Genomic DNA, 56,135 nt, shown 5'->3' with positions numbered 1-56,135 from the left:
CAAGGCCATCGACCTGATCGACGAAGCCGCCAGCCGCATCCGCATGGAGATCGACTCCAAGCCGGAAGTGCTTGATCGTCTGGAGCGTCGGTTGATCCAGTTGAAGGTGGAATCCCAGGCGCTGAAGAAAGAAAGCGACGACGCGGCGAAGAAACGCCTGGAAAAACTCCAGGAAGAAATCGTTCGCCTTGAACGTGAATATTCGGACCTTGAGGAAATCTGGAATTCGGAGAAAGCCGAAGTCCAGGGTTCGGCACAGATCCAGCAGAAAATCGAACAGTCCCGTCAGGAACTGGAAGCCGCACGCCGCAAAGGCGACCTGAACCGCATGGCCGAGCTGCAATACGGGATCATCCCGGACCTGGAGCGCAGCCTGCAAATGGTCGACCAGCACGGCAAAAGCGAGAACCAGTTGCTGCGTAGCAAGGTGACTGAAGAAGAGATCGCGGAAGTCGTGTCGAAATGGACCGGCATCCCTGTATCAAAAATGCTCGAAGGCGAGCGCGACAAGCTGATGAAGATGGAAAGCCTGTTGCACCAGCGTGTGATCGGCCAGAACGAAGCGGTGATCGCGGTTTCCAACGCGGTGCGGCGTTCTCGCGCCGGGTTGTCCGACCCGAATCGCCCGAGCGGTTCGTTCATGTTCCTCGGCCCTACCGGTGTCGGTAAAACCGAGCTGTGCAAGGCGCTGGCTGAATTCCTCTTCGATACTGAGGAGGCGATGATTCGCATCGACATGTCCGAGTTCATGGAGAAACATTCCGTGGCACGACTGATCGGCGCGCCACCAGGCTACGTAGGCTATGAAGAGGGCGGTTACCTGACCGAGGCGGTGCGTCGCAAGCCTTATTCGGTGATCCTCCTGGACGAGGTCGAGAAGGCCCACCCGGATGTGTTCAACATCTTGCTGCAAGTGCTGGAAGATGGCCGGTTGACCGACAGTCATGGCCGCACGGTGGATTTCAAGAACACCGTGATTGTCATGACCTCCAACCTCGGTTCGGTGCAGATCCAGGAACTGGTGGGTGATCGTGAAGCGCAACGTGCAGCAGTGATGGATGCGATTTCCACGCACTTCCGGCCGGAGTTCATCAACCGGGTCGACGAAGTGGTGATCTTCGAGCCGCTGGCCCGGGATCAGATCGCCGGCATCACCGAGATCCAGTTGGGTCGCCTGCGCAGTCGCCTGACCGAGCGCGAGCTGAAACTGGAGCTCAGCCCTGAGGCGATGGATAAGTTGATCGCCGTCGGCTACGACCCGGTCTATGGCGCACGGCCGCTCAAACGAGCGATCCAGCGCTGGATCGAGAACCCGCTGGCGCAGCTGATTCTGTCCGGGCGATTCATGCCGGGCGAGACCGCTGTCGGCCGTGTGGAAAACGACGAAATCGTTTTTGACTGAGGCGTAATGCCAGTGAAATAAAGAAGGCCTCGCATTGCGAGGCCTTTTTTTCGCCAGGCTGTTGAACTCAAAGGAAAAGGCTTGTAAAGTGCGCCCCGCAGTAAGTCACCCGGAAGGGTTTCTGCTCCCCAAGCGGAAATCTGAAATAAGTTGCAAATCATTAACTTGAATGCAATTTAGGGGGTTGACAGAGGTGCTTAAGATTGTAGAATAGCGCGCCTCAGACACACGAACGCAGCGATGCGAACGGGTCGAAGAGATGCAGCAAGCTTCACCGTTGTAAATTGAAATATGTAGTTCCGTGATAGCTCAGTCGGTAGAGCAAATGACTGTTAATCATTGGGTCCCAGGTTCGAGTCCTGGTCACGGAGCCAATTTCAAACCGGGGTATAGCGCAGTCCGGTAGCGCGCCTGCTTTGGGAGCAGGATGTCAGGAGTTCGAATCCCCTTACCCCGACCATATTAAAAATCCTCGTATCGAAAGATACGGGGATTTTTTTTGTCTTCGAAAAAGTGCAATCCCGCTTCAAGTCATCATACAACTTGCCGATAACGAGCGAACGGGGCGCATACAGCGCGTCCATTTCCAGCCATAAAAACAAAAGGCGCTCGTTATGTTGCTTCGTCAGCTGAATATTGCCCCCCGTGCGGCACTGGGTTTTGCCCTGATTGCGGTGCTGGTGGCGTTGCTCGGAGTGTTCGCACTGGGGCAGATGTCGAGCATTCGAGACAGCGAGGTGGCGGTTGAAAGCCAATGGTTGCCGAGCATCCGTGGCGGCGATGAAATCCGCGAGATCATGCTGCGCATCCGCACCATCTCCCTGCGCATGGCCCTGGATCAGGATCCGAAGAACATCCCTCAGTACCGTAGCCAGATGGACACCCGGGACAAGGAGCTGAGCGACAAGATTGCTGCCTACGACAAACTGGTCAACACCGCTGAAGGCAAGCAGTTGTATGACCAGTTCAAGAGCACCTTCGCCGCTTACCGCTCAGGTATCGCTCAATCGTTCACCTTGGCCGAGCAGGGCCGTCGCGATGAGCTGACCAAGCTGCTGCTGGTGGACATGAAGACCGTGGTCGATGGCTCCGGCAAACAGCTGAATGACTTGGCGGACCTTTTCGCCAAACAAGTCGCCGCCGAAAGCCAAAAGTCCGCGGCGCACTACGAAACCTCGCGCACCATCGTCAGCCTGTTCATCGGCCTGGCGGCGCTGGCCACCGTCGGCCTGGCGATGTTGCTGACCCGCAGCATCGTGCGTCCCTTGAATGAAGCGGTAAACGCCGCCGAGAACGTGGCCCGGGGCGATCTGACCAACCCGATCGAAACCCACGGCAGCGATGAAGTCAGCCGGTTGCTCAAGGCGCTGGCGACCATGCAGCAGAACTTGCGTGAAACCCTGCAAGGCATCAGCGGCTCGGCCACCCAACTGGCCACGGCGGCCGATGAATTGAACGCGGTCACCCTCGACAGCACCCAGGGTCTGCAACAGCAGAACAACGAAATTGAACAAGCGGCCACGGCGGTCAACGAGATGACCACCGCCGTGGAGGAAGTCGCACGCAACGCGGTGTCTACGTCCGACGCTACGCGTCAGTCAAGCGAATCGGCGCACCTGGGCCAGGAACGCGTCAGCGAAACCGCCAGCGCGATCAGCGCCCTTGCCAGCGACGTGCAGCACACCGGTGAGTTGGTGCAGTCCCTGGCCAATCAATCCCAGGACATCGGCAAGGTGCTGGACGTGATTCGCGCCATCGCCGAGCAAACCAACCTGTTGGCGCTCAACGCTGCGATTGAAGCGGCGCGGGCGGGGGAGAGTGGTCGCGGTTTTGCGGTGGTGGCCGACGAAGTGCGGGCGCTGGCCCACCGCACCCAGCAATCGACCCAGGAAATTGAACAGATGGTCCAGGGCATGCGCAGCGGCTCGACCCTGGCGCTGGATTCCATGCAAGCCAGCGCTTCCCGGGCTGCCAGCACACTGGTTCTGGCCGAGCGCGCCGGCGAGGCCTTGCAGACCATCACCGCGTCGGTGCATGAGATTCATGAGCGCAACCTGGTGATCGCCAGCGCCGCCGAAGAACAGGCGCAAGTGGCGCGGGAAGTTGATCGCAACCTGGTGAATATCCGCGACCTGTCGGTACGCTCCGCCGCCGGTGCCGATCAGACCAGCGCCTCCAGCCATGAGCTGTCAAAACTGGCCAATGCCCTGCAGGGCATGGTGCAACGCTTCCGCGTGTAAATCCGCGAGACGCAAAAAAGCCGCGCTTCCCGTCGAGGGATGCGCGGCTTGTTTGTTCTGAGGCTTAGGCGCCGTCTTGGTCTTTCAGGTGTTCGAACAGGCCTTTTGGCATTTTCTTGCCGTTGGCTTCGAAGTTGGCTTTCACGTTGTTGTAAGCCTCTTGCTCGTCGATGAAGCCGTCATGGTTGGTGTCGATCTTGTCGAAGTTGGACTTTGGTGCGACAGCCTGGAATTCGGCACGGGATACTTTGCCGTCGCCATCGGTGTCGGTCTTGGCCATCGACGCATCGCCGCATTTGCCTTCACCACACTTGCCTTCAGGGGTTTTCACCGTTTGCTCGGCCGATGCCAGCAGGTAGCCTTGGGTCAGTGGCTGGGCCGCGAATACGGAACCAGTCAACATCATGCCACCGGCCAAAACAGCGCCGAGCAGACCGATAGTGTTTTTAGTAGTACGGGACATTTGAAATCTCCTGGGTTGCACGACACAACCGCTCGATAAAGGATGCCGCGTAGTGCGGCGTTAACCGAAGCAGGCGGTGCCTTGCTCGGGTGTGGCCATTTAGCCGGGCGGGTGTATCGCTACTGTGTCGTGCAAGGGGGAGTTTGTAAGCGAAGGGGCAAAATCGTGGGGCGGGATACAGTGAGATACGTAGACCGAGGCGCCTCATTCGCGGGCAAGCCTCGCTCCTACAGGTTGATGATGACCTTGTAGGAGCGAGGCTTGCCCGCGAAGAGGCGCTGACAGCCGCCGAAAATCTTAGTGCAGCTTGAGTCGCGGCTCGGTCCCTCGCCCAATCTTGCTACCCAGCATCAACATCGCCGTGCGGAACGCTCCATACAGCGCCATCTGGTGCATCCGGTACAGCGACACGTAAAACATCCGCGCCAGCCAGCCTTCCAGCATCACACTGCCGGTAAGGTTGCCCATCAAGTTACCCACAGCCGAAAAACGCGACAGCGAGATCAGCGAACCGTAGTCGGTGTATTTGTATTCCGGCAACGCCTTGCCTTCGATCCGCAACTTCAGGGATTTGGCCAGTAACGACGCCTGTTGATGCGCAGCCTGGGCACGTGGCGGTACGTTGCGGTCGGTGCCCGGTTGCGGGCAGGCGGCGCAGTCACCGAAGGCGAAGATGTTCTCGTCGCGGGTGGTTTGCAGGGTTGGCAGCACTTGCAGTTGATTGATGCGGTTGGTTTCCAGGCCATCGATGTCCTTGAGGAAACCCGGTGCACGAATCCCGGCGGCCCAGACTTTCAGGCTGGCGTTGATCACTTTGCCGTCGGCGGTGATCAGGCTTTCGGCCGTGACTTCGCTGACCGCCGCGTTGGTCATCACGTTGACCCCGAGTTTCTCCAGGGTTTTATGCACAGGCCCGCCGATCCGTTCCGGCAGGGCTGGCAGTACCCGTGGCCCGGCTTCGATCAGGGTGATGTGCATGTTTTCCGGTTTGATCCGGTCCAGACCGTAGGCCGCCAGTTCATGCGCAGCGTTGTGCAGTTCTGCCGCCAGCTCGACGCCGGTGGCACCGGCGCCGACGATGGCCACGCTGATCTGTTCCACCACATCGGTTTGCCCTGCATGCGCGCGCAGGTAGTGGTTGAGCAGTTGCTGGTGGAAACGCTCGGCCTGTTTGCGGGTGTCGAGGAACAGGCAGTGTTGCGCCGCGCCCTGAGTGCCGAAATCGTTAGTGGTGCTGCCGACCGCGATCACCAGCGAGTCGTAGCCCACTTCACGCGCCGGGACCAGTTCAATGCCGGCTTCGTCATACGTGGCGGCCAACTGGATTTTTTTCTGTGCGCGATCAAGCCCGCTCATGCGCCCCAGCTGGAACTCGAAGTGGTTCCATTTCGCCTGGGCTACATAGTTGAGTTCGTCTTCGGAAGAGTTCAGCGACCCGGCCGCCACTTCGTGCAACAGCGGTTTCCAGATGTGGGTCAGGTTCGCGTCGACCAGCATCACACTGGCCGTGCCACGCTTGCCCAGAGTCTTACCCAGACGGGTAGCCAACTCCAGACCGCCGGCGCCGCCGCCAACGATGACAATACGATGAGTCATGGGGATATCTCGCAAGGCTAAAAGAAATCGGTGCGATTACCCGAGCGAGCGCGAGGCAGCTCATAGCGTCAGGTAACCGATAAGGCGGCTCAGCAAGCCCAAACCAATGGTCACTGCCAGCACCAGCACCAGGAGCATCCACGGCCGGAAAGGCCGGCGCTCGACTCGGTGTTGGGACAAGTGCAGGTACTCTTCGACATGCTTCTGGTCGTCTGGGTTCAGGCGGCTGGTCATATTGGGCCTCGTCAGGGGTAGACGTTGCTGAATGTGTAGAAGCTACAGGCTGATTTAACGAACGTTGAACGGAGCATAGCCGCTGTCGGGGACAGGCTCGACGCTCACCGTGTCGTCCAGTCGAATGATTCCACTTTGTAACACTCGGGCAGTGATTCCGCCATGGCCGCGAACCGCTTGAAAAGTCCCGGGGCCGAGGTTGTTTTGCAGGCGTGCGCACGGTTGGCACCAGCCCGTGGTTTCGAAAATCGCCTGGCCAATCTTGAAGCGCCGGCCCTTGAGGCTGAACAAGTTGATACCACTGACGACGATGTTGCGCCTCAGGTCATTTGGCAGCACCGGTTGATCGTCCGGGCGGCCCATCAGCGAACTGATCACCGCCAGGTGTTCCCACTGAATCAACGTCACCTGCCGGGCATTGCGTACGCCGGGGCGGGCCTTGTCGCCGGTCAAACCGGCCTCAAGGCGCGCTTCCACGACGTCCAGTTCAATCATCGGTTCATGCGACGCCGGGCGTACGCCGATCCAGCGCACGCGGCCGATTTGCGGGACTTCGGCAATCAATTCCTGCAATGGGCTCACAGGCTGATCCCGACGTCGAAGACGATGCTGCGTCCGAGGTTGCTGCGCAGGAAATCCGGCGCGTCCGGATGGGCGAACAGCACGCGGGCGAATGTCGGCCCGACCAGTGACAAAGAGCGCCAGCCCTGGCGCAGGTATTCGGTGGGTGGTGGGAAGTGGCTATTGAGGTCCAGCACTTCGCGCTTGAGGCTGGCGAAGGCAATGATGTCCAGTTCACCCAGGTCCATGCCGCGTTCTTTGTAGTTGTGAGCTTTTTTGCGCAAGGTCGGCGCCAGTCTCAGCAGGAATTCATTGGCCGGAATGCGCCGGGGCTTGGCCTCGCGGCGCACCAGCGAACTGAGGGAAAACGCGCTGCGTCGGCGTTGCAGTTCGTCGCGCCATTCGTCGTTGAGGCGTCGGCCTTCGTCGAGCACGAAGAACACCTCGAAACTGGCATCGCGAAACAGCACGTCCGGCGGCTCACCGGCGGGGGCGAATTCGTCGGCGCGATAGGGAATGTTCAGGCCTTGCAGCAGGCGCTGGCAGACCCAACGCTCACGCTCCCATTTGCGGGCATTGGACAGGAACGCGTTGGCTTGCTCGGCCGCGATGGTCAGCAGGCGTAAATAATCTGAGTCATCCATAGGCCCAAGCTTAGCGTTCAAATGCGACAAGCAGAAAGCTTTGCATCCACTGGAGGCACATTTGCGCCGGTGTATGCTGGCAAGGAGCCGTAATCCAACAAGGAGTGTGTCGTGGTGTTCAAGGGGATCGCGTCATGATCGGCGCAGAGTTGCTGTCACCGCAAAGCCTTGCGGTCGGCTGGCTGATTTACGTACCCGTGGTGATCTGGGCGATCTGCCGTGCGCCGTGGGTCGAGTTGTTCACCGACAGTCGCCGTCAACATTTGCTGTTCGGCACGGTGTTCGCGCTGTTTATGTTGTGGCTGGTGCGACGAGATTTCGATACGGGCGTGTCGTATCACTTTATCGGCATGACTGCGGTGACGTTGCTGCTGGACTGGCCGCTGGCGATTCTCGGTGGGTTGATCGCGCAACTGGGTTTGGTGGCGCTCGGGCGCCAGGACCTGGCCGCCGCCGGGGTGAATGGCGCGTTGATTATTCTGCTGCCGGTGCTGGTCACCGAATGCTGCGCGATTCTGGTCGAGCGTGCGCAGCCGCGTAATCCGTTTGTGTATATCTTCGTTTCCGGTTTCTTTGCAGCAGCGCTGTCGGCCTTGCTGTGCCTGCTGCTGGCGTTGACATGGCTGTGGTTCGACGAACGTTTCGCAATGCCGTACTGGCTGGAAGATTTTGTCGGCTATCTGTGGCTGCTGATTTTTCCCGAAGCGTTTATCAACGGCATGATCATCAGCGCGCTGGTGGTGTTCAGTCCCGAGTGGCTGGAGACCTTCAACCGCACTCGTTACCTTTCGGCGCCGTGGAAGGACGACGATCCCAAGTCTTGATCCACATCAAACCGGTTTGACGCTCGCCAACTCATGCTCGGCAAAACCTTCAGGAGCATCGATATGAGCGTCTACGAATGGGCAAGGCAGGAGTTGCGTCACAGTCTGGATGCGGCGCAAGAAGTGGGGTTTGATCCGGGGTTGAGCCTGCGCGCCTTGCTCAGTGCGGTGGTACAGCAGAGCAAGGCCGTGCGCAGTGTCGAGGATCTGGCGGATGAGTTGCAGTTTCTCGCCGAGAACCTCGATGACGGTCAGGATTACGGTTTTATGCGGCCCTGATGCCTGTGGATAAAGACGGAAGTCAGTGACGCGGTTCGAAGTCTTCGCTGAACAGGTCGTCTTCGGCATCCGGGCTCACCGGGATTTTGTGTTCTTCCGACGCCCAGGCACCCAGGTCGATCAGTTTGCAACGGTCCGAACAGAAAGGCCGGTAGGTATTGGTGGCGCTCCATTCGACAGGGGCGCCACAGGTTGGGCAATTGACGGTTGGGGTCTGGCTCATGACTGGCCTCCACGCAAAGTTAAATAAAAGTGATGCAGGCGCTCGACCTCGCTGTGCAGCCAGGCGAGGTCGCGGTCGTTGACCACCACATCGTCGGCATGGCTCACGCGGTCCTGGCGGCTGGACTGGGCCTTGAGGATCGCCTGGACCTGTTGCTCGCTGATCTGGTCGCGCTGCAGGGTGCGTTCGATCTGCAGTTGTTCCGGGACGTCGATCACCAGCACCCGTTGGGTCATGGCGTATTGGCCGGACTCGATCAACAGCGGCGACACCAGAATCGCATACGGCGATTTTGCCTTGGCCAGATGCTCGACGATTTCCTCGGCGATCAGCGGATGAAGCAACGCTTCGAGCCAGCGGCGTTCTTCCGGGACTTCGAAGATCAGCTTGCGCAACGCCGCACGATCCAGTTGCCCATCGGCTTGCAGCACGCCAGGGCCGAAGTGCCCGGCAATTTTCGCAAGCGCCGGGCGACCCGGTTCCACCACCCAGCGCGCCGCGTGATCGGCATCGACCACGTGCACACCGAGGTCGATGAAGTGCTGGGCCGCCGCGCTTTTGCCGCTGCCGATGCCGCCGGTCAGGCCGAGAATCCAGGGTTTTTCCACAGGGGTATTCATTTCAAACCGACAAACTGCCAATAGAAGTCGGTTATTTGACCACCCCAGAGCAACGCAATCCAGCCGGCAATTGCCAGATAGGGGCCGAAGGGGATCGGCGTCGAGGTTTTCGCGTCACGCAAGCGCAGCAAAATCACCCCGAGAATGGCTCCCACCAGCGATGACAACAGGATGGTCAGCGGCAGCACCTGCCAACCGCCCCACGCCCCGAGCATTGCCAGCAGCTTGAAGTCGCCATGGCCGATGCCGTCCTTGCCGGTGATCAGCTTGAACAGCCAGAACACCGACCACAGCGCCAGGTAACCGGCCACCGCCCCCCACAACGCATCGTGCAACGGTACGAACAGCTCGAAGCTGTTGACGATCAGCCCCAGCCACAACAACGGCAGCACCAGGACATCGGGCAACAGTTGATGCTCGGCATCAATCAGGCTCATCGCCAACAGGCCCCACGTCAGCACCAACAAAAAGCCTGCAGGCCAACCGAAACCGAAATGCCAGGCAATGAATGCCGAAAGCAGACCGCAGGCCAGTTCGGTCAGCGGGTAGCGCTTGCTGATCGGTGCCGCGCAGTTCGAGCAGCGACCGCGCAGCAACACGTAACTGAGTACCGGGATGTTTTCCCAGGCGCGGATCTTCTGGGCGCAATGCGGGCATTGGGAATGGGGCAGCATCAGGTTGTAGGTCGGCGGAGGCGTTTCGATGGGCAGGCCGAGGACGTCGTGAGCCTGCGTTCGCCATTCCCGTTCGAGCATTTTCGGCAGGCGCCAGATCACTACGTTGAGGAAGCTGCCGACCAGCAGGCCGAGCACCAGCGCGGTGATCACGAAAGCCAGCGGATAGAGGGTCAGGTAGTCGGTCAAGGGCATGTCAGATCGCTGAGCCGAGTTGGAAGATAGGCAGGTACATCGCAACCACCAGCCCGCCGACGACAACCCCCAACACCACCATGATGAACGGCTCCATCAGGCTGGTGAGGTTGTCGACCATATTGTCCACTTCGTCCTCGTAGAAACTCGCGACTTTGTCGAGCATGTCGTCGAGTGCGCCGGACTCTTCACCGATGGCAGCCATCTGGATCGCCATGTTCGGGAACACACCGGAGGTGCGCATGGCGAAATTCAACTGCATGCCGGTCGAGACGTCCTGCTTGATGCGCAGTACCGCGCGTTTGAACACGATGTTGCCAGTGGCGCCGGCCACCGATTCGAGTGCGTCCACCAACGGCACCCCGGCGGCGAACGTGGTAGACAGCGTACGTGCGTAACGCGCCACGGCAGACTTGTACATCAGCGCGCCCACCAGCGGCAGTTTCAACAGCCAGGTGTCCATTCGGTCGCGAAAGGGTTGCGACTTTTTCATTGCACGGCGAAAACCGAAGATCGCGGCGACCAGCGCGCCGAGCATCACCCACCACCACTCCTGCATGAACTCCGACAAGCCGATCACCATCAAGGTAAAGGACGGCAACTCGGCGCCAAAACCGGAGAACACAGTCTTGAATTGCGGCACCACTTTGACCAGCAGAATCCCGGTGACGATGATCGCAACGAACACCACGGCCAGCGGATAGGTCATGGCCTTCTTGATCTTGGCCTTGAGCTGTTCGCTCTTTTCCTTATAGGTGGCCACCCGATCCAGCAGAGTATCGAGTGCGCCGGCCTGTTCACCGGCGTCCACCAGGTTGCAGTACAACTCGTCGAAATACTGCGGCTTCTTGCGCAAGGATGCGGCGAAGCTGTTGCCCGCGGCGACTTCCTGTTTCACCTCGTCCACCAGTTTGCGCATGGCCGGGTTGTCGAAGCCCTCGCCGATGATGTCGAACGACTGCAACAGCGGCACACCGGCCTTCATCATGGTCGCCATCTGCCGGGTGAACAGAGAGATGTCCTGGGCCTTGATGCGTTTGCCGAAGCTGAAAATCGACGCGGATTTCTTGCGCACCTTGCCCGGATTGATCCCTTGCTTGCGCAATTGGGCCTTGATCAGCGCCGGGTTCTGACCGCTCAACTCGCCGGTCATCTTCGTGCCTTTCTTATCCGTGCCTTCCCAAGCGTAGACGCTGATTTTTGCTGCCTTGACCGCCATGTTCAGTCCTTGGTGACCCGGTTGATTTCTTCAAGGCTGGTGATGCCTTGCATGGCCTTGATCAGCCCCGAAGTGCGCAGGTCGTTGAAGCCGTCCTTGCGCATCTGGATCTCGATTTCCAGGGAGTTGCCTTCGGCCATGATCAGCCGTTGCAGGTCTGGCGTGTTCTTCACCACTTCATAAATCCCGATTCGCCCTTTGTAACCGTGGTTGCAGTGATCGCAACCGACGGGCTCATAGATCGTGAAAGAGCCGATGCGTTCCTCGGGGAAGCCTTCCTTGATCAGCGCTTCACGGGGGATCTCGATCGGCGTCTTGCAGTGGCTGCACAGTTTGCGCGCCAGGCGCTGGGCGATGATCAGGGTGATCGAGGTGGCGATGTTGAACCCCGGGATGCCCATGTTATGCAGGCGGGTCAGGGTTTCCGCGGCGCTGTTGGTGTGCAGGGTCGACAGCACCAGGTGCCCGGTCTGGGCGGCCTTGATCGCGATTTCCGCGGTTTCAAGGTCGCGGATCTCGCCGACCATGATCACGTCCGGGTCCTGGCGCAGGAACGAGCGCAGGGCCTGGGAAAAATCCAGCCCTTGCTTGGGATTGACGTTGACCTGGTTGATGCCTTCCATGTTGATCTCCACCGGGTCTTCGGCGGTGGAAATGTTGATGTCCACGGTATTGAGAATATTCAACCCGGTGTAGAGCGACACGGTTTTGCCCGAGCCGGTGGGGCCGGTGACCAGGATCATGCCTTGTGGCTGCTTGAGGGCGGCCATGAACAAGGCTTTCTGGTCGGGCTCGTAACCGAGGGCGTCGATGCCCATCTGGGCGCTGGACGGGTCGAGGATCCGGATCACCACTTTCTCGCCCCACAGCGTCGGCAAGGTGTTGACCCGAAAGTCGATGGACTTGCTCTTGGACAGGCGCATCTTGATCCGCCCGTCCTGAGGTTTGCGTCTTTCGGAAATGTCGAGGCTGGCCATCACCTTGAGCCGGGCGGCAATCCGCCCGGCCAGTTGAATCGGCGGCTTGGCGACTTCGCGCAGGATGCCGTCGGTGCGCATCCGTACCCGGTAGGTTTTTTCGTAGGGCTCGAAGTGCAAGTCGGATGAGCCGCTCTTGATCGCATCGAGCAGCATCTTGTGGACGAAGCGCACCACGGGCGCGTCATCGGCGTCTTGCCCGGCGATGGAGTCGTGGTTTTTATCGTCGACCGTTTCGATGTCCAGGCCATCGAGGTCCACATCGGCCATCTCGTCCAGGCCGGTGGCGTGGCTGTCGAAGAACTTTTCGATGGCGTCGCTGAGCTTGTCGTCCTCTACCAGAATCGCTTCGGTGCTCAGGCCGGTGCTGAACTGGATGTCGTTGATCGCCTGGTGGTTGGTCGGATCGGAAATCCCCACGAACAGTTTATTGCCACGTCGCCAGAGGGGCAGGGCGTGGTGCTGGCGGACCAGCTTCTCGCTGACCAGACCCTTGGGTTGGGTCTCCTTGTCCAGACAGTGGAGGTCCAGCAGGGCCATGCCGAAATGTTCCGAGGCAATCTCCGCCACTTGCCGGCTCTTTACCAGTTTGTTCTGCACCAGGTAGCTGACCAGGGAGATGCGATTGCGTTGGGCCTGCTGATACGCCTGTTGCGCGCTTTTGTCAGTGAGCAGTTCGGCCAGGACCAATTGCTTGGCCAGGCCACTAAGGGCGATGTCGTTCATGGGGATACCGGACGCAGACAGTTCATGACTTATAGCCTAGTCAAGGCGAGGAACCAAACCAGTGGGGGTGAGGTGACAAAAAGTGTCAGATAGTGCGGTTACAGGGGGTAGGAAAGGGCGCTTTCGACCCTTCGCGCCCCACAGGCAGGGCAGCGAAGGCCTGGCACGGAGTATGCTGAGGCTTAATCAGATCATGAGATTTCGACTCATGCATGGAGCTTGTCTATGAATACTCAGAAAGGTTTTACGCTGATCGAGCTGTTGATCGTGGTGGCGATCATCGGGATTCTGGCGACGTTTGCGTTGCCGGCTTATAGCAAATACCAGGCGAGGGCTAAGGTTACCGCCGGGATCGCGGAAGCTTCGGCGCTCAAAGTGGCTTACGAAGACGTTATGAATACAGGTACGGCGGACCCGACAACGGCCCTCGTCGCGCCAGGGGGAACTACAACTCCTAACTGCACACTGGCAGTAACGGGGACTACTGCCAGCGGCGCAGGGACCATTACCTGCACCCTGCTTAATGCCCCTTCGCTTGTACAGGGCAAAATCATTACGCTGACTCGCGTTCAAGCTGGCACTTGGGCTTGTACAACCAACGCTTTGAAAGAGTTCTCGGGTACTGGCTGCCCTGGCGTTTGATTGATTGCTTTTCAATGAAGACCCGCCCGAGAGGGCGGGTATTTTTTTGCCTGTTATCGATGTGACGCTGAACGGCGAAACTCCCGACAATACATGGCCTTAGGTCTGCGTCAAAACCCGCAACTTGCATGTACATAACTCAACGGTCATGCATTTTGCATGAATCCGGAAAATAGATAAATTCATAACATGTTGTTTTATAACGATTTATTTTGATTCTCAAAGTTGGCACAGCGTTCGCAATATACCCAGTAACCCTGCTGAGAAGACACGCAGCAGACTTTATAGAAAAACAGGAGTTACTCGTATGAAGAAGTTCGCTATCGCTACTGCTGCCGCGCTGACCCTGACCATGGCCGGTGCTGCATTCGCACAGACCACCACCACCCAAGCCCCGATGACTCTGGCGGCTGGTGAAGTGACCAAGGCTAAAGAAGCCACTTCCGATACCTGGATCACTACCAAAGTGAAAAGCGATCTGGTTACCGAGAAAGGCATCCCAGGCACTGACATCAAAGTAGAAACCAACAAAGGTGTTGTATCGCTGTCGTCCACTGTTGCAGTGACCGACGCTCAGAAAGCCACCGCTGTTGCGATCACCAAGAAAATCAAAGGCGTTAAAGCAGTTTCTGCTGACGGCCTGAAAGCCGAGTAAGGCAAGACTTCTCCGCTTGAACCGGGAGAAGGCGTGGCAGACGGGCTGAGCAATACGTCTGCCGCCTCTGGAGAGTTCATGCGAAGGCCACAAGGATGTGGCCATTACAGGCCTCCGACATTCGTGTCGGGGGCCTGTTCTATTGTGGGCGGCGTAAAAGTGTGGGCACTGCAAAAACATTGTGGGAGCGAGCTTGCTCGCGATGGGGTCATAACATTCAACATCATTGTTGACTGTCAGGCCGCTATCGCGAGCAAGCTCGCTCCCACAGGGGGCGGTGCTCATAGAACAAATTGTGGTGAGTCAGTTACCGCGCTTGCTGGTGATTTCCTTCAGCCGATTACCTTCAAATCGCAGGTACTGATACATCCCGCTATTAGGACCGTAGGTCCATTCCTCGACCGGGAACTCTTCCCGCCGATTGGCACTGCGTTTATAGCCCAGCGCATCCCGGGCCACGGGTTGTCCGCATTTCTGCAGCACTTCGCTGGACCGGTCGCCCACGCTGATCAACTGACTACCGCAGCGCAGGGTATCGGCTGCGCTGGCCTGACTGGCGGCCATCGCCAGGGTCAGGCCGATCAGCAATTGTCTGATCATCACTCGGCGTCCAGGTGCAGTGGCGTAATCACTCGACCATCACTTTGCGCTTCGCCCAGGCTGGCGTCGACAAAGTACACGCGGTCATCGGCCATCTGCGTCTTGTCCACAAGGAAGTCCTTGATGCTGCTGGCCCGTTCCTGGCCCAATTGCCGCAACAGCGTGTCGCTGGAACTCCAGAACTTGATCACGTCCGCGCGCATTTTGGCGGTGCGTTCTTCCTTGCCCAGGTCCTTCCATTCGGCGGGTGGCTGAGTCTTGAGACGGGTGCGGTAAATGCCTTCCAGCAGCGGGCCTTTCTCGCCCTCCGGCACTTGCAGCAGGGATGCCTGAGCCGGAACTTTGTCGCCACGGCGCTGGAGCATTTTGTAGTAGTTGTACTGGTATTCACGCTCCAGACGTTGCTCGGCAATCAATGGCCCGTCGCTGTTTTGCGCGGCGGTGCCTTCGATTTCCAGGCGCAGGGCCGGACGTTCTTTGAGAGCCCCAGAGAGTTTGACCAGCGACGCCTCGGCTTCTTTGCTCAGGTCACTCGAACCCGGTGCAAACGACACGGTGCCCAGGTCTTCCGAACCACCGCCGCTGATCAACCCGCCGATCATTTTGAACGGTGCGGCCGCCGCTTTAACGATCAGGTTGCGCAGGGTCTGCCAGACAATCGGCATGATGCTGAACTGCGGGTTGTTCAGGTCGCCGGTCACAGGCAACTCGATGGAAATCTTGCCATCGACGTCCTTGAGTAACGCGATTGCCAATTTCAGCGGCAGGCTCGTGGCGTCCGGGCTGTCGACTTTCTCGCCCAGTTGCAGTTGCTCGACCACAACCTTGTTTTCAGCCTTGAGCTGGCCTTTGGTAATCAGGTAATGCAGGTCAAGATTGAGCCGGCCCTTGCGGATACGGTAGCCGGCGAACTTGCCGGAGTACGGCGTCAGGGTGGTCAGTTCGACCCGTTTGAAACTGGTGGCGATGTCGAGGCTGGCCATCGGGTCGAACGGGTTGACCGCGCCCTTGATGGTGACCGGCGCATAGCGGTCTACCTTGCCCTTGATGTCGACCGTCGCGGGTTTCGCCTGGCGGCTGTCGATGGTACCGATCGCACCGTTGAGCTGTTGCACTGCCGTCGCGAAGTTCGGCGTGAGGCTGAAGTCGGCGAAGTTCGCCGAACCGTCATTGATCGCAACGCCGCCGACATGGATGGCCAGTGGTTTGTCCTTGCTGGCCGCCGGTTTCGCTGCAGCAGTCTTGGCGCCCGAATCGGGTGGTTGCGGCACCAGCAAGTCATCGACGTTGGTGGTGCGGTCATCGTTGATCATGAAGCGCACGTAGGGCTGGAACAGGTTGACCTTGTCGATCGACAGGCTGTCGCCGTGCTGATAGTTCAGGCCTTCGAGCGTCAGTTGCTGCCACTTGAGGAAGTCGCGGGTTTTCAGGGTGTCGAGGGTGTGCAACTGATCGACCTGGGCGCGGCCAGTTACGCTGAAGGCCAGCGGGTCGGTGCTTTTCAGGTCAACCGCCAGGTCACTGCCGAGCATGCCGCTGCGCAGTTCCAAGCGAATGAACGGGGTGATGTAGGACTGGGCGACTCGAAGGTCGATGTCCTTGGTCTGCACTTTCAGCTTGGCACTGACTGGCGCCAGATTGACCTCGCCGTCCGCAGTGATTTTGCCTTGCTTGCCGATACCCGTGTCGAGCTTGAGGGCGAAAGGCGAGCCATTGAGGCTGTCGAAATTCTGCAGGTCCACATTCAGCGGGCCCACTTCCAGCGCCACGGCCGGTTGCGCCTTGCGGTCGGCCAGGTGCACCTGGTAATTGCGCAGTTGCACGTCTTTGAGCAGCACCTGCCAGGGTTTGCTTGGCGGAGTAGGTTCAGGTTTTGGTGAGTCGGCTGCTGCCGGAGTCGTCGCCGGTTCGGCTTTGGCCTTGACGGCTGCTTTGGACGGTTGGCTGGCGAAGAGTTTCTGCCAATCGAGTTGCCCGTCTGCTTCGAGGGCGGCCCAGGTTTCGAGTTTGTTGCTGCGGATCTTGCCGACGACGACTTGCTGCTTGGCCAGGTCGATCGTGGTATCGCTGACGTCCAGGCGTTCGAGTTTCACCAGCGGACGGCCGTCCGGTGCATTGATGGCGAACGGCGCGACGCTGACCGCGACGTTGCTCAGCAGCAGTTCGGTTTCCTTGGCCAGGTTGAGCTTGTAGTCGGTGCTCAGGTTCAGCACGCCGTTTTCCAGGGCCAGCGGCAACGCATCACGTACGTATGGCCACCAGACTTTCATCTGGCCGTCGGTGACTTTCAACTTACCTTCGGAGGCAATCGGCACCAGGCTGAAATTGCCGGTCCAGTCGATCTGCCCGCCTGCGGGGCCGGCTGCGACCAGGGTCATGTCGGCGTTGTCATCGGGCAGGGTGCTGAGGTTCTTCAGCTCGAAATCGAGTTTGTCGTAGAGGAATTCGATCGGCTCGCTGGGGCGCGAGTCCTGGAAGTGCACATAACCGCCGGCCAGTTTGATTCGCTCCACGCGCAGCGGGAACGGCTTGGCATTCGGGTCGGCCGGGGTCGGTTCGCTGGCGGGGATTTTGAACAGGCCGAGCAGGTTGAGTTTGCCGTCCTTGCCGAAAAGGATTTCAGTCTTGGGCTTGTCCAGTTCGATATCGGACAGGTGCAGCGCCTTGGTCCAGAGACTGTCGATCTGCAGGTTGGCGTAAAGCCGTTCGAAGCCGACCTGCTCCTTGCCCGGCTCACCGATGATCAGGCCCCACAGGGTGACTTCAAGGCTGAAGGGGTTGAGTTCGATGCGCTGGATGTGCGCGGGCGTCGTGGCGTAATTGGCCAACTGCTGGTTGGCGATCCGCAAGGCGATGCCCGGCAAAATCAGAAACCCCAGCAGGCTGTAGAGAGCCAGAGCAGTCAGCAAGGCGCCGATAGCGCGAATCAATCCTTTGGGCATGTGCGGCTTCATTTGTCTGATCGGAGTGCCTTGGAGTATGGCACGCGTTTTCGGTTCCGAAGTACTCGCCCTGTTCAGGTTTGTTCAGAAAAAAGTGGAAGAAACGTCCTCGCGACTCAAAGCTGCAGGATCAGGGTTTTCAACGGTGGCTGCTGATCCATCGACGGGAAATCCGCGCCCGGGGTCATCACCGACCAATCGCGCACCGGCCGTCCGGCCTTCTCCGCACAGCGCAATACTTGCTCGCGCCAGTCGTCCATGCTGACTTTCGCCAGATTGTTGCAGCAGATCAGCACGCCATTCTCGGCGGTGGTCAGCAATGCGGGCTTGAGCAGGCTTTGATAGTCGCGCAGCAGGTCGACGGTGCCGAATGCGCTCTTGGCCCAGGCCGGCGGATCGAGCAGCACCAGATCGTACTGACGCTGTTCCAGGCGTTGGTAGCTCGGCAGTTTTTGTCCACGACGCTGACTGATCGGCAGACCGGCGAGTTGGCGGATCGCCGGGAAGTAATCGGACTGAATGAATTGCATGGCCGGCAACTGCGGGTTGAGCAGGCCGTTTTCGCGGCCCACGGCCAGGTTGCCTTCGGCGAAGTCGAGGTTGCAGACCTCGCGCGCACCACCGGCTGCTGCGCTCAGGCCGACGCCGCAGGTGTAGGCGAACAGGTTCAACACACTTTTGCCGTTGCTGTGATCCTTGACCCAGCCACGGGTGTTGCGCAGGTCGAGGAACAGCAACGGGTCTTGCCCGGCGTGACGGCCGCGAACCCGGTAATTGAGGCCCCATTCGTGGCCGATCAGGTCTTGCAGTGCGGCTTCGTCGGCTTGGTAGACGGTGTCTTCGCGGTCAATGCGTGAATTGCCCCGGGAGCGGTCGTTGTAGACCAGCAGGGTGTCGAGGCCAAGGTGTTGATTGATGCTGTCGTGCAGTTGCAGCAGCGCGTCGCGCTCCAGCGATTGGTGAAAGCTTTGCACCAGCAGTTGCGGGCCGTAACGGTCGATGGTCAGGCCGCCGGCGCCTTCCTGGCTGCCATGGAACAGGCGATAGCAATCGGTGCCCTGCTGATGCAGTTCGGCAAGCAGGTCCTGGCGATGATCGAGGGCGGCGCGCAGCGCCTGATTCAAGGAAGACATGCTGGGCGCCTTGCAGGAGGAGGGAATTTGGCGCGGGAGTTTAACAGTTCGCAGCAATAAGAACCTGTAGGAGCGAGGCTTGCCCGCGAAGAACGATAACGCGGTATATCAGCCAGACCGTGTGGCCCTCTTCGCGGGCAAGCCTCGCTCCTACGACAGCAACCCCATCCGCCGCTTGGCCCGCTGCACCGAGCCATTCCTCATCGCCCAGCGCAGCATCGGCGCACTGCGCTTGACGCTGGCGCGGATCAACTGGCGTTGCAGCGGGTTCTGATTGACCCCGAGCATGTCACTCGCCCAGTCCGGCAGCAGGTCGATCCCGGCCTGCATCATCAAGCCTCCAAACGGTTTGGCCATGCGGCTGGGGGAGGGCGCGTTCAGCAGCAGGCGCAACACCTCGCGACTGCGGTCGTCGCACAGCAGTTGCGGGCGGATTCGCTCCAGATACTCGGCCATTTCCTTGTGGCTATGCGGCACATCGCGGGCGCCCAGGCGCTCGGCGATCACCGCGATTTCGGCGTAGTAGCGGTCTTGATCAGCCAATGACAAATGCGCATTGCGATAACGCAGGTGCGCCGCGAGGAAGTTGCTGACCTCGGCCACATGCACCCAGGTCAGCAAGTCAGGATCGCTGGCGGCATACGGCCGGCCATCCGGCGCGGTGCCGACCACTTGCAGGTGAATGGTGCGCACTTTTTCGATCAGCCAGTCGGCGTCCTTGCGCGAACCGAACGTCGTCCCGGAGATGAACTGACTGGTACGGCGCAAACGGCCGAGCATGTCTTCGCGAAAATTCGAATGATCCCAGACCCCGGCCAACGCCAGTGGATGCAAGGCTTGCAGCATCAATGCACTGATGCCACCGATCAGCATGCTGCTGAAATCACCATGCACTTGCCAGCTCACCGACTCGGGCCCGAACAGGCCGGGATCGCCCTTGGGGTTCTCCAGGTCGAGGTTGCCCAGGGACAGACCGGTCAGGCTCATGAGCTGGGTTTCGATGCGGGTGCGGATGAATTCCATGGCGGCTCAGTGGCGGAAAAAAGACTGACCTGGAATGCCTTCTACAGGGCATTCCAGGTCCGAGTGTTATTGATTCAGGCGTTTATCGACCAACTCCTGCACCACGCTCGGATCGGCCAGGGTCGACGTGTCGCCCAGGCTATCCAGTTCGTTGCAGGCAATCTTGCGCAGAATCCGCCGCATGATCTTGCCCGAACGGGTTTTCGGCAAGGCCGGCGCCCATTGAATCAGGTCTGGCTTGGCGAAGCTGCCGATTTCTTTGCTGACGTGCGCCAGCAGTTCTTTCTTCAGTTCATCGTTGGGTTCGGAGCCATTCATGGGCGTGACGAAGGCGTAGATGCCCTGGCCCTTGACGTCGTGGGGGTAACCGACCACCGCGGCCTCGGCGATGCTGTCGTGCAGCACCAGGGCGCTTTCCACTTCGGCGGTACCGATGCGGTGCCCGGAGACGTTGATCACATCGTCGATACGCCCGGTGATCCAGTAGTCGCCGTCCTCGTCGCGCCGGGCGCCGTCGCCGGTGAAGTAGTAGCCGGGGTAGGGTTTGAAGTAGGTTTCGACCATGCGTTGCGGGTCGCCGTAGACGCTGCGAATCTGCGCCGGCCAACTGGATTTGATCGCCAATACGCCGCTGCCGGCGCCTTTGATTTCCTTGCCCACTTCATCGAGCAACACCGGTTGCACGCCGAACATCGGTTGCGTGGCGCAGCCCGGTTTGATCCGTTGCGCGCTGACCAGCGGGCTGAGCATGATGCCGCCGGTTTCGGTCTGCCACCAGGTATCGACAATCGGGCAACGCTGTTCGCCTACGACGTTGAAGTACCAATCCCACGCTTCCGGGTTGATCGGCTCACCGACACTGCCGAGTAATCTGAGGCTCTCGCGGGAGGTTTCCTTCAGAGGCTCGGGGCCTTCACGCATCAGCGAGCGCAGGGCGGTCGGTGCGGTGTAGAAGATGTTGACGTGGTGTTTGTCGATGACTTGCCAGAAGCGTGAGCTGGTGGGGTAGCTCGGTACGCCTTCGAAGATCAGCGTGGTCGCGCCATTGGCCAGCGGGCCGTAGACGATGTAGCTGTGGCCGGTGACCCAGCCGACGTCTGCAGTGCACCAGAACACTTCTTCGTCGCGGTAGTCGAGCACGTACTTGAAGGTCATTGCCGCTTGCAGCAGATAGCCGCCGGTGGTGTGCAGCACGCCTTTGGGTTTGCCGGTGCTGCCGGAGGTGTAGAGGATGAACAGCGGGTCTTCGGCGTCCATCGGTTCCGGCGGGCAATCGTCGCTGACATCGCGCAGGGCCTGGTGATACCAGATGTCCCGACCTTCGACCCAATTCACTTCGCCCTGGGTGCGCTCGACCACGATCACCGTGCTGACGTTCGGGCAACTCTCGAGTGCCTTGTCGACCTTCTCCTTGAGCGGCACGAATTTACCGCCGCGCACGCCTTCATCGGCGGTGATCACGGTGTGGCAGTCAGCGTCGAGAATCCGGTCGCGCACCGAGTCCGGGGAAAAACCGCCGAACACCACCGAATGCACCGCACCAATCCGCGTGCAGGCGAGCATCGCGTAGGCGGCTTCGGGGATCATCGGCATGTAGATGCACACGCGATCACCTTTTTTCACGCCACGACTTTTCAGCACGTTGGCCAGGCGACAGACGTTGTGATGGAGTTTTTTGTAGGTGATCTGGGCGGATTCGGCGGGGTCGTCGCCTTCCCAGATGATTGCGATCTGATCGCCACGTTTTTCCAGGTGACGGTCGATGCAGTTGTAACTGACGTTCAGCTTGCCCCCGGCAAACCAGGCGGCTTCGCCGGTTTTCAGGTTATAGCGCTGGACGGTTTGCCACGGTGTGCTCCAGTCAAGGAAGCGCGTGGCCTGTTCGGCCCAGAAGGTGCTGGGGTGTTCGATGGATTGTCGGTAGAGACGCTGGTAGTCGTCCTGACTCAGGTTGGCTGCCCGGCGTACGGCATCGGCTTTGGGGAACGTGCTGATATCGAACATGACGGTTCCTTATTCTTGTTTTGGTAAACAAGTCATAAAGATGCGCCGAGTGGAAGGCGGGTTCAAGACCCGAAAAAAAACACCCCCCTGTAGGAGCGAAGCTTGCTCGCGAAGCAGGCGACTCGGTGTATCAAGTACACCGAGTCATCGTTCTTCGCGAGCAAGCTTCGCTCCTACAGGGGGGAGCGTCAGATCAACCGCGGTGACGGCCTCTGTAGGAGCAAAGCTTGCTCGCGAAGCAGGCGACTCGGTGTATCAAGTACATCGAGTCATCGTTCTTCGCGGGCAAGCCTTGCTCCTACAGGATTTGGGGCGTTAGCCGCGGTGACGACCGCGGAAGTAGTTGATCAGGCCTTGGGTCGAAGCATCGTCAGCCGGGGTTTCTTCGCTGCCGACCAGGCGGTTGTAGACGCCTTTGCCCAGTTCTTTACCCAGCTCCACGCCCCACTGGTCGAAGGCGTTGATGCCCCAGACCACGCTTTGCACGAAGACTTTGTGTTCGTACAAGGCCACCAGTGCGCCGAGGCGGCGCGGGCTGATGCGCTCGACCACGATGGTGTTGCTCGGACGGTTGCCCGGGATCACCTTGTGCGGCGCGAGTTTGTGTACTTCTTCTTCGCTCAGGCCTTTGTCGCGAAGCTCGGTTTCAGCTTCGGGAAGGGTCTTGCCGAGCATCAATGCCTGGCTTTGCGACAAGCAGTTGGCGTACAGCCACTGGTGGTGGTCGGACACCGGGTTGAAGCTGACGATCGGCACGATGAAGTCGGCCGGGATCAGTTGGGTGCCTTGGTGCAGCAACTGGTGGTAAGCGTGCTGACCGTTGCAGCCAACGCCACCCCAGATAACCGGGCCGGTATCGGTGGACACAGGCGTGCCATCCTGACGCACGCTCTTGCCGTTGGATTCCATGTCCAGCTGTTGCAAGTGCTTGGTGATGTTACGCAGGTAGTGGTCGTACGGCAGGATCGCGTGGCTTTGCGCGCCCCAGAAGTTGCCGTACCAGACGCCAAGCAATGCCAGCAGCACCGGCATGTTCTGTTCGAACGGTGCGCTCTGGAAATGCTGGTCCATGGTGTAGGCACCGGACAGCAGTTCCTTGAAGTTCGACATGCCGATGGCCAGCGCAATCGGCAGACCGATGGCCGACCACAGCGAGTAACGCCCGCCGACCCAGTCCCACATCGGGAAGATGTTTTCTTCGCGGATACCGAAGGCCACGGCGGCGGCGTTGTTGCTCGAGACCGCGATGAAGTGACGATACAGCTCGGCTTCCGAACCGCCCTGGGCGAGGTACCAGGCGCGTGCGGCCTGAGCGTTCTTCAGGGTTTCGAGGGTGTTGAAGGATTTCGACGAGACGATGAACAGCGTGGTCTCGGCGCGCAGCTTCATGGTCAGTTCGTGGAACTCACTGCCATCGATGTTCGCCAGGTAATGGCAGCGCACGCCTTTATGGGCGTAGGACAACAGCGCTTCGGACACCAACTCGGGGCCGAGGAACGAGCCACCGATGCCGATGTTCACCACGTCGGTGATCGGCTTCTCGGTGTAACCGCGCCACAGACCATCGTGGATACGGCCCACGAGGTCGGTGATCTGGTTCAGCACTTTGTGCACTTCGGGCATCACGTTGACGCCGTTGACCGACAGCTTGTCGCCCACGGGGCGGCGCAATGCGGTGTGCAGCGCTGGACGGCCTTCGGAAGAGTTGACGATTTCGCCTTCGAACAACGACTTGATCGCGCCCTTGAGGTCGACTTCGTTGGCCAGGCCCACCAGCAGATTGCGGGTCTCGGCGTTGATCAGGTTTTTCGAGTAATCGAGAAACAGACCGCAGCTGCTGAGGGTGAATTGAGTAAAGCGCTGCGGGTCGGCATTGAACGCTTCGCGCATGCTGAAATCCTGCATGGCTTGGCGGTGGTCTTTCAACGCTTGCCAGGCGGGCAGAGCGGTAACGTCATGAGGAGTGCGGTAGTACGCCATCGCTGCGATTTTCCTTTTTACTTGAACTGCCTTTAAGACACTGAAGATCCCGGAACGTCCCGACCGCTGGGTGGGTCATTGCGGGCAATCTGCTTGGAGACGATTAAATAGCGCAGGGCGGTAACAGTAAACCTCGCGTGCGGATCTGTCTTCGCTTTGTATGACTCGTTTTCTGTACTTTTTTAACATTAAAACCAGAAATGCCCCGACAAACGGGCGTTTGCCGGGGCAGGGTGCGATCAGGCCACCTGGACCGGAATGGCATTGCTGGTGTGGCTCAGCTCATTGCCCGGCGCCATGTAGAGCATGCGCGGCTTGAAGTTCACCAACTCGGCTTCGCTGTAATGAGCGTAGGCGCAGATGATCACCCGATCACCGACCTTGGCCTTGTGCGCCGCAGCGCCGTTGACGGAAATCATGCGCGACCCTTCTTCGCCACGAATCGCGTAAGTGGTGAAACGCTCGCCGTTGTCGACGTTGTAGATCTGGATCTGTTCGTATTCACGGATGCCGGACAAGTCCAGCCACTCACCGTCGATGGCGCAAGAACCTTCGTAATCGAGTACTGCGTGGGTGACTTCGGCGCGGTGCAGCTTGGCCTTGAGCATGATGGCGTGCATGAGTGTTTCCCCAGGTCGGAATCGAACGGCGGGCATATTGCACGAAGGCTTTAAGGGCGGCAATACGCTCTGGAAGTCACCACAAAACCCACTGTGGGAGCGAGCCTGCTCGCGAATGGGACATTCAACATCAATGCTGAATGTCCCATTCGCGAGCAGGCTCGCTCCCACAGGGATTGCGGTGTTTAGGCGGAAGCGTCGAGGTTCAGGTGCAGGTTGTCGATCAACCGCGTCGTCCCGAGGAACGCCGCCACCAGAATCACCAGGTCCCGATCTTGCGCAGTGGCCGGCCGCAAGGTCACGGCATGGCGGATTTCCAGGTAATCAGTGCGCAATCCAGCCGCTTCTAGCTGTTTGATCTGTGCCTCGATCAGCGCCGGATAGTCGCGATCACCCTGTTTGATCGCATCGGCAATCGACGACAGCGTGCGATACACCACGGGCGCAGTCGCTCGTTGTTCTTCGCTGAGGAAACCGTTGCGCGACGACAACGCCAGGCCATCGGCGGCGCGGACGGTCGGTTCGCCGATGATCTGGATCGGCATGTTCAGGTCATGCACCAGGGCGCGAATCACCGCCAGTTGCTGGAAGTCTTTCTGGCCGAAGATCGCCAGGTCCGGCTGGACCATGTTGAACAGCTTGCTGACCACCGTTGCCACACCTTCGAAATGCCCTGGACGGCTGGCACCGCACAGGCCTTCGGACAGTTGCGGAACGCTGACGCGGGTCTGGCCGGCCATGCCGTCGGGGTACATTTCTTCGACGGTCGGGGCGAACAGCAGATGGCAGCCGCCCTGAAGCAGTTTTTCCTGATCCGCCGCCAACGTGCGCGGGTACTTGTCGAGGTCTTCGCCAGCGCCGAATTGCAGCGGGTTGACGAAAATACTCGCGACCACGAAATCCGCCCGTTGGGAGGCTTTGGCAATCAGCGCGATATGACCGCTGTGCAGGTTGCCCATGGTCGGGACGAAAGCAATGCGCTTGCCTTCACCGCGGGCACGGGCGATGGCAGCCCGCAGTTCGCGGACGGTTTTGACGGTGTTCATGCAGAGAATCCGTGTTCGATACCTGGGAAAGTCGCTGCTTTGACTTCAGAGACGTAAGCGCCGAGTGCTGCCTGGATGCTGACTTGTCCGGCCATGAAGTTCTTCACGAACTTCGGCACGCGACCCGTGATCGACAGGCCGAGCATGTCGTGCAGCACCAATACCTGGCCGTCGGTGCCGCTGCCGGCGCCGATGCCGATCACCGGAATACCCACGGCTTGGGTGATTTCTTCAGCCAATTCGCTCGGTACGCATTCGAGCAGCAACATCGACGCACCGGCCTGTTCCAGGGCGATGGCGTCGGCACGCATCTGCCGCGCCTGGTTTTCGCTGCGGCCCTGGACTTTGTAGCCGCCCAGAATGTTGACCGATTGCGGGGTCAGGCCCATGTGCGCGCACACCGGCACACCGCGTTCGGCCAGCAGGCGGATCGAGTCCGCCAGCCACAAGGCGCCTTCGACCTTGACCATGTGCGCACCGGCCTGCATCAGCAGGGCACTGTTGGTCATGGCTTGTTCGGTGGTGGCGTAGGCCATGAACGGCAGGTCGGCGAGGATCAAGGCGTCGGCATTGCCGCGTTTGACGGCGGCCACGTGGTAGGCCATCTCAGCGGTGGTAACGGGCAGGGTGCTGTCGTGACCTTGCAAAACCATGCCGAGGGAGTCGCCCACCAGCAGCACTTCGACACCGGCCTCATTGCAGGCGTGGGCGAAGGTCGCGTCATAGCAGGTCAGCATGGTGATTTTTTCACCTTTCTGCTTGAGGCTCTGGAGCGTGGTCAGGGTGATGGCTGGCATGTAAAAAATCCTCGTTCAGGCGCTATGGAAACTACTGCGAGTAACGCGCGTGATTCTTCATTTACTCAGGCGCACGGTCTTTTGTCGTGCTTATAAGGCCTGGATTGCGCCCTTTAGCGCCGCGTTGGCGGCAGCGGGACGCCTATAGTCGTGAGGAGGACTCGGGAAGTCAATTGTGTGTGTTACCGCATTGTTACGTGTGAGGTGTTACCGGGGTAACTGATGCGATTCAGCAGGCGTGGGCTCACGCAAATCTAATGTTTTACCCAAAACCAATGTGGGAGCGAGCTTGCTCGCGATAGCGGTCTGACATTCAACGATGATGGTGACTGTCAGATTGCTATCGCGAGCAAGCTCGCTCTCACAGGGGATTAGCGTGAAGCTTGGGGGAGGCGTTCGAGGCCGACGAACGGACATGCCGCAAGCAGTTCAGCGAGGGCTCGGCCATCCGCCAAACGCAGATCCGCCGGCGCCAGTTCGGCCAGTGGATACAGGACGAAGGCGCGTTCCTGCATATGGTAGTGCGGGACTTTGAGGCGGGGCTCGTCGATCAGGCGATCGCCGAAAAGCACAATGTCGAGATCCAGCGTGCGCGGCCCCCAACGTTCAAGGCGCTCGCGACCCTGGCCGTTTTCGATGGCTTGCAGCGCATTAAGCAGGTCCAGCGGCGCGAGGCGGCTGTCGAGTGCGGCAACCGCGTTGGTGTAGCGCGGTTGACCGGGCAGCAGCGAGTCGCTTTGATAAAACCCGGACACCCCGACCAATTCGGTTTGCGGCAACCGCGCCAGCGCCTCGACGGCGCTGCGCAACTGTTCGGCGGGGTCAGCCAGATTACTGCCCATGCCGATGTAGACGCGTTCCATGACTTACTCGCCCGTGGTGCTCGGTGCGCCGGCGGCGCGTTTGCGCTTGGCGCCACCGCTGCGACGACGTTTGCGCGGTGCGCCGGTGCCGTCATCCTTGCCGCTGAGGTCGCGGATCATGTCGCGACGTTCGCTGTCGTTCGCGTCCTGATAATCCGTCCACCATTCGCCCAGGCCATCGGTCTGCTCGCCGGCGCTTTCGCGCAACAGCAGGAAGTCGTAACCGGCACGGAACCGCGGGTTGTCCAGCAACAGGTCGGCGCGCTTGCCGCTACGGCGTGGCAGGCGTTCCTGCATGTCCCAGATCTCGCGGATCGGCATGGTGAAGCGTTTCGGAATCGCAATGCGCTGGCACTGCTCGGCAATCAGTTCGTGCGCCGCTTCCTGCATCGCCGGAATCGGTGGCATGCCGCGTTCTTGCAGGCGCAACACGCGGGCTGGGAGGGCCGGCCACAACAGTGCGGCAAACAGGAACGCCGGGGTCACCGGTTTGTTCTGCTTGATCCGCAGGTCGGTGTTGATCAGCGCTTCACTGATTAGCGTGTGGGTGTACGTCGGGTTGTATTCCAGCGCCTCGGCACTGGCCGGGAACAGTGGATCAAACAACTGCAGGTCGACCAGCATCTCGAAGGTGTCCGCGGCGTGGCCGGAGAGGAACAACTTGAGTACTTCTTCGAACAGGCGTGCCGACGGAATTTCGCGCAGCATCGGCGCCAGGTCGCGGATCGGCGCGGCGCTGTGTTTTTCGATACCGAAATTCAGCTTGGCGGCGAAACGCACGGCCCGCAGCATCCGTACCGGGTCTTCCTGGTAGCGTTGCTTCGGGTCGCCGATCAGGCGGATCAGGTGATTGCGGATGTCGTGTACGCCGTTGGCGTAATCGAGGATGCGCTCGCTGACCGGATCGTAATACAAGGCGTTGATGGTGAAGTCGCGGCGTTGCGCGTCTTCCTCCAGGGTGCCATAGACGTTATCGCGCAGGATGCGCCCGCTCTCGTTGCGGGAGGACTGGTTGCTGTCTTCCTCTTCATCGTTTTGCGGGTGGTTGGCGCGGAAGGTCGCGACTTCAATGATTTCGCGACCAAAGTGGATGTGCACCAGTTTGAAACGACGGCCGATGATCCGCGCATTGCGAAATTCTGCCCGTACTTGTTCGGGGGTGGCGCTGGTGGCGACGTCGAAATCTTTCGGCGTGATGCCGAGCATCATGTCGCGCACACAACCGCCGACCAGGTAAGCCTGGTAACCGGCGTTCTGCAGGCGTTCGACGATATTCACCGCGTAGCGGCTGAATTGCCCCTTTTGCAGCGAATGTTGGCCGCTGTTGAGCACTTCAGGCGTGCTGCGGATGTGTTGCGTATGACGCTTGGGAGAACGGAATGACTGGAACAACTTCTTCAGCATGGGATGCACTGTTTGAAGGAATGTTCGGCCATAACGAAGAATGACCGCATGATGGGCCGGGATTCTAGCATTTAGTCGGGGGATGGTGTAGGAAGCTGCGAAACCGCGTGAAGGGCATATCTGGAAAGCCCTGTAGCAGCGGACGAGCAGCGCGAGGCAGCGTCCGGCGGCGAAGCCGTCGTAAAAACATAGATTGCGGTGGGTCAGGGGGACTGCGGTTGCTTATCTTGCGACGGCTTCGCCGCCGGACGCAGCCTCGCGGTGCTCGACAGCTGCTACGTGCGAACGAGAAGCGGTCGATACGCGGGCTCAAACGCCAGAAACTACAAGGGGAGCCGAAGCTCCCCAAGAAGTAGTTGCATGCTCTATTTTTATTATTGGTTTCGGGCTTTTTGTTTTTGTTAAGTGCCCTCGCCATGAAGTTTTTCCTTCATGACCCTCCCAATCGGGAGCCAAGAGCAAACGGATTGCTTTGGTCGCTGTGTTGCAGTGATCTTTCGATCCAACCAGTTCAGGCTCTGTCTTAGGACAGTTTTTGTTGTTCTCGGCCTGGTCGTGGGGCAAGCCCCAAATACAACGCCTCTCCAAAAGAATCAGTTAGCTGCGCCTCTCGCCGTCTTGTTTTTATTGTGCGTGAGTCGATTCGTCTTATTTTTATTGTCTTGTGCATTGCTTGTTATTGTTCTTGTACTGAACATATAGCAGGGTGCGTGCCAACTTTTGCGAGGCCCAGCAAAACAAGGGCTTAGGCGGTCTGGTGAGGTTTTTCGAGGCCCAAAAAAACCGGGGCTTCGTTACCGTAAGCCCCGGCTTCTGTTACGTGAAAAGACTGGGGTAACAGTTTTTTCACAGAGTCAGGTGTTACCTGCACACCTTACAGGTGACGTTCAGCTTTCGCTGGCCACCCCGGTCTTGCGCCGTGGAATGCCCAGGCGTTGGCGACGTTCCCACAGGCACTTGCGGCTGACCCCGAGTTTACGGGCCAGCTCGGTTTCGGTCATGTGGTCCTGATGCTCGAGGACGAAGTGCTGGAAATAGTCTTCCAGTGACAGGTCTTCGGTCGGCTCATGGCTATTGTTACCGGCGGCGTTGCCCTGTTGCGGTGGCAGGCCGATGAAGTCGTCATCGTCCAGATCGCTCAGTTCGATGTCGATGCCCAGCAGCTCGGCGGAAATTTCCGGACTCTCGCACAGGATCACCGCGCGTTCGACCGCATTTTCCAGTTCACGAACGTTGCCCGGCCAGGTGTAGTGACGAATTGCCTGTTCGGCATCCGGGGCAAACTTCAGGTCGGTGCGGTTGACCCGCGCGCTCTGGCGCACCAGGAACGCATTGGCGATTTCGTTGACGTCGGCACCGCGCTCGCGCAGGGCCGGCAGTTTCAAGGCGATTACGTGCAGGCGGTAATAAAGGTCTTCACGGAACTGGCCGATCTTCGCCAGGCTCTTGAGGTCCCGGTGAGTCGCGGCGATCAGGCGTACATCGACTTTCTGCGATTGCACCGAACCGACCCGGCGAATTTCGCCTTCCTGCAACACGCGCAGCAAGCGAGCCTGAGCTTCGAGTGGCAGCTCGCCGATCTCATCGAGGAACAAGGTGCCGCCGTCCGCCGCTTCCACCAGCCCGGCACGCCCGGCGCTGGCACCGGTGAATGCGCCTTTCTCGTGGCCGAACAATTCGGACTCGATCAGGCTTTCCGGAATGGCCGCACAGTTCACCGAAATCATCGGTGCCTTGGCACGTTTGGAGAGGTTGTGCAGGGCGCGGGCCACCAGTTCTTTACCGGTGCCGGACTCGCCCTGGATCAGGACGTTGGAATCGGTGGGCGCGACTTTGCGGATTTTGCTGTACAGGTCCTGCATCGGCGGACAGGAGCCGATGATGCCGATCTCGCCATTGCTGTTATCGACGCCCGGCTTCGCGGCGCCATTGGCGGCTTTGCCGACCACTGGCTCACCGGCGGCGGGTGCCGACTGGCGATCACGCAGGATCCGCGCGACGGCCTGGAGCATTTCGTCGTGATCGAAAGGCTTGGCGATGTAATCCACCGCACCCATCTTCATGGAATCGACGGCCGAACGCAGGCTGGCATAGCTGGTCATGATCAGCACCGGAGTGCCTTGGCCAAGCTTGATCAGTTCAGTGCCCGGTGCGCCAGGCAGGCGCAGGTCACTGACGATCAGGTCAAACGTGGGAATGCTGAAACGCTCTTGTGCTTCCTGCACGGATCCGGCTTCGCTGACCTGGTACTGATTACGTTCCAGCAGGCGGCGCAAGGCGGAGCGGATAATTGTTTCGTCTTCGACGATCAAAATGTGCGGCATTGATTCGATACTCTCGACGGGCTCTGTTCACAGCGGACGTCGCAACGACATGCCGCGGTCATGTCACCCGGATACGGGTACCGCGTTGGCATTGAACATCAGCCGGGCTGTCGATGGTGATTTGTCCATAATGCTCTTCAACGATGGAATAGACCAGTGCAAGGCCCAGACCGGTGCCTTCGCCAGGATCCTTGGTGGTGAAGAAAGGTTCGAACAATCTATCCATGATGTTCTTCGGAATACCGCTGCCTTCGTCTTCCACGATCAGATCGACCGTGTGTTCGCCGGCTTCGCTTTTGACCCGCACCGCACTGTGTGGCGGCGAGGCGTCGCGGGCGTTTGAAAGCAGATTGATCAAGACCTGGGCGAGCCGCTGGGGATCGCCTTCGACCCAGTGATCGGGGTCGCACAGGTTGTAGAACTGTACTTCGAAATTGCGCCGGTTCAGGGCCAGCAGGCCGATGGCATCCTGGGCCACTTCGGCCAGACAGACGGGCTCGTCGCTGTGCTGGTGACTGCCGGCGTGGGCGAAGCTCATCAATGACTGCACGATGCGCGACACGCGTTTGGTCTGCTCCAGAATCTGCCCGCTGATTTCCGTCAGCTCGGCGTCCTCCTCGCGTTCTTCGCGCAGGTTTTGCGCCAGACAGGCGATGCCGGTGATCGGATTGCCGATTTCATGGGCCACGCCCGCCGCCAGTCGGCCAATGCTCGCCAGTCGTTCGGAGTGCACCAGTTTGTCTTCGAGCATCTGGGTTTCGGTCAGGTCTTCCACCAGCAACACCAGGCCACTGTTGCCCGGCGCCAGCGGTTCGTCGATGGCGGCTTTGTGCAGGTTCAACCAGCGAGTCTGGCCGTCGAGGGCCAGGTGCTGTTTGTGCAAGTGTTCGTCCGGCAGATTAATGAAGCCTTGGAGCAATTCTTTCCACGGATCGCCAATGGTGCTCAGGCGCGAACCGACCACGCGCTGCGCAGCAATCCCGGTCAGTTCTTCCATGGCTTTGTTCCACATCAGGATCTCTTGATCCTTGGCCAGGGAGCAGACGCCCATCGGCAGTTCCTGCAAGGTTTGGCGGTGGTAGCGGCGCAAGGCATCGAGCTCAGCGGCGAGGCCGGTGAGGCGCGAATGGTAGTCCTCGAGACGGCTTTCGATGAAGTGAATGTCCTCGGTCACATAGTTTTCGCCGCCGGCCTTATAAGGCAGGAAGGTTTCGACCATGTCCTGGGCGACGCTCGGCCCCATCAGGCCTGAGAGGTTGGCTTCGATGCGGTCGCGCAAACGGCGCAAGGCGTAAGGCCGGCGCTCGTCGAATGGCAGATAAAGATCACGCAGGGCCTGTTCGACTTCTTTCTGCGCAGCCTTGGCGCCCAAGGGTTTGGCCAGTTGCGTAGCGAATTCCTGGGGTGAAGCGGCGTGCAATTCCCGGCGTTGCGGGCGACGCACGTTGTCCACGGCACAGGCTTCGGCGGCGCTGGCCTCTTCCGGGCTGGCGTTGGTGAACAGCGAGATCAGGGTGAACATCAGCACGTTGGCGGCCAGCGAGGCAATCGCCGCCATGTGCCAACTGGTGTCGTCGAGCACGTAGATCATGTTCAGCAGCGGAATGTAGAAACCCTGCAGATTGCCCACCAGCGGCATCAGCATGGTCACCATCCACACCAGAATCCCTGCCAGCAGACCGGCAATAAAGCCGCGGCGGTTGGCGGTCGGCCAATACAGGACCGACAGAACGCCCGGCAGGAATTGCAACGTGGCGACGAACGCGACGATGCCGAGGTTGGCCAGGTCTTGCTCCGCGCCCAACAGCAGGTAGAAACCGTAACCGGCCATGATGATCGCGACGATCAGCGCCCGGCGGGTCCACTTCAACCAGCGATAGATGTTGCCTTCGGCGGGCGGCTGATACAGCGGCAGCACCAAATGGTTAAGCGCCATCCCGGACAGCGCCAGGGTGGTGACGATGATCAAACCGCTGGCCGCCGACAAACCACCGACGTAAGCCAATAGCGCCAAAGCCTTGCTGTTGGCGGCGATGCCGATGCCGAGGGTGAAGTATTCCGGATTTGTGGTTGCGCCGAGTTTCAGCCCGGCCCACAGAATCAGCGGCACCGCCAGGCTCATCAGCAGCAGGAACAGTGGCAAGCCCCAACTGGCACTGACCAGCGAGCGCGGGTTGAGGTTTTCGGTGAAGGTCATGTGATACATGTGCGGCATCACAATCGCCGAGGCGAAGAACACCAGCAGCAGCGTACGCCACGGACCTTCCTGCAACGGCGTGTGCAAAGCGGCGAGGGCGGTCTGGTTTTGCAGCAGCCACAGTTCCAGCTGTTGCGGGCCGTCGAACACGCCGTACAACGCATACAGGCCAACGCCGCCGATGGCGATCAGCTTGATCACCGATTCAAAGGCAATCGCGAAGACCAGGCCTTCGTGTTTTTCCCGCGTGGCGATGTGGCGCGAGCCGAAGAAGATTGTGAACAGGGTAATCAGTGCGCAGAAGCTCAGGGCTACGCGATGTTGCACCGGTTCGCGGGTCAGGATGCCGATGGAATCGGCCACGGCCTGGATCTGCAACGCCAGCAATGGCAGGACGCCGATCAACATGAAGATCGTGGTCAGCGCGCCGGCCCAGGTGCTGCGGAAGCGGAAGGCGAACAAATCCGCCAGCGACGACAGTTGATAGGTGCGGGTGATTTTCAGGATCGGGTACAGCAGCACCGGCGCCAGCAGGAATGCGCCGGACACGCCTAAATAGCTGGAAAGAAAGCCGTAGCCATACTGATAGGCCAGGCCGACCGTGCCATAAAACGCCCACGCACTGGCGTAGACCCCCAGCGACAGGGTGTAAGTCAGCGGGTGGCGAATGATCGCCCGGGGGATCATGCCCCGTTCACTGATCCAGGCGACGCCGAACAGCACCGCCAGGTACGCGGCGCTGATCAGGATCATCTGGGTCAGGCTAAAGCTCATCGGCATCTTTTTGGCTCTGCAGGATGAAGGTCACGACGATCAGAATCAGCCAGAGCAGATAAGGGCGATACCAGGCGCCAGTAGCGTCGATCCACCAATCCATGATGGCCGGGGAGAACAGGTAAATCCCCACTACCAAAAGCAGGACCAAGCGATAGATGTACATCCCGGCCTCTCTTTTATGCGCGTGCCCGAAAACGTGCGGCGATGGTAACGGATGGCGGCGCGACTGCAAGTGCCATCACTGCAGTTGCGCCTCGGGCAGCGCCAGTGTGCGCGGGATCTGTGCGGCATCCCAGTGGGCGATGCCCCAATTCAGCACTTCCCGTGGCGTGGCGTAAGCCAGTTCGCTGCCGGGATTTTGCCCCAGCGCCCGCAGTGCCCGCAGTAACAGTGGCGTGGCCTGATCGTCGGCCAGCGGTGGCGAACGGTAGGATTTGCCGAGTTTGTTACCGTCCGGCTGGGTGATCAGCGGCACATGCAGGTAACGCGGTTGCGGCAGGCCGAGCAGTTCTTGCAGGTAGAGCTGGCGCGGCGTGGAGTCGAGCAGATCAGCGCCGCGCACGATATCGGTGATGCCTTGCCAGGCGTCATCCAGCACCACGGCCAGTTGATAGGCGTAGAGCCCGTCGCGGCGGCGAATCACGAAATCCCCGACTTCCCGGCCCAGGTGCTGGCGGAATTCGCCTTGCACCCGGTCGATGAAGTGATATTCCAGCTCCGGCACACGCAGGCGAATCGCCGCGTCATCAGTGCCATGTCCGGCATTGCGGCACAGGCCGGGATAAATACCGTGATACGGCTCCAATTGTTTGCGCGAACAGGTGCAAGCGTAGGCCAGGCCATTATTGAACAGGCGATTGAGCACTTCGGCGTAGGCGTCGTGCCGGTCGCTCTGGCGGACCAGTTCGCCATCCCACTCGAACCCGTAGCTTTCCAGCGCCTTGAGAATCGCGGCCTGGGCGCCGGGTTCTTCCCGGGGCGGGTCGAGGTCTTCCATGCGCATCAGCCAGCGACCTCCCATCGAGCGCGCGTCGAGGTACGAGGCCAGGGCGGCGACCAGCGAACCGAAGTGCAAGTGACCGCTGGGCGTGGGGGCGAAGCGGCCGATGTAGGGGGAGGCAGTGATGGCGGTCATAAGAGGCGATATTAGACTGTTCAATCGTTTTGAGTACGGCTTGAAGCCGCCTTCGCGAGCAAGCTTCGCTCCTACAGGAGATTGCGCCAGCCCTTGTAGGAGCGAAGCTTGCTCGCGAAGGCGATTGTGAAGACGCCGCAGCTTTCAGCAAATGCCGGAAACAAAAACGGAGCGTTCGCACGCTCCGTTTTTCGTTCAAGTCGAGATTACTTGCCGACTTGCTTTTCCTTGATTTCCGCCAGGGTCTTGCAGTCAACGCACATATCGGCGGTAGGGCGGGCTTCCAGTCGCTTGACGCCAATCTCGACGCCGCAGGACTCGCACCAGCCATATTCTTCGTCTTCGATCAATTGCAGCGTTTTGTCGATCTTCTTGATCAACTTGCGCTCACGGTCGCGGGCGCGCAATTCAAGGCTGAATTCTTCTTCCTGGCTGGCACGATCTGCCGGGTCAGGGAAGTTGGCCGCTTCGTCTTTCATGTGATCAACCGTGCGGTCGACTTCCTGCATCAAGTCCTGTTTCCACTTATTCAGGATCTTGGTGAAGTGAGCGCGCATGGGCTTGCCCATGTACTCCTCGCCCTTAACTTCTTTGTAGGGTTCGAAGCCGCTGATCGACTGGTTTTGCTGCTTTGCTTGGGTGGGCATGAAATGGACCGCCTCTACTCTTGTAATCCATTGCGCAGGATTGCTCCATCACCGACACCTGCCGGCCCTGCGGCTGCAAGCGGGCGAACTTACCAGATCAAAACGGACCGCGCTACTCCCGGATGTCGCGGTAGTGGCTCACGGTGCTTGCAAATGATTGCAAAGCCTTGTCTGGTGGTGCTGGAGACCTGATCAAATATTGATTTTAGTCAAACCTGAGACACTCGCTCGAGTCGTTTGCAGCCCCGGTTATACGGCTCTGACCGCTTTAGGTTCTCCCTCGTTCCAGCGGATAGGTAGAATCGATTCTTTTCCCCGTTGAAGGAAGGCTAATGGCTCAGCCCTACAGTGCGCGCAGTCGTGCGATCGAACCATTCCATGTCATGGCGCTGCTGGCGCGGGCCAATGAATTGCAAGCCGCCGGCCACGACGTGATCCACTTGGAAATCGGCGAGCCGGACTTCACCACTGCCGAACCGATCATCCAGGCCGGCCAGGCCGCGCTGACCGCGGGCAAGACCCGTTACACCGCGGCTCGCGGCATTCCCGAACTGCGTGAGGCAATTTCGGGTTTCTACGAACAGCGCTACGGGCTGAATATCAATCCGCAGCGGATTCTGGTGACACCGGGTGGTTCCGGCGCCTTGCTGCTGGCCAGCGCCTTGCTGGTCGATCCGGGCAAACACTGGCTGCTGGCGGACCCTGGCTACCCGTGCAACCGGCATTTCCTGCGTTTGGTAGAAGGCGCGGCGCAACTGGTGCCCGTCGGTCCGGACGTGCGTTATCAACTAACCCCGGACCTGGTGGCGCGGCATTGGGATCACGACAGCGTCGGCGCCCTGGTGGCTTCGCCGGCCAACCCGACCGGCACCATCCTGACCCGCGATGAGCTGGCCGGATTATCGGCAGCGATCAAGCAGCGCCACGGCCATCTGGTGGTGGACGAGATCTACCACGGCCTGACTTACGGCACCGACGCGGCCAGTGTGCTGGAAGTCGATGACAGCGCCTTCGTCCTGAATAGTTTTTCAAAGTATTTCGGCATGACCGGTTGGCGCCTCGGTTGGCTGGTAACACCGGAAGCGGCGGTCGGGGAACTGGAAAAACTCGCGCAGAACCTCTACATCAGCGCCCCGAGCATGGCCCAGCACGCCGCGCTGGCCTGTTTCGAACCGGCAACCATCAGCATTCTGGAGGAGCGCCGCGCCGAATTCGGACGTCGTCGCGACTTCCTGTTGCCGGCCTTGCGTGAGCTCGGTTTCGGCATCGCCGTCGAGCCGGAAGGCGCGTTCTATTTGTACGCTGATATCAGCCAGTTCGGCGGCGATGCCTTCGCGTTCTGCCGACACTTCCTCGAAACCGAGCACGTCGCAATCACCCCTGGTCTGGACTTCGGGCGTTATCAGGCCGGACATCACGTACGGTTTGCCTACACCCAAAGCCTGCCGCGCTTGCAGGAAGCGGTTGAACGGATCGCGCGCGGCTTGAAGAGCTGGCAAGGCTGATGCGCTTTCATCCTCCCCTCGAAGAAGGTCGTTTGATTCGTCGCTACAAGCGTTTTCTCGCCGATATCGAAACCGTTAGCGGCGAGTTGCTGACCATTCACTGCCCGAACACCGGCTCGATGCTTAACTGCCAGGTCGAGGGCGGGCAAGTCTGGTTCAGTCGCTCCAACGACCCCAAGCGCAAGTTGCCTGGCACTTGGGAAATCGGCGAAACCCCGCAAGGGCGCTTGTTCTGCGTGAATACCGGTCGAGCCAATGGCTTGATCGAAGAAGCACTGCGCGCAGGTGTGATCACCGAGTTGAACGGCTTTACCGAGCTGAAGCGCGAAGTCGCTTACGGTCAGGAAAGCAGCCGCATCGATTTCCGCCTCGATTACCCGAGCGGGCCGGCGTACGTGGAAGTTAAAAGCGTCACCTTGGGTTATGACGGCACGCCCGTGGCGGCGTTTCCCGATGCGGTGACCCAGCGCGGAGCCAAGCATTTGCGCGAATTGGCGCATTTGGCTCGGGACGGAATCCGAGCAGTGCAGTTGTATTGCGTCAACCTGACTGGCATCGAGGCCGTGCGTCCCGCAGAAGAAATCGATTCGGCCTACGCGGCTGCACTGCGTGAAGCGGTCGCGTGCGGTGTCGAGGTGTTGGCCTATGGCGTGCGCCTGAGCCACGAAGAGATGGTGGTGGATCGGCGCCTGGACGTGTTGCTTAACGGTTAAAGGCTGACCCAGATTCCCTGCGCGTCTTCACGACTGGCAACCGCAGTCAGGGATTGCCCGGCGCACGGCCCGGCCACACATTCGCCGTCTTCGATCAGAAACAGTGCGCCGTGGGTGGCGCACTGGATCAGGCTGTTGCTGGGGTCGAGAAACTGGTTGGGCTTCCATTCAAGGCTTACGCCACGGTGCGGGCAGCGGTTGATATAGACATAAACCTGACCGCCCCGGCGCACGGCGAAGAGCTTCTGGCCGTCGATGTCGAAACCGCGGCTGCTGGCATCGGCCAACTCTGGGCCTGGGCAAAGAAACTTCATGTCTATCCTCAAGTGGCGCGGCGCGTGACGAGATATGTCCGGGCTTGACGTGCAAATGCAAACAATTATCAAATGGCCGCCCGCCCATGGGGCGCGTGCGGTCTGCCGAGGATACTTGGCCTGTCCGCCGGATGCCCGGGAATACCGTTTAAGGAAGCTGTTTATGCGCCTGAGTCCCCGCGTTGTTGCGTTGTGTGTCGGACTGCTCGTCAGCCATCAGGCCGCAGCGGCCGAACTGCCGCAACGTTGGGTCAGCGCCGGTGGCGCGTTGTCCGAGTGGGTGAGTGCGCTGGGTGGCGAATCGAAACTGGTCGGCGTCGATACCACCAGCCAACATCCGGAATCCCTCAAGGCGTTGCCGAGCATCGGTTATCAGCGACAGTTGTCGGCGGAAGGCATCTTGAGCCTGCGCCCGCAGATTCTGGTCGGCACCGAAGAAATGGGTCCGCCGCCGGTTCTTTCGCAGATTCGCACCGCAGGCGTTCAAGTTGAGCTGTTCTCGGCCCAGCCGGATTTGCCGGCGCTGCAACGTAATCTGGAGCATCTGGGCAAGTTGCTCGGCGCTGAGGCGCAGGCATCCCAGGCCTTGCAGGCGTATCAACAGCAACTGGATCAGCAAAAAGCCCGGGTCACCCAGGCCCAACTCAAGCAGAAAGCGCCGGGCGTGCTATTGCTACTCGGTCATATGGGCGGCAAGCCGATGATCGCTGGTAAGGACACTGCCGCCGATTGGTTGCTGCAACAGGCCGGCGGCCACAATCTGGCGACGCACACCGGTTACAAACCGTTTTCCAACGAATCCCTGGCCAGCCTGAACCCTGAAGTGCTGGTGTTCGCCGATCGCGCCCTGACCGGCGACGCGGCCCGTGCAGCGCTGTTCAAAGAGAATCCAATCCTCTCCTCGACTCGTGCCGCCAAAAATGGGCGAGTGATGGAGCTTGATCCGACATTGTTGGTAGGCGGGTTGGGGCCACGATTGCCCGAGGCGCTGAAAAAGCTGTCTGACGGTTTCTATCCTGGCGCGACCGGCCAATGACCACGCTGGTTAAACCTCGCGCACTGTTTATTGGCTTGAGTGTGCTGTGTTTGCTGGCGATCTGGTTGTCGTTGGCTCTAGGCCCGGTGAGCTTGCCGCTGCTCGACACCTTGCGTGCGGCGCTGCGGCTGCTCGGTGTGCCGATTGCTCCCGATGGACTGGAGCAGGCTGAACTGATCCTCGGGCAGATTCGCCTGCCGCGCACCTTGTTGGGCCTGGCGGTTGGGGGTGTATTGGCATTGTCCGGCGTGGCAATGCAGGGTTTGTTTCGTAATCCATTGGCCGATCCGGGACTGGTGGGGGTTTCCAGCGGTGCGGCGTTGGGCGCGGCGATTGCGATTGTCGGCGGTTCGGCGTTCGGCGGTTTGCCCGAAGCCTTCGGGCCTTATCTTTTATCCTTGTGCGCGTTTCTCGGCGGACTCGGGGTGACGGCGCTGGTGTATCGACTGGGCCGACGTAACGGCCAGACCAACGTCGCAACCATGTTGCTGGCGGGGATCGCGTTGACGGCACTGGCCGGTTCGGCCGTAGGCTTGTTCACCTATCTGGCGGACGATGCGACTTTACGCACGCTGACCTTCTGGAACCTGGGCAGCCTCAATGGCGCGAGCTATTCGCGGCTTTGGCCGTTGTTGCTGGTGACGGCCGGCGTGGCGCTGTGGTTGCCGCGTCGGGCCAAGGCGCTGAATGCGTTATTGCTGGGCGAGTCCGAGGCCGGTCACCTGGGCATTGATGTCGAAGGGCTCAAGCGTGAGCTGGTGTTCTGCACTGCGCTGGGGGTTGGCGCAGCGGTCGCAGCGGCGGGCATGATCGGTTTTGTCGGGCTGGTGGTACCGCATCTGGTGCGACTGCTGGCCGGGCCGGATCACAAGGTGTTGTTGCCGGCCTCGGTGCTGGCGGGGGCGAGTCTGTTGTTGTTCGCCGATCTGGTGGCGCGCCTGGCCCTGGCGCCGGCCGAGTTGCCGATCGGCATCGTCACGGCGTTCATTGGTGCGCCGTTCTTCCTGTTTTTGCTGCTCAGGAGGCCTGCCTGATGCTGCGCACGGAAAACCTGGTGATCCGCCGTGGCAGCAAAACCGTGCTGACGGATATCACCCTCGAACTCAAACCGGGCGAAGTCCTCGGCGTGCTGGGACCAAACGGCGCCGGCAAAAGCACCTTGCTCGGCGCGTTGTGCGGTGAACTGCATCCCGATGAAGGACGTGTCTGGCTCGATCAGCAAGAGTTGCGGCATTGCACCGGCGCCCAACGCGCTCAACGGCTGGCCGTGTTACCGCAGGTCTCGACCCTGGACTTCGGCTTTCGTGTCGAGGAAGTGGTCGGCATGGGCCGCTTGCCCTATCAAACGGGCCGGGTGCGCGATGATGAAATTGTCGCCGCCGCATTGGGTGCCGCGGATGCCGGGCACCTGAGCGGTCGCAGTTATCTGGCGCTGTCCGGTGGCGAACGTCAGCGGGTGCATTTGGCGCGGGTATTGGCGCAACTCTGGCCGGGCGAGGCGGGGCAGACCTTACTGTTGGATGAGCCGACCTCGATGCTCGATCCGTTGCATCAGCACACCACGCTGCAAGCGGTGCGTGAATTTGCTGATCGCGGTGCGGCGGTGTTGGTGATCCTGCATGATCTGAATCTGGCGGCGCGTTATTGTGATCGCCTGTTGCTGCTCGAAGGCGGGCGCCCGGTGGCGCTGGATACGCCGCAGCAAGTACTGCGCCCGGAACCGCTCAAAGCGGTATTCGGCCTGGAAGTGCTGGTGCAACCGCACCCGGAGCGTGGGCATCCGCTGATCATCGCCCGCTGAGTCATTCATCGAGGTGAGAACATGCGAGGGATTTTGCTGCTGGCTGCGTTGCTCCTGAGTGCTTGTCAGCATGTTTCAACGCCGCCACCGCTCACCGGCCAGATTCGCGATTTGCGCAGCGGTCAGTCACTCACGGCAACAGAGCTGGTTGCGCGATTGGCCAAGCCTGAGCGGATCATCGTCGGCGAGCAGCACGACAACCGCGATCACCATCAACTGCAATTGTGGTTGCTCCAGGAGTTGGGTCAGCGGCGAGCGCAAGGCAGCCTGTTGCTGGAAATGCTCACGCCGGATCAACAACCGCGCGTCGATGACGTGCGCCGCGCCGCCTCGCTGCCAACTGATCTGCCCGGTGCATTGGCCTGGCAGTCCGGTTGGGACTGGGATTTGTATGGGCCGATTGTGCGTTTTGCCTTGGGTCAGCCTTATCCGCTGCTGTCGGCCAATCTGGATAACACCGAAGTGCGTGCTTTCTACGCCCAGTCACCAACAGTGAGCGGTTCGCGCTCCAATGCTCCGTCGGTCAAAAAAGAGCTGCTGGAGCAAATTAGCGGTTCCCATTGCGGCCTGCTGCCCCAATCGCAAATGCCGGCCATGCTGGCGGTGCAACAACAACGTGATCGGCGCATGGCGCAGCGGCTGATTGCGGCGCCGACGCCGTCAATGCTGTTGGCCGGTGCCTACCATGCGCGCAAAGATGTCGGTGTGCCGCTGCATGTGCTGGATCTGGGCGAACCCGAAGCACCCATCGTGTTGATGCTGGCGGAGCAGGGCAGTCAGGTCACGCCGGCCATGGCCGATTACGTTTGGTACACGCCTGCCACGCCAGCGCAGGATTACTGTGCAGAGATGCGTAAGCAGATGGGCAAGTAGGCTCAGGCGACTTTTTCACAGGCAAAAAAAGACCCGACAAGAGTCGGGTCAAATAACCGTGATTAGCCTGATGAGGAGATAATCTGAGAGTCCGAACCAAGGGCTTTTCAGAATATCGACCAGTCTCGCGACCAGTTGTGATAATCATAGCGATTCTCATTACCAAGTCAACCGCTGTTTTCTGATTAATTTCAAATTCGTCTACAAGCCCCGTATTTACTGGGCTTCAGCCTGAAGGCTTGGCTGCGCTCAGTTGGGTGATCTGCTTGTTGAGCAGCCCGATGCGCCGCGCCATGCTCTCGATCAGGCTGTGAGCGATCTTTGGATTGTTTTGCGTCAGGCTTAAAAACTGATCCTTGGGAATCAGTATCACCGTACTCGGTTCGCTGGTGACGACGCTGGCATTGCGCTTCTCGCCAGTGAACACCGCCATGGCGCCGAAAATCTCATCCTTGGGCACATCGCCGACTTTATATCCGTCGACAAATGCTTCGGCGTGGCCTTCGATGATGACGAACACATGGTCCGCCTCATCGCCTTGTTGAATCAGCACTTCGCCCCTGGCCACGCGCTGGAAGCCGTGGGTACTGCGAAACTCGGGTGGTTTCAGGCGCGCGATGGCGTCGGACAACAGGGAGGACTGGCCAGCGAGATATTGCAGGAACAACTCCGAACGCTGTGGATCGGCATAAATATGCTGGAACACTTCGGTGCGCAGGAAAGGAATCAGGGACAACGGGCCGTCGCTGCGCAAGCGGCAAGAGGGCAGTTCAGCGTCCTGGCGCAGTCCGACCAAATCACCTTCATGCAGATAGAACAGCGCGCGCTCATCGACCCAGCCATGCAGCAAGCCGCTGTCGAGCAAGAACAACTGATCGCCGGGCAATGCCTTCGCGAGGTCGTCAACGGCGGGCAGCTCCAGGGCCGGGCCGCAGGGTGATAACCCCTCCAGCAACCGGGCAGGCATATTTTGCAGGCGGTTGATCAGTGCGTCGGCGTAAGCCGGTTGTTCCCCGAGCAGGTACATGGCGATGGCGCCTGTTCAATTCTTGTGACGTGAAGAGATGGCTTCCAGTTGTTTGTTCAAGGCTTCCTTGCGTTCGGCGGGGATGTCGTTCCAGTGCACATCCATCAGCGCGCCTTCGATCGCATACAGCAACACCTTGGACGCCCGAAACCCGCGCGTGCGCACGGCCCGATAAGCGTCCACCGCCCCCAAGCGACGCAAGTCCGAGGCACTGTGGATGCCCACGGCATGCAGCCACTGTGCAGACGTCTTGCCAAGATTCTTCAGGTGTTGCAGTTCATCATTCATCAAGCCTCCTTGCGACGGCCGAACGGTGCGTGGGCGAGCCTTTGAGGAGTGTAGCCATCAGTAGGAAAAGCGTGATTGTTTGGTCGGTTTCGGCGCAAAAGCTTCTAAGAAGCGAGGCTTGAGGTCTGCGAGTGCAGTAAGGAGGGCGGTGCAATCTATGTGGGAGCGAGCCTGCTCGCGAAAGCGGTATGACATTCAAGCCTTATATTGACTGACACACCGTTTTCGCGAGCAGGCTCGCTCCCACAAGGGATTGCGTTGTGTCAGGGGGATGCTGCGGGGATTAGCGAGTGCGATAACGCAGGCGCGTACCGAAATTCATCGACATCAGAATCTCGTCGGCACTCAGCTCTGGCGGGAAGTAGGCGCCGGAGATTTGCGCGTGGGCCAGGCTCGCGCCTTCCAGGGATGCATTGCGAAAGTCGATGCCGCGCAAGTCGGCGGAACGAAAATACGCGTCGGTAAAATCAACGCCATCGGCGTTCAGCTCGCGCAGGTCGAGGCCACGGAAGTCGCCACCGACCATATCGATCGGGCCGTCCGCAGGACGTTCCTTGTTGAAACCTGTGATGTCGTCTTTGTGCAGCAAGGCATAAAGCGGGGTGTCGAGAAGTTTCGGCTGGCTCATGTCACATCACCTGTTGGTTTTATGACGCCAGTATAGTGCCACTATTTGACAGCCGTGAAGCCGGCGAGGGCTCCACGGCTGAAATAGTTTCTTACAGGCCTGGCATGCGCTGGCGAATCTGCGCCACGACGGTGTCGAGAGTTCCGCTTTCATTGGTCTGCACGCGCTTGCTGCACAGAATCTCGGCGGGCGTCAGCGCTTCACGGCTGGCTTGCTGGGCGGCGATAACGGCCAGGTTGGCGTCGGACGGATCGGTTTTCTCTGCCTGACGCAGGGCCAGCCAGCCCTCGATTACGGCTTGCGGCGCGTTGCAATCCAGGATCAGGAACGGTGCGCCAGTGGCTTCGGCAATTTTTGCCGCGCCGTCACGCTGGTCGCGCTTGAGGTAGGTGGCATCGATCACCACCGGGAAACCGGCCCGCAGGATCACGCCGGCGATTTCATGCAGGCGGGTGTAGGTCGCGGCACTGGCGTCAGCACTGTAGATGCCGGCCTGTGGATCGTTCGGCACGGTTTGCTCGCCAAACAGACGCTTGCGTTCAACATCCGAGCGCAGGCGGATCGCACCGAGCGCTTCCACCAGGCGCATGGCCACGCGGCTTTTGCCGACAGCGGAAACGCCGTGGGTAATCGACAGGAAGCGCGAAGGGATGGTGCTGTAGCTTTCGGCCAGGTTCGCATAGTTGCGATATTGGCGCAGCGTGGTGGCGCGCTGCACCGGATCGGCCTCGGCCGGCATGCTGAACAGGGCAACCTTGGCGCGAACCAGGGCGCGGTAGGCTTTATAGAAGTTCAGCACTTCAAGGCCCTGATAATCGCCGGTCAGCTCCAGGTACTGGCTGATGAAACGACGGGCCATGCTTTTCAGGCCGCGGTCCTCCAGGTCCATCGCCAGGAAACCGGTGTCGGCGTAGACGTCGGTGAAGCGGAACGGTTCGTTGAATTCGATGCAGTCGAAGATCACGACCTTGCCGTCGATCACGGTGGCGTTGCCGAGGTGAATGTCACCGTGGCATTCGCGGGTGAAACCGTCTGCCTTGCGTTGGGCAAACAACGGCTTGAGGCGTTCGAAGCTGCTTTCGGCCCAGGCTTGCAAGGCTTCCAGTTGCAGCAGATCGGCCTTGTCGCTGAGGAACGGGCGGATCTGTTCAAAGTTCTGGCGTACCGGCGCCATGACGCTGTCCGGGGTGCCGGCGTCGTGTTCAGCCGGTACTTTCGGTGCAGTGAGGTGGAATTGCGCGATTTGCTCGGCCATTTCGTCGATGTGCGCGGTGGTCAATTCACCGTTGGCTTGCAGCGTGCTGAGCAACTGGCTTTGCGGGAACTGACGCATCTTCAGCGCGAATTCGATGGCCGGGCCATCGCCGCCAAATTGCGGGGCTTCGGCACTGCCGGTAATCGGCAACACTTCAAGATACAAATCATTGGTCAGGCGCTGGTTCAAACGCAGCTCTTCAGCGCAGAAATGTTCGCGATCTTCGAGACTGGTGAAGTCGAGGAAGCCGAAATTCATCGGCTTCTTCACTTTATAAGCAAAGGGACCCGTGAGGATGACCCAAGAGATATGGGTCTCGATGACCTGGAACCCGTCAACGGGATGCGGGTAGAGGGCCGGGTTTTGCAGGGCGGCGATCAGGGACTGGCTCACAGGCGATCCTTCAGAGTCGGGGAAAATTCAAGGTCGCCATTATGGCCGCAAGTCCGCCTGACGCAAACCTCGGCGGGCTCCTGTTGAGTATGAATAAAGTGCGTATAATCCGCCGCCATGACTCGAACTCGATCCCCCCGCAGCAAAAAAAAACCACCATCCAAGGGCCTTAGCCCGTGGTTGAGCTGGGCCATTAAACTCAGCCTGGTCGGCCTCGTCGTGCTCGCCGGGTTCGCGGTTTACCTGGACGCCATCGTCCAGGAAAAATTCTCCGGCAAGCGCTGGACCATCCCGGCCAAGGTGTACGCGCGTCCGCTGGAGCTGTTCACCGGCCAGAAGCTGAGCAAGGAAGACTTCCTCACCGAACTCGACGCCTTGGGATACCGACGCGAAGCCGTGAGCAACGGCCCCGGCGCTGCGGCGGTCAACGGCAATACCGTTGACCTGAATACCCGTGGCTTCCAGTTCTATGAAGGCCTGGAAAAAGCCCAGCCTGTGCGCGTGCGGTTCTCCGGCGACTACGTGGCCGAACTTTCGGCGACCAACGGTTCGAAGCTGTCCGTGGTGCGCCTGGAGCCGCTGATGATCGGCGGCATTTACCCGAAAAACCTTGAAGACCGGATCCTGATCAAAATCGATCAGGTCCCGCCGTATCTGCTGGAAACCCTGGTCGCTGTGGAAGACCGGGATTTCTATCACCACTGGGGCGTGTCGCCGAAGTCGATTGCCCGGGCCGTTTACGTCAACACCTCGGGCGGCAAGATGACCCAGGGTGGCAGTACGCTGACGCAACAATTGGTCAAGAACTTCTACCTGACCAGCGAACGCAGCCTGACCCGCAAACTCACCGAAGCCATGATGGCGATGCTGCTCGAGCTGCATTACGACAAGCGCGAGATTCTTGAGGCTTACCTCAATGAAGTGTTTGTCGGTCAGGACGGTCAACGCGCGGTGCACGGTTTCGGTCTTGCCAGCCAGTTCTTCTTCGGCCAGCCGTTGTCCGAACTGAAACTGCATCAGGTCGCGTTGCTGGTGGGCATGGTCAAGGGCCCGTCCTATTACAACCCGCGTCGCAACCCGGAGCGTGCGCTGGAGCGACGCAATCTGGTGCTCGACGTACTTGAGCAACAAGGCGTTGCCACAGCCGAACAGGTTGCGGCGGCCAAGGCCATGCCGCTGGGCGTGACCACGCGCGGCAAGCTGGCCGACAGCTCGTTCCCGGGCTTTATCGACCTGGTCAAACGCCAGTTGCGTGAAGACTATCGCGACGAAGACTTGACCGAAGAAGGCCTGCGGATTTTCACCAGTTTCGATCCGATCCTGCAGATGAAAGCCGAAGCCTCGGTCAATGACACCTTTAAACGACTGGCCGGGCGCAAAGGTTCTGATGACGTTGAAGCGGCGATGGTCGTGACCAACCCGGAAACCGGTGAAGTCCAGGCCATGATCGGCAGCCGTCAGGCAAGTTTTGCCGGTTTCAACCGCGCGCTGGATGCGGTGCGACCGATCGGTTCGTTGATCAAGCCGGCGGTGTACCTGACCGCGCTTGAGAAACCCAGCCAGTACAGCTTGACCAGTTGGCTGTCCGACGATGCCTTCTCGGTGAAGGGCGCGGACGGTCAGGTCTGGAAGCCGCAGAACTACGATCGCCGCTCCCACGGCACGGTGTTCCTGTATCAAGGGCTGGCGCATTCCTACAACCTGTCGACCGCGCGTCTCGGGCTGGAACTGGGCGTGCCGAATGTCCTCAAAACCTTGGCACGACTGGGTGTGACTCGTGAATTCCCGGCGTTCCCGTCGATGCTGCTGGGCGCAGGTGGCTTGACGCCGATGGAAGTCGCGACCATGTACCAGACTCTGGCCAACGGCGGCTTCAACACGCCGATGCGCGGGATCCGCAGCGTACTGACCGCCGAGGGCGAGCCGCTCAAGCGTTATCCGTTCCAGATCCAGCAGCGGTTTGATCCGGCGTCGATCTTCCTGATCCAGAGCGCCATGCAGCGGGTGATGCGTGAAGGCACCGGCAGTTCGGTTTATAACGTGCTGCCCAAGACCCTGACGCTGGCGGGCAAGACCGGTACCAGTAACGATTCCCGCGACAGCTGGTTCGCCGGTTTCAGCCAGGATCTGCTGGCGGTGGTCTGGCTGGGGCGCGACGATAACGGCAAGACGCCGTTCACCGGTGCCACCGGTGCGTTGCAGGTCTGGACCAGTTTCATGCGCAAGGCCGATCCGCTGCCGCTGGACATGCCGCAGCCGGATAACATCGTTCAGGCGTGGGTAGATTCGCGCACCGGGCAAGGCTCTGATGCCAACTGCCCAGGTGCGGTGCAGATGCCGTATATTCGCGGCAGCGAACCGCCTCCCGGCGCCGCTTGCGGTGGGGAAACCCCTGCTTCCGGCGAAACCGTGATGGATTGGGTCAAGGGCTGGATGAATTAAGCAAAGAGGGTTTCAAGTGAACAAGTGGTTGATTCCAGCGGTTACCGCCGTGGCTTTGCTCAGCGGTTGCTCCAGCGTACAGCGCGGTTCGATCCCGGTTGTGGATTCCGGCAGCGCAGTGTCGAACAGTGAGCGGATTTCGGCGAATGGCGGTTTCCGTCAGACCACCGTGAAACGTCCTGCACAAGCCCAGACCCAGGCGATCCCGCAAGGCGATACCGGTGTGGTGGTGATGGTTCCTGGGGGCGGCGCGGTTTCCTCGGCACCGATCAGCACGTCGCCGATCACGCCGGGCCCGATTACCCCAGGTCCGATCGATACGTCGCCGGTTCAGTCCGCGCCGGTCAATCAGGGCAGCTACAGCATGCCATCGACGCCGAGTGGAATTCCGTCGGCCAGTACCGGTGGCGGTTTGTCTGCTGATGAACAGCTCGATGGCCCAGTGTTGGCGCTGCTGACCACTGCTCAACAGCAACAGGCCACTGGCGACCTCAACGGCGCGTCCTCCAGCCTGGAGCGTGCCCAGCGTGTGGCCCCGCGTGAGCCGCAAGTGCTTTATCGCCTGGCGCAAGTACGCATGGCCCAAGGCGATGCGCCGCAAGCCGAGCAGTTCGCTCGTCGTGGTCTGACGTTTGCCAATGGCCGCCCGGATCTTCAAGCCAGCCTGTGGGAATTGATCGCTCAGGCGCGTGAGAAACAGGGCGATTCCGCGGGTGCTTCGCAGGCACGTCAGAAGGCCAAGGTTTCGCTGTGATGGATGCACGTTTCCCAAAGATTGCCGAGCAGTTGCTGCTGATCGAGCGTGAGCTGCGGATTCAGGGCTGGTGGGACGAAGTCGCGCCGAGTGCCGAAGCGTTGTCGAGTGTCGAGCCGTTTTCGGTCGACACTCTGGACTTCGAGCAATGGCTGCAATGGATCTTCCTGCCGCGCATGAAGGCGATCCTCGAGCAGGATCTGCCGTTGCCCAATGCGTCGGGCATTCAGGAGATGGCCGAAATGGTCTTCGCCGCCCGCAACGTTCAGGGTAAAGATCGGCAGCTACAGGTTCTGCTCAAAGAGTTTGACCTGCTGATCACCGCCTCTCGCTAACGCCGATCCCTTGTAGGAGCGAAGCTTGCTCGCGAAGGCGGCGTAACATTCAGCACATTTTTTGAATGTTATGCCGCCTTCGCGAGCAAGCTTCGCTCCTGTAGAGGGTGTTATTGGCAGTTATCTGCAATCTGTTTCTGTGCCTCGGTAATGCGCTCCTGACGTGTCTGGTCGTTCAGGCGGCGCATTTCCCCGTCAATTTCTTCCCGTAGTCGCGGATTGTTCTGCAGTTGAGCAAGGTTCGTCCGCGCCTGCTCGCAGAACACCTTGAGCTGGGCTTGCTGCTCGGCCACCTGCTTTTTCACCGTCTTATCGATGGCCTGCTGATCGCCGAGTACATTGCTGCGCTCAGGTGCGGGCGGTTTGCCGGTGGGCGCGGCGGGCGTGACCACCGTGGTGGATTGCTGGCCTTGGGGCGGCTGGGCATCGAAATGGGTCACGCCTTGGGCATCCACCCACTTATAGATCTGAGCGGCCATGCACAAAGGGCTCAGGCTGATCAGCAGACCGGCGGTGAAGAAGAACGTACGCATGCCATTTCCTTGTCATAAGTTGCGCAATTGAAGCTAACACACGCGCGGTTTACGGGTTTTTTCTTGCGTTCTCATGTGCTTACTCACAATAAAGCACATAGACGACTTGACTTGGAGGGGACGAAACAGAAGAATCCAAAGTCCGCTGTAGAGGGACTGCCAGAAGCAGGCCCACTCGGCAGATCATGAGGCGCATACCCGCGCCGACCTGTAACACCCGCAACGCGTTACCTCGCGCTGGGTGGGAAAGCCCCGCAACACTTGGGACGATCCCAATACTTGCTCAGTCAGTGCTGACGTAGTCGGCGACCACCGTCGCTCATGCTCTGCCGAGAAGTAAACCTATTAAGACCCGTCCTCTTGTGAGTGGACGGTATTCTGGCGTTTTAGAGGTGAACAACGTGGAGCTTTTATCTGGCGGTGAGATGCTCGTCCGCTTTTTGCGTGACGAAGGCGTCAAATATATTTACGGGTACCCGGGTGGTGCTCTTCTTCATGTCTACGATGCCCTGTTCAAAGAACCGGAAGTGACCCACATCCTGGTTCGTCACGAACAAGCGGCTACCCATATGGCTGACGGCTATGCCCGTGCCACCGGTAAAGCCGGCGTGGTACTGGTGACTTCCGGTCCTGGCGCAACAAACGCCATCACCGGTATCGCCACCGCTTATATGGACTCCATTCCAATGGTGGTCATTTCCGGCCAGGTGCCTAGCACCATGGTAGGTACCGACGCGTTCCAGGAAACCGACATGATCGGTATCTCCCGGCCGATCGTGAAGCACAGCTTCATGATCAAGCACGCCTCGGAAATCCCGGAAGTCATGAAGAAAGCGTTCTACCTGGCGCAATCCGGTCGTCCTGGTCCGGTCGTTGTCGATATTCCGAAAGACATGACCAACCCGGCCGAGAAGTTCGAATACGTCTTCCCGAAAAAAGCCAAGCTGCGTTCCTACAGCCCGGCCGTTCGCGGTCACTCCGGGCAAATCCGCAAGGCAGCAGAAATGCTCCTGGCGGCCAAGCGTCCTGTGATGTACGCAGGTGGCGGCGTGATCCTCGGTGGTGGCTCCGCGCCGCTGACCGAATTGGCGAAGATGCTCAACCTGCCAGTGACCAATACCCTGATGGGCCTGGGTGCCTACCCTGGCACCGACCGCCAGTTCATCGGCATGCTCGGCATGCACGGCAGCTACACCGCCAACCTGGCGATGCACCATGCCGACGTGATCCTGGCAGTCGGTGCGCGTTTCGATGACCGTGTGATCAATGGCCCGGCGAAGTTCTGCCCGAATGCCAAGATCATTCACATCGACATCGACCCGGCTTCGATCTCCAAGACCATCAAGGCTGACGTGCCTATCGTCGGTCCGGTCGAAAGTGTCCTGACCGAAATGGTCGCGATCCTCAAGGAAATCGGCGAGACCCCGAACAAGGAGTCCGTGGCCAGTTGGTGGAAGCAGGTTGATGAGTGGCGCGGTGATCGCGGCCTGTTCCCTTACGACAAGGGCGACGGCAGCGTCATCAAGCCGCAGACCGTGGTCGAAACCTTGTGCGAAGTGACCAAGGGCGATGCCTATGTGGCGTCCGACGTGGGCCAGCACCAGATGTTCGCGGCGCAGTACTACAAGTTCAACAAGCCGAACCGCTGGATCAACTCCGGCGGTCTGGGCACCATGGGCTTCGGTTTTCCGGCGGCCATGGGCATCAAGTTGAGCTTCCCGGATGCCGACGTCGTCTGCGTGACGGGCGAGGGCAGTATCCAGATGAACATCCAGGAACTGTCCACCTGTCTGCAATATGGCTTGCCGGTCAAAATCGTCATCCTGAACAACGGTGTTCTGGGTATGGTTCGCCAGTGGCAAGACATGAGTTACGGCAGCCGTCACTCGCACTCCTACATGGAATCGTTGCCTGACTTCGTCAAGCTGGCCGAGGCCTATGGCCACGTCGGCGTACGCATCACCGAATCGAAAGATTTGAAGTCGAAGATGGAAGAAGCGTTCGCCATGAAGGATCGCCTGGTGATCATCGATGTTTCGGTCGACACCAGTGAGCACGTCTACCCGATGCAGATCAAAGACGGCTCCATGCGCGATATGTGGCTGAGCAAGACGGAGCGTACTTAATCATGCGGCACATTATTTCCTTGCTTCTGGAAAACGAACCTGGCGCTCTGTCTCGCGTAGTCGGCCTGTTCTCGCAGCGCAACTACAACATCGAAAGCCTGACCGTGGCACCGACCGAAGACCCGACCCTGTCGCGCCTGACGTTGACCACTGTCGGCCATGATGAAGTGATCGAGCAGATCACCAAGAACCTGAACAAGCTGATCGAAGTGGTCAAATTGGTCGACCTGTCGGAGAGTGCTCACATCGAGCGCGAACTGATGCTGGTCAAGGTCAAGGCCACTGGCGCCCAGCGCGCCGAGATCAAGCGCACTACCGATATTTACCGTGGGCAGATCGTCGATGTCAGCGCCAGCGTGTATACCGTTCAACTGACCGGTACCAGCGACAAGCTCGACAGCTTCATTCAGTCCATCGGCACCGCCTCGATTCTGGAAACCGTCCGTAGCGGCGTAACCGGCATTGCTCGCGGCGACAAAGTACTCAGCATCTAAACCAAATTAGCGAATGGCCTGAACGGCCTGGATATATAGGGGAATTTCATGAAAGTTTATTACGAAAAAGACTGCGACCTGTCGATCATCCAGGGCAAGAAAGTTGCCATCATCGGTTACGGTTCCCAGGGCCACGCTCAAGCGTGCAACCTGAAAGACTCCGGCGTTGACGTTACTGTTGGTCTGCGTAAAGGTTCGGCCACTGTTGCCAAAGCCGAAGCTCACGGCCTGAAAGTGACTGACGTTGCTTCCGCTGTTGCTGCTGCCGACCTGGTCATGATCCTGACCCCGGACGAGTTCCAGTCTGCTTTGTACAAGAACGAAATCGAGCCGAACATCAAGAAAGGCGCCACCCTGGCCTTCTCCCACGGCTTCGCGATCCACTACAACCAGGTTGTTCCGCGCGCTGACCTCGACGTGATCATGATCGCGCCGAAAGCACCGGGCCACACCGTGCGTTCCGAGTTCGTCAAAGGCGGCGGTATCCCTGACCTGATCGCTATCTACCAGGATGCTTCGGGTAACGCCAAAAACGTTGCACTGTCCTATGCAGCTGGCGTTGGTGGCGGTCGTACCGGCATCATCGAAACCACCTTCAAGGACGAGACCGAAACCGACCTGTTCGGCGAACAAGCCGTTCTGTGCGGCGGTACCGTTGAACTGGTTAAAGCCGGTTTCGAAACCCTGGTTGAAGCTGGCTACGCGCCGGAAATGGCCTACTTCGAATGCCTGCACGAACTGAAACTGATCGTTGACCTCATGTACGAAGGCGGTATCGCCAACATGAACTACTCGATCTCCAACAACGCTGAGTACGGCGAGTACGTGACAGGTCCGGAAGTGATCAACGCCGAATCCCGTCAGGCTATGCGCAACGCCCTGAAACGTATTCAGGACGGCGAATACGCCAAGATGTTCATCAGCGAAGGCGCAACCGGCTATCCTTCGATGACCGCCAAGCGTCGTAACAACGCCGCTCACGGTATCGAAATCATCGGCGAGCAACTGCGCTCCATGATGCCGTGGATCGGTGCCAACAAGATCGTCGACAAAGCCAAAAACTAAGTCGCACGCTTGTACGGAAAACGCGGCCTAGGCCGCGTTTTTTCGTTTGGATCGCCGGTTCTGGTATAAAGCTGCATCGTTTGCGGCCGAACCGTCGTCCCAGACACCTGTCGAAACTTTCCACCCTGTTGCAAGGTAATGTCCATGAGCGAACGTCCCGAAGAGCCAAACCAGGCTCCTGACGCCGAAAGTCTGCTGCCCATCGATGAACACATCGAGGAAGGGCATGACGCTGAAGGTCGTAAAGTCCGGCATCGTGGTATCTATCTTCTGCCGAATCTTTTTACCACTGCGAATCTGTTCGCAGGGTTCTACTCCATCATCAATTCGATGAGCGCACAGGCCGCCTTGAGCGCCGGTGACTCGGTCAATGCGAGCAAATATTTTGCATTCGCCGCCATCGCGATTTTCGTCGCCATGGTGCTCGACGGCCTGGATGGCCGGGTTGCACGCATGACAAATACCCAAAGCGCATTCGGTGCCGAGTACGACTCGCTGTCGGACATGGTTGCCTTTGGTGTTGCGCCGGCGCTGTTGGCCTTCGGCTGGGCCCTGGGTGATATGGGCAAGGTCGGCTGGATGGTTGCCTTCATTTATGTGGCTGGCGCGGCGTTGCGCCTGGCGCGGTTCAACACCCAGGTTGGCACCGCAGACAAGCGCTACTTCATTGGCTTGGCCAGCCCGGCTGCCGCTGGTGTGGTGGCGGGGATTGTCTGGGCATTCAGTGATTACGGCATCCAGGGTTCCAAGATGTCGTTCCTGGTGGCGTTGATGGTGGCGGCTGCCGGCATGCTGATGGTCAGTAACATCAAGTACAACAGCTTCAAGGAGCTGGACTTGAAGGGGCGGGTGCCTTTCGTGGCGATCCTGGCCGTAGTGCTGGTGTTTGCCGTGGTCTTCAGTGATCCGCCGCGCATTCTGCTGCTGGTATTCCTCGGGTATGCAGCCTCTGGCCCGGTTCAATATCTGCTACGTCTTCGTCGGCACAAAAACGCCGAGTGATGTAATTTCCCTCATACTCCGCAGTCTATTGGTGCATCTGTCCTCCAATGCTGCGGAGTAGCCATGCTGATCAAAGTCCCCAAAGCGTCCGACTGCCTAGAGTCGGACGTCACGCCTGAATCCTTCTATCTATCTCGTCGTAAAGTGCTCGGTGCTGCCGTGGCCGGTTTGGCCGTGAGTGGTCTTCCTCGTTGGGCGAATGCCGACGATGCTGCGCGTTATGCCGATGTCGAGCCTGGCAAGGCGCCTTCCTGGTTTGCCGAAAAGCTGCCTTCTACCAAGTGGGGGGCGGTCAACGTCAAGGATGAGGCGATCACTCCGTTCAAGGACGCGACCCACTACAACAACTTCTACGAGTTCGGCACGGATAAAGGTGATCCGGCGGCCAATGCCGGTGTGCTGAAGACCGAACCGTGGAGCGTGGTCGTGGACGGGGAGGTGGGCAAGCCGGGAAGGTATGCGCTGGAAGATTTCATGAAGCCTTATCAGTTGGAGGAGCGGATTTACCGTCTTCGCTGTGTGGAGGCGTGGTCGATGGTCATTCCCTGGATCGGTTTCCCTATCTCGGCGCTACTCAAGGAAGTCGAGCCGACCTCCAAAGCCAAATACATTCGCTTCGAGACGCTGGAGGACCCTAAGGTCATGCCCGGACAGCGCTCCGGTTTTGCTTTGATCGACTGGCCTTATGTGGAAGGGCTGCGCCTGGATGAGGCGATGAATCCGTTGGCGATTCTTGCGGTGGGCATGTATGGCCGGGAATTGCCTAATCAGAATGGCGCGCCACTGCGTTTGGTGGTGCCGTGGAAGTACGGCTTCAAGAGCGTCAAATCAATCGTGCGGATCAGTCTGGTCAGTGAGCAGCCGAAGACGACCTGGCAGAGCATTGCGGCGGACGAGTATGGGTTCTATGCGAACGTGAACCCTACGGTCGATCACCCGCGGTGGACCCAGGCGCGGGAGCGGCGTTTGCCGAGTGGTCTGTTCAAGCCCAATGTGCGGGACACGCAGATGTTCAATGGTTACTCGGATGAAGTCGCCTCTCTCTATACAGGGCTCGATTTGCGGAAGAACTACTGATGCGTTTTCCGTTTTGGCGAATAGGCGTCTTTATAGCTGCAGCGATATGGCCGTTGATTTGGTTGTATCAGGCTTGGGCGGATGTGCTGGGGCCTGATCCGGGCAAAGTGCTGGTTGATCGGCTGGGGTTGGGGACGCTTGTCCTTCTGCTTATTACATTGAGCATGACGCCCCTGCAGAAGTTGACCGGTTGGGCGGGGTGGGTGGCGGTTAGGCGGCAGCTAGGGCTGTGGTGCTTTGCCTATGTAGTCCTGCATATGAGTGGGTATACGGCGTTCATTCTTGGTTTTGACTGGTCGCAGCTGGGCGTCGAGTTGCGCAAGCGGCCTTACATTATTGTCGGGACGCTGGGGTTTCTCTGTTTGCTGGCGCTGGCCGTGACATCCAATCGTTACAGTCAGCGACGTTTGGGGGCTCGCTGGAAGAAGCTGCATCGACTGGTTTATGTGATTCTCGGTCTCGGGTTGCTGCATATGTTGTGGATCGTTCGTGCGGATCTGAAGGAGTGGGCTGTCTATGCTTCTATAGGTGCGTTGCTGATAGTGCTGCGTCTGCCCCCTGTAGCCCGTCGAATCCCGCGTTTAATGGCCAAAAAGTCACCTTCTGCAAGAAAGGCGTAATTAAGGGTTGACGGCAGATTCTGGAAGTCTATAATTCGCCCCACTTCCGGCGCAGTCGAAACGGAAAACTCCTTGGTAAACAGAGAGTTACGTAGGTTTCGGCAGTGAGTTGCTTCAGTTCATCGAAGCGCGAAAGGAGTTGAAAAAGAGGTGTTGACAGCAGCGAGTAACGCTGTAGAATTCGCCTC

Annotated in this window: 53 protein-coding genes and 2 tRNA genes (1 of these 55 running past the window's edge); 23 read left to right on the top strand and 32 right to left on the bottom strand. The window is 59.5% G+C overall.

Features of this window, described 5'->3' with window-relative positions:
• The 4 genes from clpB to ACIOYV_RS29730 form a co-directional block, all read left to right on the top strand.
• On the top strand, positions 1-1,402 hold the 3' portion of the coding sequence (clpB, locus tag ACIOYV_RS29745) for an ATP-dependent chaperone ClpB (RefSeq protein WP_054051331.1). Its footprint begins 1,163 nt before the window's first position; the window shows 1,402 of its 2,565 coding nt (coding positions 1,164-2,565); its start codon lies off the left edge, out of view; the stop codon is at positions 1,400-1,402.
• A 298-nt stretch (positions 1,403-1,700) separates the two neighbouring features.
• Positions 1,701-1,776, top strand: a tRNA-Asn gene (locus ACIOYV_RS29740).
• A 9-nt stretch (positions 1,777-1,785) separates the two neighbouring features.
• Positions 1,786-1,862: transfer RNA gene (locus ACIOYV_RS29735), tRNA-Pro, on the top strand.
• A 154-nt stretch (positions 1,863-2,016) separates the two neighbouring features.
• The gene (locus ACIOYV_RS29730; RefSeq protein ID WP_265040964.1) at positions 2,017-3,642 is read left to right on the top strand and encodes a methyl-accepting chemotaxis protein; all 1,626 of its coding nucleotides are present in this window, start codon (positions 2,017-2,019) and stop codon (positions 3,640-3,642) included.
• A gap of 64 nt (positions 3,643-3,706) precedes the next feature.
• Here ACIOYV_RS29730 and ACIOYV_RS29725 read toward each other — a convergent pair whose 3' ends face one another.
• The 5 genes from ACIOYV_RS29725 to ACIOYV_RS29705 all read right to left on the bottom strand — a co-directional run bounded on the left by ACIOYV_RS29725 (position 3,707) and on the right by ACIOYV_RS29705 (position 7,140).
• A complete protein-coding gene (locus ACIOYV_RS29725) occupies positions 3,707-4,105 on the bottom strand; it encodes a hypothetical protein (RefSeq protein WP_054616655.1) in 399 nt (132 codons plus the stop codon).
• Between the two features lie 297 nt (positions 4,106-4,402).
• Positions 4,403-5,701 carry an NAD(P)/FAD-dependent oxidoreductase gene (locus tag ACIOYV_RS29720; protein WP_054051324.1) on the bottom strand — a complete coding sequence of 433 codons (1,299 nt, stop codon included), beginning with the start codon at positions 5,699-5,701 and terminating at the stop codon, positions 4,403-4,405.
• A gap of 60 nt (positions 5,702-5,761) precedes the next feature.
• Complete coding sequence (locus ACIOYV_RS29715; RefSeq protein WP_054051322.1) at positions 5,762-5,935, bottom strand: DUF3094 family protein; 174 nt, start codon at positions 5,933-5,935, stop codon at positions 5,762-5,764.
• Positions 5,936-5,989: 54 nt separating this feature from the next.
• Positions 5,990-6,517 carry an MOSC domain-containing protein gene (locus ACIOYV_RS29710; protein WP_401329574.1) on the bottom strand — a complete coding sequence of 176 codons (528 nt, stop codon included), beginning with the start codon at positions 6,515-6,517 and terminating at the stop codon, positions 5,990-5,992.
• The gene (locus ACIOYV_RS29705) at positions 6,514-7,140 is read right to left on the bottom strand and encodes a DUF1780 domain-containing protein (RefSeq protein WP_008154887.1); all 627 of its coding nucleotides are present in this window, start codon (positions 7,138-7,140) and stop codon (positions 6,514-6,516) included. Before ACIOYV_RS29705 ends, ACIOYV_RS29710 begins: the two co-directional genes overlap by 4 nt.
• A 134-nt stretch (positions 7,141-7,274) precedes the next feature.
• On the opposite strand from ACIOYV_RS29705, the gene ACIOYV_RS29700 reads away from it, so the two are divergent.
• Complete coding sequence (locus tag ACIOYV_RS29700) at positions 7,275-7,964, top strand: energy-coupling factor ABC transporter permease (protein WP_401329570.1); 690 nt, start codon at positions 7,275-7,277, stop codon at positions 7,962-7,964.
• Positions 7,965-8,027: 63 nt separating this feature from the next.
• Positions 8,028-8,243, top strand: coding sequence for a hypothetical protein (locus ACIOYV_RS29695; protein WP_008033212.1), 216 nt, complete (start codon positions 8,028-8,030; stop codon positions 8,241-8,243).
• Positions 8,244-8,265: 22 nt separating this feature from the next.
• Here the strand turns inward: ACIOYV_RS29695 and yacG are convergent, their stop codons facing one another.
• The 5 genes from yacG to pilB are packed head-to-tail and all read right to left on the bottom strand — an operon-like array spanning position 8,266 to position 12,877.
• On the bottom strand, positions 8,266-8,466 hold the full coding sequence (gene yacG, locus ACIOYV_RS29690; RefSeq protein WP_054051315.1) for a DNA gyrase inhibitor YacG: 201 nt from the start codon (positions 8,464-8,466) through the stop codon (positions 8,266-8,268).
• Positions 8,463-9,086 (bottom strand): dephospho-CoA kinase, encoded by a 624-nt coding sequence (gene coaE, locus ACIOYV_RS29685; protein ID WP_401329566.1) that lies wholly within the window; start codon positions 9,084-9,086, stop codon positions 8,463-8,465. Before coaE ends, yacG begins: the two co-directional genes overlap by 4 nt.
• Complete coding sequence (locus ACIOYV_RS29680; protein ID WP_401329563.1) at positions 9,083-9,955, bottom strand: prepilin peptidase; 873 nt, start codon at positions 9,953-9,955, stop codon at positions 9,083-9,085. The genes coaE and ACIOYV_RS29680 overlap by 4 nt, the downstream gene beginning before the upstream one ends.
• Position 9,956: 1 nt before the next feature.
• A complete protein-coding gene (locus tag ACIOYV_RS29675; RefSeq protein WP_401329560.1) occupies positions 9,957-11,174 on the bottom strand; it encodes a type II secretion system F family protein in 1,218 nt (405 codons plus the stop codon).
• Positions 11,175-11,176: 2 nt separating this feature from the next.
• Positions 11,177-12,877 (bottom strand): type IV-A pilus assembly ATPase PilB, encoded by a 1,701-nt coding sequence (pilB, locus tag ACIOYV_RS29670; protein ID WP_401329557.1) that lies wholly within the window; start codon positions 12,875-12,877, stop codon positions 11,177-11,179.
• A 225-nt stretch (positions 12,878-13,102) separates the two neighbouring features.
• On the opposite strand from pilB, the gene ACIOYV_RS29665 reads away from it, so the two are divergent.
• Together ACIOYV_RS29665 and ACIOYV_RS29660 are read left to right on the top strand one after the other, a co-directional pair.
• Positions 13,103-13,519, top strand: a complete 417-nt coding sequence (locus ACIOYV_RS29665; protein ID WP_401329554.1) for a pilin — start codon at positions 13,103-13,105, stop codon at positions 13,517-13,519.
• A 307-nt stretch (positions 13,520-13,826) separates the two neighbouring features.
• Positions 13,827-14,174 (top strand): BON domain-containing protein, encoded by a 348-nt coding sequence (locus ACIOYV_RS29660; protein WP_163911782.1) that lies wholly within the window; start codon positions 13,827-13,829, stop codon positions 14,172-14,174.
• 303 nt (positions 14,175-14,477) lie between these two features.
• On the opposite strand, the gene ACIOYV_RS29655 is transcribed toward ACIOYV_RS29660, so the two are convergent.
• The 16 genes from ACIOYV_RS29655 to dksA all read right to left on the bottom strand — a co-directional run bounded on the left by ACIOYV_RS29655 (position 14,478) and on the right by dksA (position 35,666).
• Entirely contained in the window at positions 14,478-14,774 is a 297-nt protein-coding gene (locus ACIOYV_RS29655; protein ID WP_401329550.1) for a DUF2845 domain-containing protein, read from the bottom strand.
• A complete protein-coding gene (locus ACIOYV_RS29650) occupies positions 14,774-17,716 on the bottom strand; it encodes a DUF748 domain-containing protein (RefSeq protein WP_401329547.1) in 2,943 nt (980 codons plus the stop codon). Before ACIOYV_RS29650 ends, ACIOYV_RS29655 begins: the two co-directional genes overlap by 1 nt.
• Positions 17,717-17,832: 116 nt before the next feature.
• Positions 17,833-18,849 (bottom strand): class I SAM-dependent rRNA methyltransferase, encoded by a 1,017-nt coding sequence (locus tag ACIOYV_RS29645; protein ID WP_401329544.1) that lies wholly within the window; start codon positions 18,847-18,849, stop codon positions 17,833-17,835.
• Between the two features lie 150 nt (positions 18,850-18,999).
• Entirely contained in the window at positions 19,000-19,872 is an 873-nt protein-coding gene (locus tag ACIOYV_RS29640) for an oxygenase MpaB family protein (RefSeq protein WP_401329541.1), read from the bottom strand.
• 66 nt (positions 19,873-19,938) lie between these two features.
• A complete protein-coding gene (gene acs, locus ACIOYV_RS29635; RefSeq protein WP_401329538.1) occupies positions 19,939-21,876 on the bottom strand; it encodes an acetate--CoA ligase in 1,938 nt (645 codons plus the stop codon).
• A 315-nt stretch (positions 21,877-22,191) separates the two neighbouring features.
• Entirely contained in the window at positions 22,192-23,856 is a 1,665-nt protein-coding gene (gene pgi, locus ACIOYV_RS29630; protein ID WP_054051291.1) for a glucose-6-phosphate isomerase, read from the bottom strand.
• 239 nt (positions 23,857-24,095) lie between these two features.
• Entirely contained in the window at positions 24,096-24,476 is a 381-nt protein-coding gene (panD, locus tag ACIOYV_RS29625; protein WP_007963888.1) for an aspartate 1-decarboxylase, read from the bottom strand.
• 185 nt (positions 24,477-24,661) lie between these two features.
• Positions 24,662-25,522: a pantoate--beta-alanine ligase gene (panC, locus tag ACIOYV_RS29620; RefSeq protein ID WP_265040938.1), complete on the bottom strand. Its 861-nt coding sequence runs from the start codon at positions 25,520-25,522 to the stop codon at positions 24,662-24,664.
• A complete protein-coding gene (gene panB / locus ACIOYV_RS29615) occupies positions 25,519-26,319 on the bottom strand; it encodes a 3-methyl-2-oxobutanoate hydroxymethyltransferase (RefSeq protein WP_054051288.1) in 801 nt (266 codons plus the stop codon). Before panB ends, panC begins: the two co-directional genes overlap by 4 nt.
• Positions 26,320-26,690: 371 nt before the next feature.
• On the bottom strand, positions 26,691-27,182 hold the full coding sequence (gene folK, locus ACIOYV_RS29610; protein WP_401329532.1) for a 2-amino-4-hydroxy-6-hydroxymethyldihydropteridine diphosphokinase: 492 nt from the start codon (positions 27,180-27,182) through the stop codon (positions 26,691-26,693).
• 3 nt (positions 27,183-27,185) lie between these two features.
• Entirely contained in the window at positions 27,186-28,586 is a 1,401-nt protein-coding gene (locus tag ACIOYV_RS29605) for a polynucleotide adenylyltransferase PcnB (RefSeq protein ID WP_054616641.1), read from the bottom strand.
• A gap of 887 nt (positions 28,587-29,473) precedes the next feature.
• On the bottom strand, positions 29,474-30,910 hold the full coding sequence (locus ACIOYV_RS29600) for a sigma-54 dependent transcriptional regulator (RefSeq protein WP_054051281.1): 1,437 nt from the start codon (positions 30,908-30,910) through the stop codon (positions 29,474-29,476).
• A gap of 58 nt (positions 30,911-30,968) precedes the next feature.
• Positions 30,969-33,887: a sensor histidine kinase gene (locus tag ACIOYV_RS29595; RefSeq protein ID WP_401329528.1), complete on the bottom strand. Its 2,919-nt coding sequence runs from the start codon at positions 33,885-33,887 to the stop codon at positions 30,969-30,971.
• Positions 33,871-34,047, bottom strand: a complete 177-nt coding sequence (locus ACIOYV_RS29590; protein WP_003176118.1) for a hypothetical protein — start codon at positions 34,045-34,047, stop codon at positions 33,871-33,873. The genes ACIOYV_RS29595 and ACIOYV_RS29590 overlap by 17 nt, the downstream gene beginning before the upstream one ends.
• A 75-nt stretch (positions 34,048-34,122) precedes the next feature.
• Positions 34,123-35,019: a tRNA glutamyl-Q(34) synthetase GluQRS gene (gene gluQRS / locus ACIOYV_RS29585; RefSeq protein WP_401329525.1), complete on the bottom strand. Its 897-nt coding sequence runs from the start codon at positions 35,017-35,019 to the stop codon at positions 34,123-34,125.
• A gap of 206 nt (positions 35,020-35,225) precedes the next feature.
• Entirely contained in the window at positions 35,226-35,666 is a 441-nt protein-coding gene (dksA, locus tag ACIOYV_RS29580) for an RNA polymerase-binding protein DksA (protein ID WP_007902025.1), read from the bottom strand.
• A gap of 332 nt (positions 35,667-35,998) precedes the next feature.
• Between dksA and ACIOYV_RS29575 the strand changes: the two genes are divergently transcribed.
• Both ACIOYV_RS29575 and sfsA read left to right on the top strand, forming a co-directional pair.
• Positions 35,999-37,171 (top strand): pyridoxal phosphate-dependent aminotransferase, encoded by a 1,173-nt coding sequence (locus ACIOYV_RS29575; protein ID WP_401329521.1) that lies wholly within the window; start codon positions 35,999-36,001, stop codon positions 37,169-37,171.
• Entirely contained in the window at positions 37,171-37,884 is a 714-nt protein-coding gene (sfsA, locus tag ACIOYV_RS29570; protein ID WP_054051273.1) for a DNA/RNA nuclease SfsA, read from the top strand. The genes ACIOYV_RS29575 and sfsA overlap by 1 nt, the downstream gene beginning before the upstream one ends.
• Here sfsA and ACIOYV_RS29565 read toward each other — a convergent pair.
• Positions 37,881-38,198, bottom strand: a complete 318-nt coding sequence (locus ACIOYV_RS29565; protein ID WP_401329517.1) for a Rieske (2Fe-2S) protein — start codon at positions 38,196-38,198, stop codon at positions 37,881-37,883. The genes sfsA and ACIOYV_RS29565 overlap by 4 nt on opposite strands.
• A 163-nt stretch (positions 38,199-38,361) precedes the next feature.
• Between ACIOYV_RS29565 and ACIOYV_RS29560 the strand changes: the two genes are divergently transcribed.
• From ACIOYV_RS29560 to ACIOYV_RS29545, 4 genes are read left to right on the top strand one after another with little or no spacing between them, the layout of a single operon-like run.
• The gene (locus ACIOYV_RS29560) at positions 38,362-39,234 is read left to right on the top strand and encodes a hemin ABC transporter substrate-binding protein (protein ID WP_265040932.1); all 873 of its coding nucleotides are present in this window, start codon (positions 38,362-38,364) and stop codon (positions 39,232-39,234) included.
• A 50-nt stretch (positions 39,235-39,284) separates the two neighbouring features.
• Positions 39,285-40,268, top strand: a complete 984-nt coding sequence (locus ACIOYV_RS29555; RefSeq protein WP_401329616.1) for a FecCD family ABC transporter permease — start codon at positions 39,285-39,287, stop codon at positions 40,266-40,268.
• Complete coding sequence (locus tag ACIOYV_RS29550; RefSeq protein ID WP_290024212.1) at positions 40,268-41,035, top strand: heme ABC transporter ATP-binding protein; 768 nt, start codon at positions 40,268-40,270, stop codon at positions 41,033-41,035. The genes ACIOYV_RS29555 and ACIOYV_RS29550 overlap by 1 nt, the downstream gene beginning before the upstream one ends.
• A gap of 21 nt (positions 41,036-41,056) precedes the next feature.
• The gene (locus ACIOYV_RS29545; protein WP_401329512.1) at positions 41,057-41,908 is read left to right on the top strand and encodes a ChaN family lipoprotein; all 852 of its coding nucleotides are present in this window, start codon (positions 41,057-41,059) and stop codon (positions 41,906-41,908) included.
• Positions 41,909-42,134: 226 nt separating this feature from the next.
• Here the strand turns inward: ACIOYV_RS29545 and ACIOYV_RS29540 are convergent, their stop codons facing one another.
• The 4 genes from ACIOYV_RS29540 to ACIOYV_RS29525 all read right to left on the bottom strand — a co-directional run bounded on the left by ACIOYV_RS29540 (position 42,135) and on the right by ACIOYV_RS29525 (position 45,499).
• Positions 42,135-42,935, bottom strand: a complete 801-nt coding sequence (locus ACIOYV_RS29540) for a Crp/Fnr family transcriptional regulator (RefSeq protein ID WP_401329509.1) — start codon at positions 42,933-42,935, stop codon at positions 42,135-42,137.
• Between the two features lie 15 nt (positions 42,936-42,950).
• Positions 42,951-43,223 (bottom strand): TfoX/Sxy family protein, encoded by a 273-nt coding sequence (locus ACIOYV_RS29535; protein WP_007971093.1) that lies wholly within the window; start codon positions 43,221-43,223, stop codon positions 42,951-42,953.
• Between the two features lie 283 nt (positions 43,224-43,506).
• Positions 43,507-43,851 carry a pentapeptide repeat-containing protein gene (locus tag ACIOYV_RS29530; RefSeq protein WP_054055335.1) on the bottom strand — a complete coding sequence of 115 codons (345 nt, stop codon included), beginning with the start codon at positions 43,849-43,851 and terminating at the stop codon, positions 43,507-43,509.
• A gap of 91 nt (positions 43,852-43,942) precedes the next feature.
• Positions 43,943-45,499, bottom strand: a complete 1,557-nt coding sequence (locus ACIOYV_RS29525; protein ID WP_265040928.1) for a bifunctional aminoglycoside phosphotransferase/ATP-binding protein — start codon at positions 45,497-45,499, stop codon at positions 43,943-43,945.
• 117 nt (positions 45,500-45,616) lie between these two features.
• Here ACIOYV_RS29525 and mrcB point away from each other — a divergent pair, with 117 nt between their 5' ends.
• From mrcB to ACIOYV_RS29510, 3 genes are read left to right on the top strand one after another with little or no spacing between them, the layout of a single operon-like run.
• Entirely contained in the window at positions 45,617-47,941 is a 2,325-nt protein-coding gene (mrcB, locus tag ACIOYV_RS29520; RefSeq protein WP_054055331.1) for a penicillin-binding protein 1B, read from the top strand.
• Between the two features lie 16 nt (positions 47,942-47,957).
• Positions 47,958-48,695: a tetratricopeptide repeat protein gene (locus tag ACIOYV_RS29515; RefSeq protein ID WP_054055329.1), complete on the top strand. Its 738-nt coding sequence runs from the start codon at positions 47,958-47,960 to the stop codon at positions 48,693-48,695.
• Positions 48,695-49,030 (top strand): YqcC family protein, encoded by a 336-nt coding sequence (locus ACIOYV_RS29510; RefSeq protein ID WP_054055327.1) that lies wholly within the window; start codon positions 48,695-48,697, stop codon positions 49,028-49,030. Before ACIOYV_RS29515 ends, ACIOYV_RS29510 begins: the two co-directional genes overlap by 1 nt.
• A 110-nt stretch (positions 49,031-49,140) precedes the next feature.
• On the opposite strand, the gene ACIOYV_RS29505 is transcribed toward ACIOYV_RS29510, so the two are convergent.
• Positions 49,141-49,563 (bottom strand): DUF4124 domain-containing protein, encoded by a 423-nt coding sequence (locus ACIOYV_RS29505; protein ID WP_401329503.1) that lies wholly within the window; start codon positions 49,561-49,563, stop codon positions 49,141-49,143.
• A gap of 401 nt (positions 49,564-49,964) precedes the next feature.
• On the opposite strand from ACIOYV_RS29505, the gene ACIOYV_RS29500 reads away from it, so the two are divergent.
• From ACIOYV_RS29500 to msrQ, 6 genes are all read left to right on the top strand, one after another.
• On the top strand, positions 49,965-51,689 hold the full coding sequence (locus tag ACIOYV_RS29500) for an acetolactate synthase 3 large subunit (RefSeq protein WP_163911843.1): 1,725 nt from the start codon (positions 49,965-49,967) through the stop codon (positions 51,687-51,689).
• Positions 51,690-51,691: 2 nt separating this feature from the next.
• Positions 51,692-52,183, top strand: coding sequence for an acetolactate synthase small subunit (ilvN, locus tag ACIOYV_RS29495; RefSeq protein WP_003176102.1), 492 nt, complete (start codon positions 51,692-51,694; stop codon positions 52,181-52,183).
• Positions 52,184-52,231: 48 nt separating this feature from the next.
• Entirely contained in the window at positions 52,232-53,248 is a 1,017-nt protein-coding gene (gene ilvC, locus ACIOYV_RS29490; RefSeq protein ID WP_007948647.1) for a ketol-acid reductoisomerase, read from the top strand.
• Positions 53,249-53,392: 144 nt separating this feature from the next.
• Positions 53,393-54,250: a CDP-diacylglycerol--serine O-phosphatidyltransferase gene (pssA, locus tag ACIOYV_RS29485; protein WP_054055323.1), complete on the top strand. Its 858-nt coding sequence runs from the start codon at positions 53,393-53,395 to the stop codon at positions 54,248-54,250.
• Positions 54,251-54,313: 63 nt separating this feature from the next.
• Entirely contained in the window at positions 54,314-55,327 is a 1,014-nt protein-coding gene (gene msrP / locus ACIOYV_RS29480; RefSeq protein ID WP_401329498.1) for a protein-methionine-sulfoxide reductase catalytic subunit MsrP, read from the top strand.
• On the top strand, positions 55,327-55,947 hold the full coding sequence (msrQ, locus tag ACIOYV_RS29475; RefSeq protein WP_401329495.1) for a protein-methionine-sulfoxide reductase heme-binding subunit MsrQ: 621 nt from the start codon (positions 55,327-55,329) through the stop codon (positions 55,945-55,947). Before msrP ends, msrQ begins: the two co-directional genes overlap by 1 nt.
• Positions 55,948-56,135 lie beyond the last annotated feature (188 nt).

This window comes from Pseudomonas sp. NPDC087342, assembly GCF_044744265.1.
GTDB classification, from domain to species: domain Bacteria; phylum Pseudomonadota; class Gammaproteobacteria; order Pseudomonadales; family Pseudomonadaceae; genus Aquipseudomonas; species Aquipseudomonas nunensis.
Note: the sequence above shows the minus strand (reverse complement) of the source record. Positions and strands in the feature narration are given on the sequence as shown.

What these genes read in the sequence shown, in the direction of transcription:
- panD (WP_007963888.1), bottom strand. Translation starts at nt 24,476, where the DNA reads ATGCACGCCATCATGCTCAAGGCCAAGCTGCACCGCGCCGAAGTCACC.
- yacG (WP_054051315.1), bottom strand. Translation starts at nt 8,466, where the DNA reads ATGAGCCAGACCCCAACCGTCAATTGCCCAACCTGTGGCGCCCCTGTC.
- ACIOYV_RS29560 (WP_265040932.1), top strand. Translation starts at nt 38,362, where the DNA reads ATGCGCCTGAGTCCCCGCGTTGTTGCGTTGTGTGTCGGACTGCTCGTC.
- ACIOYV_RS29705 (WP_008154887.1), bottom strand. Translation starts at nt 7,140, where the DNA reads ATGGATGACTCAGATTATTTACGCCTGCTGACCATCGCGGCCGAGCAA.
- ACIOYV_RS29600 (WP_054051281.1), bottom strand. Translation starts at nt 30,910, where the DNA reads ATGCCGCACATTTTGATCGTCGAAGACGAAACAATTATCCGCTCCGCC.
- ACIOYV_RS29505 (WP_401329503.1), bottom strand. Translation starts at nt 49,563, where the DNA reads ATGCGTACGTTCTTCTTCACCGCCGGTCTGCTGATCAGCCTGAGCCCT.
- ACIOYV_RS29565 (WP_401329517.1), bottom strand. Translation starts at nt 38,198, where the DNA reads ATGAAGTTTCTTTGCCCAGGCCCAGAGTTGGCCGATGCCAGCAGCCGC.
- ACIOYV_RS29510 (WP_054055327.1), top strand. Translation starts at nt 48,695, where the DNA reads ATGGATGCACGTTTCCCAAAGATTGCCGAGCAGTTGCTGCTGATCGAG.
- ACIOYV_RS29575 (WP_401329521.1), top strand. Translation starts at nt 35,999, where the DNA reads ATGGCTCAGCCCTACAGTGCGCGCAGTCGTGCGATCGAACCATTCCAT.
- ACIOYV_RS29545 (WP_401329512.1), top strand. Translation starts at nt 41,057, where the DNA reads ATGCGAGGGATTTTGCTGCTGGCTGCGTTGCTCCTGAGTGCTTGTCAG.
- ACIOYV_RS29590 (WP_003176118.1), bottom strand. Translation starts at nt 34,047, where the DNA reads ATGTACATCTATCGCTTGGTCCTGCTTTTGGTAGTGGGGATTTACCTG.
- coaE (WP_401329566.1), bottom strand. Translation starts at nt 9,086, where the DNA reads ATGAATACCCCTGTGGAAAAACCCTGGATTCTCGGCCTGACCGGCGGC.
- panC (WP_265040938.1), bottom strand. Translation starts at nt 25,522, where the DNA reads ATGAACACCGTCAAAACCGTCCGCGAACTGCGGGCTGCCATCGCCCGT.
- mrcB (WP_054055331.1), top strand. Translation starts at nt 45,617, where the DNA reads ATGACTCGAACTCGATCCCCCCGCAGCAAAAAAAAACCACCATCCAAG.
- panB (WP_054051288.1), bottom strand. Translation starts at nt 26,319, where the DNA reads ATGCCAGCCATCACCCTGACCACGCTCCAGAGCCTCAAGCAGAAAGGT.
- ACIOYV_RS29645 (WP_401329544.1), bottom strand. Translation starts at nt 18,849, where the DNA reads ATGTCTTCCTTGAATCAGGCGCTGCGCGCCGCCCTCGATCATCGCCAG.
- msrP (WP_401329498.1), top strand. Translation starts at nt 54,314, where the DNA reads ATGCTGATCAAAGTCCCCAAAGCGTCCGACTGCCTAGAGTCGGACGTC.
- ACIOYV_RS29660 (WP_163911782.1), top strand. Translation starts at nt 13,827, where the DNA reads ATGAAGAAGTTCGCTATCGCTACTGCTGCCGCGCTGACCCTGACCATG.
- ACIOYV_RS29700 (WP_401329570.1), top strand. Translation starts at nt 7,275, where the DNA reads ATGATCGGCGCAGAGTTGCTGTCACCGCAAAGCCTTGCGGTCGGCTGG.
- ACIOYV_RS29725 (WP_054616655.1), bottom strand. Translation starts at nt 4,105, where the DNA reads ATGTCCCGTACTACTAAAAACACTATCGGTCTGCTCGGCGCTGTTTTG.
- gluQRS (WP_401329525.1), bottom strand. Translation starts at nt 35,019, where the DNA reads ATGACCGCCATCACTGCCTCCCCCTACATCGGCCGCTTCGCCCCCACG.
- ACIOYV_RS29535 (WP_007971093.1), bottom strand. Translation starts at nt 43,223, where the DNA reads ATGAATGATGAACTGCAACACCTGAAGAATCTTGGCAAGACGTCTGCA.
- ACIOYV_RS29715 (WP_054051322.1), bottom strand. Translation starts at nt 5,935, where the DNA reads ATGACCAGCCGCCTGAACCCAGACGACCAGAAGCATGTCGAAGAGTAC.
- ACIOYV_RS29530 (WP_054055335.1), bottom strand. Translation starts at nt 43,851, where the DNA reads ATGAGCCAGCCGAAACTTCTCGACACCCCGCTTTATGCCTTGCTGCAC.
- ilvN (WP_003176102.1), top strand. Translation starts at nt 51,692, where the DNA reads ATGCGGCACATTATTTCCTTGCTTCTGGAAAACGAACCTGGCGCTCTG.
- pilB (WP_401329557.1), bottom strand. Translation starts at nt 12,877, where the DNA reads ATGAACGACATCGCCCTTAGTGGCCTGGCCAAGCAATTGGTCCTGGCC.
- ACIOYV_RS29730 (WP_265040964.1), top strand. Translation starts at nt 2,017, where the DNA reads ATGTTGCTTCGTCAGCTGAATATTGCCCCCCGTGCGGCACTGGGTTTT.
- ACIOYV_RS29665 (WP_401329554.1), top strand. Translation starts at nt 13,103, where the DNA reads ATGAATACTCAGAAAGGTTTTACGCTGATCGAGCTGTTGATCGTGGTG.
- ACIOYV_RS29650 (WP_401329547.1), bottom strand. Translation starts at nt 17,716, where the DNA reads ATGCCCAAAGGATTGATTCGCGCTATCGGCGCCTTGCTGACTGCTCTG.
- ACIOYV_RS29540 (WP_401329509.1), bottom strand. Translation starts at nt 42,935, where the DNA reads ATGTACCTGCTCGGGGAACAACCGGCTTACGCCGACGCACTGATCAAC.
- ACIOYV_RS29680 (WP_401329563.1), bottom strand. Translation starts at nt 9,955, where the DNA reads ATGCCCTTGACCGACTACCTGACCCTCTATCCGCTGGCTTTCGTGATC.
- acs (WP_401329538.1), bottom strand. Translation starts at nt 21,876, where the DNA reads ATGTTCGATATCAGCACGTTCCCCAAAGCCGATGCCGTACGCCGGGCA.
- ACIOYV_RS29720 (WP_054051324.1), bottom strand. Translation starts at nt 5,701, where the DNA reads ATGACTCATCGTATTGTCATCGTTGGCGGCGGCGCCGGCGGTCTGGAG.
- ACIOYV_RS29640 (WP_401329541.1), bottom strand. Translation starts at nt 19,872, where the DNA reads ATGGAATTCATCCGCACCCGCATCGAAACCCAGCTCATGAGCCTGACC.
- dksA (WP_007902025.1), bottom strand. Translation starts at nt 35,666, where the DNA reads ATGCCCACCCAAGCAAAGCAGCAAAACCAGTCGATCAGCGGCTTCGAA.
- ACIOYV_RS29675 (WP_401329560.1), bottom strand. Translation starts at nt 11,174, where the DNA reads ATGGCGGTCAAGGCAGCAAAAATCAGCGTCTACGCTTGGGAAGGCACG.
- pgi (WP_054051291.1), bottom strand. Translation starts at nt 23,856, where the DNA reads ATGGCGTACTACCGCACTCCTCATGACGTTACCGCTCTGCCCGCCTGG.
- ACIOYV_RS29695 (WP_008033212.1), top strand. Translation starts at nt 8,028, where the DNA reads ATGAGCGTCTACGAATGGGCAAGGCAGGAGTTGCGTCACAGTCTGGAT.
- ACIOYV_RS29605 (WP_054616641.1), bottom strand. Translation starts at nt 28,586, where the DNA reads ATGCTGAAGAAGTTGTTCCAGTCATTCCGTTCTCCCAAGCGTCATACG.
- sfsA (WP_054051273.1), top strand. Translation starts at nt 37,171, where the DNA reads ATGCGCTTTCATCCTCCCCTCGAAGAAGGTCGTTTGATTCGTCGCTAC.
- ACIOYV_RS29655 (WP_401329550.1), bottom strand. Translation starts at nt 14,774, where the DNA reads ATGATCAGACAATTGCTGATCGGCCTGACCCTGGCGATGGCCGCCAGT.
- ACIOYV_RS29550 (WP_290024212.1), top strand. Translation starts at nt 40,268, where the DNA reads ATGCTGCGCACGGAAAACCTGGTGATCCGCCGTGGCAGCAAAACCGTG.
- msrQ (WP_401329495.1), top strand. Translation starts at nt 55,327, where the DNA reads ATGCGTTTTCCGTTTTGGCGAATAGGCGTCTTTATAGCTGCAGCGATA.
- folK (WP_401329532.1), bottom strand. Translation starts at nt 27,182, where the DNA reads ATGGAACGCGTCTACATCGGCATGGGCAGTAATCTGGCTGACCCCGCC.
- ilvC (WP_007948647.1), top strand. Translation starts at nt 52,232, where the DNA reads ATGAAAGTTTATTACGAAAAAGACTGCGACCTGTCGATCATCCAGGGC.
- ACIOYV_RS29595 (WP_401329528.1), bottom strand. Translation starts at nt 33,887, where the DNA reads ATGCCGATGAGCTTTAGCCTGACCCAGATGATCCTGATCAGCGCCGCG.
- pssA (WP_054055323.1), top strand. Translation starts at nt 53,393, where the DNA reads ATGAGCGAACGTCCCGAAGAGCCAAACCAGGCTCCTGACGCCGAAAGT.